56 protein-coding genes (2 of these 56 only partly in view) are annotated in these 57671 nt (G+C 35.9%); 32 read left to right on the forward strand and 24 right to left on the reverse strand.

Annotated elements, in window-relative coordinates; translation table 11 throughout:
* On the forward strand, positions 1-1537 hold the 3' portion of the coding sequence (locus tag AR685_RS07910; RefSeq protein ID WP_047443153.1) for an ABC transporter ATP-binding protein. The gene continues 302 nt to the left of window position 1, outside the view; 1537 of the gene's 1839 nt are visible here — the last part of the coding sequence; the start codon falls outside the window, past its left edge; the stop codon is at positions 1535-1537.
* Positions 1538-1559: 22 nt separating this feature from the next.
* The gene (locus AR685_RS07915; RefSeq protein ID WP_047443154.1) at positions 1560-1907 is read left to right on the forward strand and encodes a DUF1801 domain-containing protein; all 348 of its coding nucleotides are present in this window, start codon (positions 1560-1562) and stop codon (positions 1905-1907) included.
* 5 nt (positions 1908-1912) lie between these two features.
* Here the strand turns inward: AR685_RS07915 and AR685_RS07920 are convergent, their stop codons facing one another.
* The 6 genes from AR685_RS07920 to rsfS all read right to left on the reverse strand — a co-directional run bounded on the left by AR685_RS07920 (position 1913) and on the right by rsfS (position 7141).
* Positions 1913-2326: a hypothetical protein gene (locus AR685_RS07920; protein ID WP_047443155.1), complete on the reverse strand. Its 414-nt coding sequence runs from the start codon at positions 2324-2326 to the stop codon at positions 1913-1915.
* Positions 2327-2414: 88 nt separating this feature from the next.
* On the reverse strand, positions 2415-3068 hold the full coding sequence (locus tag AR685_RS07925) for a phosphatidylserine decarboxylase family protein (RefSeq protein WP_047443156.1): 654 nt from the start codon (positions 3066-3068) through the stop codon (positions 2415-2417).
* 91 nt (positions 3069-3159) lie between these two features.
* Complete coding sequence (locus AR685_RS07930) at positions 3160-4032, reverse strand: phosphatidate cytidylyltransferase (protein WP_047443157.1); 873 nt, start codon at positions 4030-4032, stop codon at positions 3160-3162.
* Between the two features lie 23 nt (positions 4033-4055).
* The gene (locus AR685_RS07935) at positions 4056-4637 is read right to left on the reverse strand and encodes an LUD domain-containing protein (RefSeq protein ID WP_047443158.1); all 582 of its coding nucleotides are present in this window, start codon (positions 4635-4637) and stop codon (positions 4056-4058) included.
* Between the two features lie 133 nt (positions 4638-4770).
* Positions 4771-6756: an ATP-dependent zinc metalloprotease FtsH gene (gene ftsH / locus AR685_RS07940; RefSeq protein WP_047443159.1), complete on the reverse strand. Its 1986-nt coding sequence runs from the start codon at positions 6754-6756 to the stop codon at positions 4771-4773.
* A 16-nt stretch (positions 6757-6772) separates the two neighbouring features.
* Positions 6773-7141: a ribosome silencing factor gene (gene rsfS / locus AR685_RS07945; protein ID WP_047443160.1), complete on the reverse strand. Its 369-nt coding sequence runs from the start codon at positions 7139-7141 to the stop codon at positions 6773-6775.
* 86 nt (positions 7142-7227) lie between these two features.
* Between rsfS and AR685_RS07950 the strand changes: the two genes are divergently transcribed.
* The gene (locus tag AR685_RS07950; RefSeq protein WP_047443161.1) at positions 7228-7941 is read left to right on the forward strand and encodes a biotin--[acetyl-CoA-carboxylase] ligase; all 714 of its coding nucleotides are present in this window, start codon (positions 7228-7230) and stop codon (positions 7939-7941) included.
* Here the strand turns inward: AR685_RS07950 and AR685_RS07955 are convergent.
* The 4 genes from AR685_RS07955 to AR685_RS07970 are packed head-to-tail and all read right to left on the reverse strand — an operon-like array spanning position 7935 to position 11274.
* The gene (locus AR685_RS07955; RefSeq protein ID WP_047443162.1) at positions 7935-9047 is read right to left on the reverse strand and encodes an LptF/LptG family permease; all 1113 of its coding nucleotides are present in this window, start codon (positions 9045-9047) and stop codon (positions 7935-7937) included. The genes AR685_RS07950 and AR685_RS07955 overlap by 7 nt on opposite strands.
* A gap of 9 nt (positions 9048-9056) precedes the next feature.
* Entirely contained in the window at positions 9057-10190 is a 1134-nt protein-coding gene (tgt, locus tag AR685_RS07960) for a tRNA guanosine(34) transglycosylase Tgt (RefSeq protein ID WP_047443163.1), read from the reverse strand.
* A 2-nt stretch (positions 10191-10192) separates the two neighbouring features.
* Positions 10193-10561, reverse strand: a complete 369-nt coding sequence (locus tag AR685_RS07965; protein ID WP_082002099.1) for a DUF4296 domain-containing protein — start codon at positions 10559-10561, stop codon at positions 10193-10195.
* Positions 10558-11274 (reverse strand): polyprenol monophosphomannose synthase, encoded by a 717-nt coding sequence (locus AR685_RS07970; RefSeq protein WP_059124240.1) that lies wholly within the window; start codon positions 11272-11274, stop codon positions 10558-10560. The genes AR685_RS07965 and AR685_RS07970 overlap by 4 nt, the downstream gene beginning before the upstream one ends.
* A 76-nt stretch (positions 11275-11350) precedes the next feature.
* Here AR685_RS07970 and AR685_RS07975 point away from each other — a divergent pair, with 76 nt between their 5' ends.
* From AR685_RS07975 to AR685_RS07990, 4 genes are all read left to right on the forward strand, one after another.
* The gene (locus AR685_RS07975; RefSeq protein WP_082671920.1) at positions 11351-12019 is read left to right on the forward strand and encodes a DUF4271 domain-containing protein; all 669 of its coding nucleotides are present in this window, start codon (positions 11351-11353) and stop codon (positions 12017-12019) included.
* 12 nt (positions 12020-12031) lie between these two features.
* Complete coding sequence (locus tag AR685_RS07980; protein WP_047443166.1) at positions 12032-12772, forward strand: uroporphyrinogen-III synthase; 741 nt, start codon at positions 12032-12034, stop codon at positions 12770-12772.
* Positions 12773-12925: 153 nt separating this feature from the next.
* Positions 12926-14971, forward strand: coding sequence for a S9 family peptidase (locus tag AR685_RS07985; RefSeq protein WP_047443167.1), 2046 nt, complete (start codon positions 12926-12928; stop codon positions 14969-14971).
* A gap of 54 nt (positions 14972-15025) precedes the next feature.
* Positions 15026-15367 carry a hypothetical protein gene (locus tag AR685_RS07990; RefSeq protein WP_047443168.1) on the forward strand — a complete coding sequence of 114 codons (342 nt, stop codon included), beginning with the start codon at positions 15026-15028 and terminating at the stop codon, positions 15365-15367.
* 125 nt (positions 15368-15492) lie between these two features.
* On the opposite strand, the gene AR685_RS07995 is transcribed toward AR685_RS07990, so the two are convergent.
* Complete coding sequence (locus tag AR685_RS07995; RefSeq protein ID WP_059124241.1) at positions 15493-15981, reverse strand: SRPBCC domain-containing protein; 489 nt, start codon at positions 15979-15981, stop codon at positions 15493-15495.
* Between the two features lie 202 nt (positions 15982-16183).
* Here AR685_RS07995 and AR685_RS08000 point away from each other — a divergent pair, with 202 nt between their 5' ends.
* From AR685_RS08000 to fabF, 10 genes are all read left to right on the forward strand, one after another.
* A complete protein-coding gene (locus AR685_RS08000) occupies positions 16184-17725 on the forward strand; it encodes a sensor histidine kinase (RefSeq protein ID WP_047443170.1) in 1542 nt (513 codons plus the stop codon).
* Positions 17726-17760: 35 nt separating this feature from the next.
* Complete coding sequence (locus AR685_RS08005; protein ID WP_047443171.1) at positions 17761-18447, forward strand: response regulator transcription factor; 687 nt, start codon at positions 17761-17763, stop codon at positions 18445-18447.
* An 86-nt stretch (positions 18448-18533) separates the two neighbouring features.
* Entirely contained in the window at positions 18534-19187 is a 654-nt protein-coding gene (locus AR685_RS08010; RefSeq protein WP_059124242.1) for a hypothetical protein, read from the forward strand.
* A 22-nt stretch (positions 19188-19209) separates the two neighbouring features.
* Positions 19210-19566 (forward strand): hypothetical protein, encoded by a 357-nt coding sequence (locus AR685_RS08015; RefSeq protein WP_059124243.1) that lies wholly within the window; start codon positions 19210-19212, stop codon positions 19564-19566.
* 102 nt (positions 19567-19668) lie between these two features.
* Positions 19669-22359 carry a TonB-dependent receptor domain-containing protein gene (locus AR685_RS08020; RefSeq protein WP_059124244.1) on the forward strand — a complete coding sequence of 897 codons (2691 nt, stop codon included), beginning with the start codon at positions 19669-19671 and terminating at the stop codon, positions 22357-22359.
* 100 nt (positions 22360-22459) lie between these two features.
* Complete coding sequence (locus AR685_RS08025; RefSeq protein WP_059124245.1) at positions 22460-23332, forward strand: helix-turn-helix domain-containing protein; 873 nt, start codon at positions 22460-22462, stop codon at positions 23330-23332.
* Between the two features lie 92 nt (positions 23333-23424).
* On the forward strand, positions 23425-23841 hold the full coding sequence (locus AR685_RS08030; RefSeq protein WP_059124246.1) for an OsmC family protein: 417 nt from the start codon (positions 23425-23427) through the stop codon (positions 23839-23841).
* 127 nt (positions 23842-23968) lie between these two features.
* Positions 23969-24574 (forward strand): TetR/AcrR family transcriptional regulator, encoded by a 606-nt coding sequence (locus tag AR685_RS08035; protein ID WP_047443177.1) that lies wholly within the window; start codon positions 23969-23971, stop codon positions 24572-24574.
* An 11-nt stretch (positions 24575-24585) separates the two neighbouring features.
* Complete coding sequence (locus AR685_RS08040; protein WP_059124247.1) at positions 24586-25011, forward strand: PaaI family thioesterase; 426 nt, start codon at positions 24586-24588, stop codon at positions 25009-25011.
* 223 nt (positions 25012-25234) lie between these two features.
* The gene (fabF, locus tag AR685_RS08045) at positions 25235-26476 is read left to right on the forward strand and encodes a beta-ketoacyl-ACP synthase II (RefSeq protein ID WP_059124248.1); all 1242 of its coding nucleotides are present in this window, start codon (positions 25235-25237) and stop codon (positions 26474-26476) included.
* A 63-nt stretch (positions 26477-26539) separates the two neighbouring features.
* On the opposite strand, the gene AR685_RS08050 is transcribed toward fabF, so the two are convergent.
* Both AR685_RS08050 and msrB read right to left on the reverse strand, forming a co-directional pair.
* The gene (locus AR685_RS08050; RefSeq protein WP_059124249.1) at positions 26540-27298 is read right to left on the reverse strand and encodes a murein L,D-transpeptidase catalytic domain family protein; all 759 of its coding nucleotides are present in this window, start codon (positions 27296-27298) and stop codon (positions 26540-26542) included.
* 127 nt (positions 27299-27425) lie between these two features.
* Positions 27426-27911 carry a peptide-methionine (R)-S-oxide reductase MsrB gene (gene msrB, locus AR685_RS08055; RefSeq protein WP_228376428.1) on the reverse strand — a complete coding sequence of 162 codons (486 nt, stop codon included), beginning with the start codon at positions 27909-27911 and terminating at the stop codon, positions 27426-27428.
* Between the two features lie 145 nt (positions 27912-28056).
* On the opposite strand from msrB, the gene AR685_RS08060 reads away from it, so the two are divergent.
* Positions 28057-29301 (forward strand): DUF445 domain-containing protein, encoded by a 1245-nt coding sequence (locus AR685_RS08060; protein WP_059124250.1) that lies wholly within the window; start codon positions 28057-28059, stop codon positions 29299-29301.
* Between the two features lies 1 nt (position 29302).
* Here the strand turns inward: AR685_RS08060 and AR685_RS08065 are convergent, their stop codons facing one another.
* From AR685_RS08065 to AR685_RS08075, 3 genes are all read right to left on the reverse strand, one after another.
* Positions 29303-29950 carry a DUF4253 domain-containing protein gene (locus tag AR685_RS08065; RefSeq protein WP_059124251.1) on the reverse strand — a complete coding sequence of 216 codons (648 nt, stop codon included), beginning with the start codon at positions 29948-29950 and terminating at the stop codon, positions 29303-29305.
* Between the two features lie 31 nt (positions 29951-29981).
* Complete coding sequence (locus tag AR685_RS08070) at positions 29982-31019, reverse strand: quinone-dependent dihydroorotate dehydrogenase (RefSeq protein ID WP_047443183.1); 1038 nt, start codon at positions 31017-31019, stop codon at positions 29982-29984.
* A 328-nt stretch (positions 31020-31347) separates the two neighbouring features.
* Positions 31348-32043, reverse strand: coding sequence for a pseudouridine synthase (locus AR685_RS08075; RefSeq protein WP_047443184.1), 696 nt, complete (start codon positions 32041-32043; stop codon positions 31348-31350).
* Positions 32044-32314: 271 nt separating this feature from the next.
* On the opposite strand from AR685_RS08075, the gene AR685_RS08080 reads away from it, so the two are divergent.
* On the forward strand, positions 32315-33856 hold the full coding sequence (locus AR685_RS08080) for a glycine--tRNA ligase (protein ID WP_059124252.1): 1542 nt from the start codon (positions 32315-32317) through the stop codon (positions 33854-33856).
* A 242-nt stretch (positions 33857-34098) separates the two neighbouring features.
* On the forward strand, positions 34099-35628 hold the full coding sequence (locus AR685_RS08085) for a hypothetical protein (protein WP_059124253.1): 1530 nt from the start codon (positions 34099-34101) through the stop codon (positions 35626-35628).
* 25 nt (positions 35629-35653) lie between these two features.
* Here the strand turns inward: AR685_RS08085 and AR685_RS08090 are convergent, their stop codons facing one another.
* Complete coding sequence (locus AR685_RS08090) at positions 35654-36952, reverse strand: M48 family metalloprotease (RefSeq protein ID WP_117584631.1); 1299 nt, start codon at positions 36950-36952, stop codon at positions 35654-35656.
* A 94-nt stretch (positions 36953-37046) separates the two neighbouring features.
* Here AR685_RS08090 and AR685_RS08095 point away from each other — a divergent pair, with 94 nt between their 5' ends.
* A complete protein-coding gene (locus tag AR685_RS08095; protein ID WP_059124254.1) occupies positions 37047-38180 on the forward strand; it encodes a serine hydrolase domain-containing protein in 1134 nt (377 codons plus the stop codon).
* A 166-nt stretch (positions 38181-38346) separates the two neighbouring features.
* The gene (locus AR685_RS08100; protein WP_228376411.1) at positions 38347-38964 is read left to right on the forward strand and encodes a YdeI/OmpD-associated family protein; all 618 of its coding nucleotides are present in this window, start codon (positions 38347-38349) and stop codon (positions 38962-38964) included.
* An 84-nt stretch (positions 38965-39048) separates the two neighbouring features.
* Here the strand turns inward: AR685_RS08100 and AR685_RS08105 are convergent, their stop codons facing one another.
* Both AR685_RS08105 and dinB read right to left on the reverse strand, forming a co-directional pair.
* Positions 39049-42120: a DNA polymerase III subunit alpha gene (locus AR685_RS08105; RefSeq protein WP_059124255.1), complete on the reverse strand. Its 3072-nt coding sequence runs from the start codon at positions 42118-42120 to the stop codon at positions 39049-39051.
* Positions 42121-42138: 18 nt separating this feature from the next.
* Positions 42139-43287 (reverse strand): DNA polymerase IV, encoded by a 1149-nt coding sequence (gene dinB / locus AR685_RS08110; protein WP_059124256.1) that lies wholly within the window; start codon positions 43285-43287, stop codon positions 42139-42141.
* Between the two features lie 61 nt (positions 43288-43348).
* Between dinB and AR685_RS08115 the strand changes: the two genes are divergently transcribed.
* From AR685_RS08115 to AR685_RS08140, 6 genes are all read left to right on the forward strand, one after another.
* Positions 43349-44119, forward strand: coding sequence for an XRE family transcriptional regulator (locus AR685_RS08115; RefSeq protein ID WP_059124257.1), 771 nt, complete (start codon positions 43349-43351; stop codon positions 44117-44119).
* Between the two features lie 222 nt (positions 44120-44341).
* Entirely contained in the window at positions 44342-45379 is a 1038-nt protein-coding gene (locus AR685_RS08120; protein WP_047443698.1) for a patatin-like phospholipase family protein, read from the forward strand.
* Between the two features lie 208 nt (positions 45380-45587).
* Complete coding sequence (locus AR685_RS08125) at positions 45588-46511, forward strand: helix-turn-helix transcriptional regulator (RefSeq protein ID WP_059124258.1); 924 nt, start codon at positions 45588-45590, stop codon at positions 46509-46511.
* Between the two features lie 45 nt (positions 46512-46556).
* Positions 46557-47186: an energy transducer TonB gene (locus tag AR685_RS08130; protein ID WP_228376412.1), complete on the forward strand. Its 630-nt coding sequence runs from the start codon at positions 46557-46559 to the stop codon at positions 47184-47186.
* A 54-nt stretch (positions 47187-47240) separates the two neighbouring features.
* Positions 47241-47807: a DUF3575 domain-containing protein gene (locus tag AR685_RS08135; protein ID WP_047443193.1), complete on the forward strand. Its 567-nt coding sequence runs from the start codon at positions 47241-47243 to the stop codon at positions 47805-47807.
* Between the two features lie 53 nt (positions 47808-47860).
* Positions 47861-48292 carry a nucleoside deaminase gene (locus AR685_RS08140; protein ID WP_059124259.1) on the forward strand — a complete coding sequence of 144 codons (432 nt, stop codon included), beginning with the start codon at positions 47861-47863 and terminating at the stop codon, positions 48290-48292.
* Between the two features lie 49 nt (positions 48293-48341).
* Here AR685_RS08140 and AR685_RS08145 read toward each other — a convergent pair whose 3' ends face one another.
* Positions 48342-49100: a type III pantothenate kinase gene (locus AR685_RS08145; RefSeq protein ID WP_047443195.1), complete on the reverse strand. Its 759-nt coding sequence runs from the start codon at positions 49098-49100 to the stop codon at positions 48342-48344.
* 108 nt (positions 49101-49208) lie between these two features.
* Between AR685_RS08145 and AR685_RS08150 the strand changes: the two genes are divergently transcribed.
* Positions 49209-50042, forward strand: a complete 834-nt coding sequence (locus AR685_RS08150; RefSeq protein WP_059124260.1) for a M23 family metallopeptidase — start codon at positions 49209-49211, stop codon at positions 50040-50042.
* On the opposite strand, the gene AR685_RS08155 is transcribed toward AR685_RS08150, so the two are convergent.
* Positions 50039-50551: an STM3941 family protein gene (locus AR685_RS08155; RefSeq protein WP_131777605.1), complete on the reverse strand. Its 513-nt coding sequence runs from the start codon at positions 50549-50551 to the stop codon at positions 50039-50041. The genes AR685_RS08150 and AR685_RS08155 overlap by 4 nt on opposite strands.
* A gap of 219 nt (positions 50552-50770) precedes the next feature.
* Between AR685_RS08155 and AR685_RS08160 the strand changes: the two genes are divergently transcribed.
* A complete protein-coding gene (locus AR685_RS08160; protein ID WP_059124261.1) occupies positions 50771-51379 on the forward strand; it encodes a hypothetical protein in 609 nt (202 codons plus the stop codon).
* Positions 51380-51459: 80 nt separating this feature from the next.
* Positions 51460-51600: a hypothetical protein gene (locus AR685_RS18255; RefSeq protein WP_156122485.1), complete on the forward strand. Its 141-nt coding sequence runs from the start codon at positions 51460-51462 to the stop codon at positions 51598-51600.
* A 6-nt stretch (positions 51601-51606) separates the two neighbouring features.
* Here AR685_RS18255 and AR685_RS08165 read toward each other — a convergent pair whose 3' ends face one another.
* From AR685_RS08165 to AR685_RS08175, 3 genes are all read right to left on the reverse strand, one after another.
* On the reverse strand, positions 51607-53448 hold the full coding sequence (locus tag AR685_RS08165; RefSeq protein ID WP_059124262.1) for a M1 family metallopeptidase: 1842 nt from the start codon (positions 53446-53448) through the stop codon (positions 51607-51609).
* Positions 53449-53857: 409 nt separating this feature from the next.
* Positions 53858-54352, reverse strand: a complete 495-nt coding sequence (locus AR685_RS08170; RefSeq protein WP_059124263.1) for a DUF1572 family protein — start codon at positions 54350-54352, stop codon at positions 53858-53860.
* 218 nt (positions 54353-54570) lie between these two features.
* Positions 54571-56262: a DUF6909 family protein gene (locus AR685_RS08175; protein WP_059124264.1), complete on the reverse strand. Its 1692-nt coding sequence runs from the start codon at positions 56260-56262 to the stop codon at positions 54571-54573.
* A gap of 444 nt (positions 56263-56706) precedes the next feature.
* Here AR685_RS08175 and AR685_RS08180 point away from each other — a divergent pair, with 444 nt between their 5' ends.
* On the forward strand, positions 56707-57671 hold the 5' end (the start) of the coding sequence (locus tag AR685_RS08180; RefSeq protein WP_059124265.1) for a glutamine synthetase III. The gene runs 1231 nt beyond the window's last position; 965 of the gene's 2196 nt are visible here — the first part of the coding sequence; it begins with the start codon at positions 56707-56709; the stop codon falls past the right edge of the window.

The raw sequence follows: 57671 nt of genomic DNA on the forward strand, positions 1-57671 counted from the left end.
ATTTATGTTTTTACTGAGAAATCTCTTTAGATATCTTGGATCTTATTTATTGATTAATTATCGTGTAGGAGTTACCAAAGATCTTCGTGGAGCGATGTACCGCAAGATTCTTTCTTTACCGGTATCATTCTTTACCGAAAGCAGAAAAGGCGATATGATGTCGCGTATGTCAAATGATGTGGGTGAAGTGGAAGGTAATATTTTGGGAAGTTTGGTAGAGTTGATCAATGCTCCGTTTATGTTAATCAGCACCTTGATTACTTTATTCTTTTTAAGTGCTGAAATGACTCTGTTCTCCCTCTTGGTCTTACCGGTAATGGGAACAATGATTGCTCTGATTGGAAAAAGTTTGAAGAAAGATTCCCATGAAGCCCAAAACGAAATGGGAAATATTTTTTCTATCGTAGATGAAACCCTGAAATCTTCAAAAGTAATCAAGATTTTCAGTGCCGAAAAAATAATGGATAACCGTTTCATGCAGTCTATGCAGAGATGGATTAACAGCTCAATCAGACTGGGCAGAAAGAAAGAATTAGCATCGCCAATGAGCGAATTTTTGGGCTCAGTAACTTTCTTAATTATCGCTTGGTATGGCGGAAAACAGATTATTGTAGAGCAAAGTATCTCACCCGCTGACTTTCTTGTTTTCTTGGGTATTTTCTTCCAAATTTTGCCTCCGGTAAAGAGTTTATCAACTTCTATTTCTAATGTTCAGAAAGGTGAAGCCTCATTAAAAAGAGTTTTGGAGATCTTGGATGCCGATGTGAAAATTGAAGAAATCGCAGAACCAGTTTCAATTTCTAATTTAGATGCTCACATTCAGTTTAAAGACATTGGTTTCTATTATGATAAATCTAATTTGATTCTCAAAAACTTTAACCTTACCATTCCGAAAGGTAAAACGGTAGCTCTTGTAGGGCAAAGTGGTAGTGGAAAAACGACGATTGCCAACCTTTTAGCAAGATTCTACGATGTCTCTGAAGGGGAAATTTTGATTGATGAAACCAACATCAAACATTTAAAAATTGAAGAGTATAGAAAATTACTCGGGATGGTAACACAGGAATCCGTTCTTTTTAACGATACCGTTTACAATAATATTCTGATGGGGAAACCCGAAGCATCTCGAGAAGAAGTCATCGCTGCCGCTAAAATAGCCAATGCAGACTTGTTTATCACCCAACTCCCGAATGGCTATGACACCAACATCGGAGATGATGGAGGAAAGCTTTCTGGCGGACAAAAACAAAGAGTTTCTATCGCAAGAGCCGTTCTGAAAAACCCACCGATTATGATACTGGATGAAGCAACTTCTGCTTTGGATACAGAATCAGAAAAATTTGTTCAGGATGCCCTTGAGAAAATGATGGAAAACAGAACTTCATTAGTGATTGCCCACCGACTATCAACCATTCAAAAAGCCGACTGGATTGTCGTTATGGAAAAAGGTGATATCGTAGAACAGGGAACTCACCACGATCTTATCCTCCAACGTGGAACTTATCACAAACTCGTGGAACTTCAAAATTTTGATTAAATCTTTTTAAATTCAGTTTAAAATGAATCCTATACAAGAGTACTTCTTCAGAATCGACGAACCTGAACGAAGTACTCTTTTGTTTTTAAGAAAGAAAATATTAGAATCGGATCCTGAAAACATTACGGAAACTTTAAGCTTCGGACTACCCTTTTTTAAATTTAAAAAGAAAATGCTGTGCTATCTGTACTACAGCAAAAAATATCAGAAACATTACATCAGCTTTTATCATGGCGACCGATTAGACTATCCGGAACTCATCAGCGAAGGCAGAAAGAAGTTTAAAATCCTTTTAATGGATATGGAAGAGGATTTACCCGTAGAATTGATTTTGGGGCTAATTAAAGAAGTAAAAAAGCATATTAAATAATTAACTTATCTCTTATCAGAAATATTTAATGTAAAAGTATTCTTATCAGCTTCTGTCAGTGAGACCTCTGTATTAAATTTTCTTTTTGTTATTTTAATTATGGAATCCTGTAATATGTCTGATTGCTCCACCCCGTAATAATCAAAGATGACATAACCTTTTTTATGCGCTAAACTATCATAATTCTTATCTAAATAGGATATATATTCTCTAACATATGCTTCTGCAGTCAATTCTTTACAGCTACCCGCTAATGAATATTTCAATAAATATTTACCCTCTTTAAATCGCATCTGAAAAATATTACAATCCTCCGAAATATTTTTCTCCGTTAAAACATAATTTTCCGGCAATCTGACACCATCCTGTTTTTTACACGATAAAAAAAGAATTACAAATAAAATTACATAGTACTTCATCAATGATAAAACTTCCTAATATTAAATTAGATATAATATAAAAGACCGCCTCTCTCGAAACAGTCTTTGATAATTTAAAATGTAAAACTTAATCTTTCATTCTAGCGATTACATCAATCCCTCCCTTCGTTTTATCACCTATTTTGCAGATGATTTCGGTGTCTAACGGAAGGAAAATATCCATTCTTGATCCGAATTTAATGAAACCAAATTCATGTCCGGCTTTGGCTGCATCACCTTCATTACAATAGAAAACAATTCTTCTTGCAACGTACCCAGCAATCTGTCTGAAAACCACTTTATGATTGGTTAAACTTTCCACAGCGACAGTTGTTCTTTCATTTTCAGTAGATGATTTTTCGTGCCAAGCTACTAAATATTTTCCGGGGTGGTATTTTTTGTAAATCACATTTCCGGAAACCGGAAATCTGCAGATGTGTACATTCAGTGGAGACATAAAGATAGAAACCTGAATTGCTTTTTCCTTTAAAAACTCTGTTTCCTCAACTTCCTTTATCATGACTACTTTACCATCTACAGGTGCAATTACATTCTCTGTATGATCTAAAATATCACGATTCGGAACCCTGAAAAACCAAAATACCAAACAGTAGATTATCAGTAATGGGATTATGATTAGAAGCGACCACATTTCAAGAAAATAAATAGCTACAACAGCGATTATCGCAAAAAGTAAGGTAGCTACAACGATGGTTCCTTTCGATTCTTTATGTAATTTCATTTTGGGGATATGTATAGTTTTAAATTCGTCAAAATAAGAACACCTTTTGAACTGATCTTTTCGCTGCTCGGATGATGACGTTATATGAAGTTTAAATAAGTTTTTCTAAAATAAAGTACAAATATACGACAGGAACGCAAATTAAAAAACTATCTAGCCTATCTAATACTCCGCCATGCCCAGGAATAATATTTCCGCTGTCTTTTACACCAAAGGTTCTTTTCAGTTGACTTTCTACCAAATCTCCCAACGGCGCAAATGCAGCAATCAGAAAACCAACAACCATCCAGTTTCCGCGAAGCTGTGGCTGATACATTTCAACAAAATAAGAGAGTACTAAAGTAAGTACTACTCCACCTGCGTAACCTTCCCAGGTTTTTTTTGGTGAAATTTTGGGAGCCATTTTATGTTTTCCGAAAAACTTCCCAACCAAATAAGCAAAAGTATCACTGCTCCAAATCAGAATAAAAAGGAAAATAACTTCAAGTGAAAAATGGCTGTCGTATGATGAAAATTTTGGCAATCCTAACGCAAAAGAGAATGGCAAGGCAACATATATTACCGTAAAAATAAGTTTTCCGCTGTCAAAGTAAAGTTCACTTGTAAACTTAAATAAAGTCACAACGGCTATAACAATCAGCGCCAGTGCAAGGATTTCTGAAAGCCTAAAATTAAAGTAAAAATCGTGATGGAAGAACCTTTTTGAAAACATATAAAATATCAGCAGTACAATCGGCAAAACAATCCATTTTTCATAGCCGTCACCAAATTTCATGATTTTAATACATTCCCAGGTTCCCACCAATAAAAGGAATGTGATTAATCCATAATACAAATATTGTTGCTTCACAAGACCTGGCGAAACTTGATCAATAAGCTGGGTTCCTAAAGGAGTTGTACAGAGAATAATGACTGCAATATAAACAATCCCCGAAATGGTTCTCTGAATAAGATTTTTGTCCAAAATTTAAGATTTAGAATGTGATGCTAGTCTTCTAACAACAATAGAAACAATTTGGTGTTATTGTTAGCTGCAGTATCCAGTTTAGAATGATTTCCGCTTATTGAGGTAAGATTTTTTATGTTTCCGGTGCGCTTTATTTTCCCCATTGCATCATTAAGGTTATTCACGATTTGGGAAACATTCGCCATAATAACGATTTTTGAAGGCAGCCTTGAAGAATGATAATGTAGAATATTGTTGTGTGAAAGCATGATCCTTCCGTCATAGGCAATCAAATATTCACACGTGATAAACGCCGCATCATTAGCGAGCTCAAGCTGTGGGGTATGCGAAATCTTCAGAACGTTTAAAAAATTCTGTAAATCTTTATCACAACAAAACACAGAATTTACACCTTCAATTTTAAGGATCTGGTTCAACGTCTGTAAAGCTTCAGCTTCATCTGCGCAATAATTAAAAAACCCTCCTGAGTGTGTAAACAATTGGGCAAACTTATAATCAAGATCAGCGTTTTTCAGCGAATCTCCTAGCTTCTCCAGACTTTGTTTGTCTTCTTCCTCAGGCTGATTGGTTAGTTTGCTTACAATTCTCTTAAATAAACTCAACTTAATGTATTTTTAGTCAACTTAATACAAAAATAGAAAATTAATTAGAATTGTTTCTAATAATATCGCTTTAAAATGAAAAAACCCGGCAATTAAAAAATTGCCGGGCTGTATTCAATTGAATATAAATCTTTTAAAGCTGAGCAGGGCTTTCAGGTGCCTGAATTTCGCTTTCTTCTACTTTTTCATGTAAAGGAATGGTATTCGTCACCGGTCTCTCTGTCAATTCAGGATCCCAAGCTCTTTTACCGAATATATCTTCCAGATCTTCACGGAATATCACTTCTTTTTCCAGAAGCTTGTTCGCTAAAGCATTCAGCTTATCTTTGTTTTCACTCAGAATTCTAACTGCTCTTTCGTACTGATGTTCAATAATCGTCTTGATCTCTGTATCAATCTTAGAAGCGGTTGCTTCAGAATAAGGTTTTCCAAAATTGTATTCTGACTGGCCTGAACTGTCGTAATAAGAAATATTACCAATATTTGGACTCAATCCATAAATCGTAACCATTGCCTGAGCTCTTTTAGTTACCGTTTCCAAGTCAGAAAGTGCTCCAGTTGAAATATTATTAAATATTACCTGCTCTGCAGCTCTACCTCCTAATGTAGCACACATTTCGTCTAACATTTGTTCTGTAGTGGTCAGCTGCCTTTCTTCCGGAAGATACCAAGCTGCACCCAATGAACGTCCTCTAGGAACAATTGTAACTTTCAATAATGGTGAAGCGTGTTCTACCAACCATGAGATCGTTGCGTGACCAGCTTCGTGGAATGCTACTCTCTTTTTCTCAGAAGGCTTGATCGCCATATTTTTCTTCTCAAGACCGCCGATGATTCTGTCAACAGCATCTAAGAAATCTTGTTTGTTTACTGATTCATGACTGTTTCTTGCCGCAATTAATGCTGCTTCGTTACATACATTGGCGATATCTGCTCCACTGAAACCTGGAGTTTGTTTTGCCAAGAAATCTCTATCTACCGTATCGTCTAATTTGATTTTCTTTAAATGAACATCAAAAATCTCTCTTCTTTCGTGCAATTCCGGAAGATCAACATATACTGAACGGTCAAAACGGCCAGCTCTCATTAATGCTTTATCCAAAATATCTGCTCTATTGGTCGCAGCCATTACGATTACATTCACGTCAGTTCCGAAACCGTCCATCTCTGTAAGCAATTGGTTCAAGGTATTTTCTCTCTCGTCGTTTCCACCAGAGAAATTATTTTTTCCTCTTGCACGTCCGATTGCATCAATCTCATCAATGAAGATGATCGCAGGAGATTTCGCTTTTGCCTGAGCAAACAAATCTCTTACTCTTGACGCTCCTACACCCACAAACATTTCTACAAAATCTGAACCTGACAGTGAAAAGAATGGAACTTTCGCTTCACCTGCCACAGCTTTCGCCAATAAGGTTTTACCCGTTCCAGGAGGGCCAACTAATAATACTCCTTTAGGAATTTTACCTCCCAGTTTTGTGTATTTTTCAGAGTTTTTCAAGAAATCTACCACTTCCTGTACTTCCTCTTTAGCACCTTCTAGTCCTGCAACATCTTTAAATGTTGTCTGAATCTTTTCTTTTTCGTCAAATAATTTGGCTTTAGATTTACCTATAGAGAATATTTGTCCTCCAGGTCCGCCACCGCCTCCCATCTTTCTGAACAGGATGAAATAGAACAATCCTAATATTGCAATCCAGATTAAAGCTGAGAACAGAATTTCAGTGAATGGACTTTTCCCGTCTGCATAATCTTTGGACGTTTTAATTGCCGGATTATCTTTTTTAATGGTTTCAAATTTTTCTAAAAAAAGCTGTAAGTCTCCATACTTCAGGCTGTAATCGGCCTTTGGTGAAGACATTCCTAAATTTGAAAAAGGATTTGCTTTATCTTCTTTTTTTACGGTCGCTGTTTTGGCAGCTTGTGTTAAAAATACTTCCGCTTTCTGCGCCTGCTTATCAATCAACACATTCTGAACTTTTCCCGTCTGCATTTCTCTAAAGAAAGCATCCTCGTCAATAGTCTTTGCATTGTTGTCACCCAAAAAATTTGAGCCAAAAAATAACAAAAGGGCTATTATTGCGATTGGAAAAAACCAGTTAAATCCTTTATTATTCATTTAATACTTTTAAAATTTATACTTCACTTTCTATTTTGGTGATTACTGCATCACCCCAAAGTTCTTCAATATCGTAATACTGACGAGTTTCTTTCTGGAAGATATGTACGACAACAGTTACATAATCTACCAATACCCACATTGAGTTTTCTGTACCCTCAACGTGCCAAGGTCTGTCCTGAAGATCGTTTCTTACTTTTTTTTCTACACTTCCAGCTAATGCTGAGACTTGTGTGTTTGAGTTACCACTACAAATTATAAATGTTTCTGCTACTGAATTTTCAATTTTTGAAAGGTCGAAAATCATAATGTCTTCACCCTTTACATCTTGGATAGCTTCTACAATTTTATCTATTAGCGCTTGCTTTTCTACTGTTTTATTCATTAAAATATACTATAATCTGCAAATTTATTGTTTTTCTTTTACTTTAACCTTACTTTTAGGGTCTTAATGTCTTAAAGTTTTCTTAAATGAGTCAACTGTTTTATCAAAAAGAGTCTTCTTCTACTAATGACGAAATATCTCAGGTTTTACTTTACCCACATTCAAATTTTGTCGGTCTCTATACTTTTAATCAGACAAAAGGAAGAGGACAGTACGGAAACACCTGGGCTTCACAACCTGAGCAGAATCTTGCCTATACGATTGCTATAAAAACTGATGACATAAAGCTCGATAATTTTCTGTTCAATTATTATACCGCAACTACAATACGTGAATTTATTGCCAAACTGACTGAGAAAACCGTAAAAATCAAATGGCCGAATGACATTATTTTGAACAACAAAAAAGTTGTTGGCATTTTAATCGAGAAGAAAAAATTCAATGGTGAGAGGTATTACATTGTTGGAGTGGGCATTAATATATTACAGGAAAAATTTGATGAAATTTCTAACGCTGGCTCTATCTATACACAAACAGGTGATAAATTTGATTTAAAAATAGTCACCGACAATCTGCATGGATTTCTAACTGAAAAATTTAAAAATACAGCTTCTGAAGATGATGTGCTAGAAAGTTTTAATTTAAACCTGTTCAGAAAAGATCAAATTTCAGTATTCGAAATTGACGGAAAGCGACAAAATGGCATTATCCGAAAAGCTGACAAAAAAGGTGAAATCTGGATCGAATTTGAAGACGGTTTACATTCTTTTTACCATAAAGAAATAAAGCTGCTCTACTGATTGGCTCTTCTGACATACAAAAATAATGTCAGCGGAAAAAAGATAATATTCGGAAACCACATTGCCAGCGCCGGAGACATACTTTTGTTCTCTGAAACCACTTTTAAAGCCTCAAATGAGAATACAAACACAAATGCAAGCGAAATTCCTATCGCAAGGTTGATACCCAAACCTCCTCTTTTCTTTTGGGAAGAAAGAGACAGTGCTAAAAACGTCAATAAGATAATAGAAACAGGCATTGAAGTTCTCTGATGAAACTCATTTAAGTGCGCATTCAGGTTACTGTTTCCTTTTTCTCGTTCTCTATCAATAAACTTGATAAGCTCAGGAGTTGTTTTATTCTGTCCTAAAAGTTCGTTTGGAAATAATTCTTCGGGTGCCTGCCCATAGCTTTTTCTTAACTCAAAACCTTGACCCAATTTTTCTGAATCATCTTTATTAATGGTTTTTTCGAGATAAGTATTGAGTACAAACTGTTTCTTTGCAGGATCCCAAAATGCATCATTAGCCTTAAGCTCATAGATCATTCTTCTGTCTTTGTTAAATTTCTGATAAACAAATCCGTAACCTCTTTTCTCGCGTTTATTCCATGAATTCACGAAGATGTATTCGGTTTTACTTAACTGAGCAGAAACGGGTGCTGTGCCTAATATCTTTTCTTTATTGGCCGCATTATAGGTGTACGCTTCGAGTTCATTTTTTTTAATATTTGCCCACGGAAGCACAAAGTGATTCACCGTAAGGGATATTAAAGCAATAAATAATGACGTAAACAAATAGGGCTTTGCAAATCTGTGAAAACTGGCACCGCTACTGATAATGGCCACGATCTCGGTATTGTTTGCCATTCTTGATGTGAAATAGATCACCGAAATAAATACAAGAATAGCCAAGAATGTGACAACGAGATTAATAATCCAGAACGGATAAAAATGGATTAAAAAATAGGTTAAATTTAATTTCGGATCAATTGCTGTTGCATTTTCAATTCTCGGAATTTTCTGCTGAACATCAATCACCAAAACTACTGTAGACAGCAAAATAAGCATGAAACCGAAGGTTCCAAGGTATTTTTTTATAATATATCCGTCTACAATTTTAAACATTGAATAATTTTAAAGTCTTTGTCTTAAAACAGGTACTACAGAGTTTTTCCACTCGTAGAAATCTCCTGCTAAAATATGTTCTCTCGCCACTTTTACCAAATCTAAGTAAAATGCAAGATTATGAATTGACGCAATCTGCTTCGCCAGATATTCTTTAGAAACGAATAGGTGACGCACATACGCTTTAGAATACTCTCTATCAACAAAACTTGTCCCAAACTCATCCAATGGCGAAAAATCTTTCTTCCATTTTTCATTTTTAAGATTCATCACACCCTGCCAGGTGAAAAGCATTGCGTTTCTGGCATTTCTGGTAGGCATTACACAATCCATCATATCAATTCCCAAACCGATTGATTCCAGAATATTCCATGGAGTTCCTACTCCCATAAGATATCTTGGTTTGTCTTTAGGCAAAATATCGGTCACCTCGTCGGTGATTCTGTATAATTCATCTTCAGGCTCTCCCACAGAAAGTCCGCCAATGGCATTTCCTTCTGCACCAGCTTCTGCAATAACTTCCGCTGAAATTTTTCTTAAATCTGAATAAGTGGAACCCTGAACGATTGGGAAAAATCTTTGTTTATATCCGTACAATTCCGGATTTTGCTCATTCCAATCCATGCATCTTTTTAACCAGCGATGCGTCATTTCCATCGACTTTTTCACCTGATTATAATGTGCGGGATAAGCAACACATTCATCAAAGGCCATAAAAATATCTGCACCAATCTGTCTTTGGATTTCCATCGACTTTTCAGGAGTGAACAAATGAACGCTTCCATCGATATGAGATTTGAACTTCACTCCCTCTTCAGACATCTTTCTTGTCCCTGAAAGTGAAAAAACCTGAAAACCACCCGAATCAGTAAGAATCGGAAGATCCCAATTCATAAATTTATGCAGACCGCCAGCTTCCTGCATCACTTCCATACCGGGACGTAGATAAAGGTGATAGGTATTTCCCAAAATAATCTGAGCTTTAATATCATCTCTTAGTTCTCTCTGATGTACAGTCTTTACACTTGCAACAGTACCAACCGGCATAAAAATAGGAGTCTGTACCACACCATGATCCGTCATCAATTCTCCTGCTCTCGCTTTTCCCTGCGAAGTTTTTTCTATTTTAAAAAATTGCTGCATGCTTATCTTTCTAATTTTGGAAATTTTGTATTGGGTTTAGATTTACTTTCCACAAAACTTTTTGCTTTAGGATCTTTTTCTAAAAGAATTTCCATTGCATTATCCACTATTTTACCCATTTTTCCTTTTGCTACATAATATTTATAGCTTTCAACGAAATCGTCTGCCTTTACATTATGTGTTTCAAGAATATATCTCGTTCCGCTTTCTAAATTTTTGTTTTGAAATGTAGTAGTCACCTGATCATTGATTGCTAAATCTGCCATGATCTCAGACATTGTGTTTTTATCCAGAAGATTTTTTGGTTTATCAACATATTCGCTGCAGGAAACCAAAAACAAAAATATAAAAAGCGCAATTACTTTTCTCATAATCTGTTGATTAAAGATTTCCATTTTAAATTTAAAACACCAAAAACAGCTTCATGAATGATACCACCATTCATTTTACTCTCGCCCAACTCTCTGTTGGTAAAAATAATTGGGACTTCAACAATTTTAAAACCTTTCTTAAAAGTTCTGAATTTCATTTCAATTTGAAAACCATAGCCTTTCAGTTTCACATTATCTAAACCTATTTCTTCTAAAACTTTTCTCGAAAAGCAGACAAAACCTGCCGTGGTATCGTGAATGGAAAGTCCCAAAATAAACCGTACATATTTTGAGGCAAAATAAGACAGCAAGACTCTTCCCATAGGCCAGTTGACAACATTCACACCTTTCGAATAACGTGAACCAACAGCCATATCAGCGTGTAAGCAAGCTTCAAAAAGCTTAGGTAAATCACATGGGTTATGAGAAAAATCGGCATCCATCTCAAAAATGTAGTCGTAATTATTTTGAAGTGCCCATTTAAAACCATGGATATAGGCCTTACCTAAACCATCTTTAATGTGTCTAATCGATAAATGGAGCGTATGAGGATATTTTCTCTGAAGTTCTTTAACGATATCTGCCGTTTTGTCGGGCGAAGAATCGTCGACAACCAAAATATGAAACTCTTGGTCCAATGCAAAAACTGCAGAAATTATCTTTTCGATATTCTCCTTTTCGTTGTATGTTGGAATGATGACGAGTTTTTTCATTTCAATTTGCAAAGATATGTTATTTAAGCTTTTTATTTTATACAAAATAATCTATAATTTTGCAAAAAATTATCCGTTGCCACAATCTCAAGATTTTACCAACCAAATAAGAATACCCGAAAACAATGATTGGGTAGTTTTTATACTATTAGGCTGCCTTTTTCTCTATATCTTTATGATGAACGTTATAGAAAGAGAAGCCAACCTTAAAGATTTCCTCCTTCAAAAATACTTTGACTCAAGCAACAACTTACCCAGTTGGATTATCACTTCGTGTGTTATTACATTAAGTTTGGCAGTTTTAATCTCCCAATATGTTCCTGTGGTACCAGAATATGCCGCAAAACTACAGATATTTGGCTATCAGATGAATAAATTTGGATTTTGTTTAGCCGCAGTTTCATTATTTTATTTCCTTAGAACGGCATTGGGGTTTCTATTTTACCAAAGCATAGGAGACGGAAAAAAATGGAGTATTTTTTATTTTACCTCTACAAAATTCAACTTTATACTCTCGATTTTAGTCATTATTCTCTGCGTAACCCATTATTATTTCCCCATCGACAGAAATAATGCGTTTTTATACTATTTTTACTTTTTTGTTTTTGTTTTTATTTTCAAGATTTTTTTCTACTTATTTCACAGAAACAACATCTTACCCCAAAAATGGTATTATAAATTTTTGTATATTTGCACGCTTCAAATAGCACCTCTATTGTTGCTATGGAAGTTATTATTTATTTAATAAAAGTACATGATGAGAATAAAGTCTATATTGGTTTCTCAACCATCACCTAGTGAATCTTCTCCATATTTGGAAATTGCAAAGAAGGAAAAAATAAAGATTGATTTCCGTCCTTTTATCCACGTTGCAGGAGTTGACAACAAAGAACTCAGAACTCAGAAAATAGATTTGACGCAGTATACGGGTATTATTTTTACCAGTAAAAATGCCGTGGACCATTATTTCAGATTGGCAGAAGAGCTTAGATTTTCTGTTCCTGATACAATGAGATACATCTGTCAGTCTGAGGCAATCGCAAATTATCTTCAAAAGCACATCGTCTATAGAAAGAGAAAGATTAGTTTTGGAGAGAAGAACTTCGCAGATCTTCTGCCCTTGTTTAAGAAATTTCCTTCAGAAAAATACTTACTCCCTTCATCTGATGTTTTGAGCCCTGATATCCCCAAAACTTTAGATTCAGCAAATATTCAGTGGACGAGAGCGATTATGTATAGAACAGTCTGCAGTGATTTGACAGACATCAACATCAAAGATTATGACATGTTGATTTTCTTCAGCCCGCAAGGAATTAAGTCTCTACAGCAGAATTTCCCTGACTTCAAACAAGAAGACACGAAGATTGGAGTTTTCGGTTCTACGACATCAGCGGCGGCCGAAGAAGCTGGGTTAAACGTAGATTTAATGGCTCCTACAAAGGAAACCCCATCAATGACAATGGCCCTTGAAAAATACATCAAAAGCTTACACAAATAGTTTTTTAAACTTCACACCATAAAGCCGTCTTTTCGCTCAAAGGAAAGATGGCTTTTTTTTAATTAAATTTGAACAAAAATTAATATTGAATAAAATAGCTTTTTAATACTTATTTCTACACCAAATTTATTCAGTTAAAATAAAACCATTCGGATGACAGCTCCCCAAGCAAAAAAAATAGAAAACATACTCGAAATTCACGGAGATAAAAGAATTGACAATTATTTCTGGATGAATGATCGCGAAAACCCTGAAGTCATCAAGTATCTCGAAGAAGAAAATGCGTACGAAGAAACGATGATGAAAGAAACGCAAGCTTTTCAGGAAGAACTCTATCAGGAAATGAAAGCCCGTTACAAAAAAGATGATGAATCTTTACCTTACTTTTTTAATGAATACTGGTATATCGTACGTTATGAAGAAGGAAAAGAATACCCTATTTTCTGCAGAAGATTCCACACAATGGAAAATCCTGAAGAAATCATTCTGGATGTTAACATTCTTGCCGAAGGTCAGGAGTTTTTTGAGGTTGCGAATGTTGCAGTAAGCCCAAATAACGAATTGGTATCATTCTCAGAAGATAATGTCGGGAGAAGAATCTACAGCTTGAATTTCAAAAATTTACTGACCGGTGAAATTCTTTCAGATAAAATAGAAAACACAACAGGAAAAGCAGTCTGGGCAAATGATAACAAGCACATTTTTTACATCAGAAAAGATGAAAGTCTTCGTGCATACAAAGTTTATCGTCATGAATTAGGAACAGACCCTTCAGAAGATGTTTTGATTTTCCATGAAGAAGATGAAACTTTTGACGTGAATGTTTTTAAAACCAAATCTTTAGAATACATCTTCCTTGCAAGTTCAAGCACGATTTCTGATGAGCACCATTTCATTCCTTCAGACAATGTTTTCGCAGAATGGAAAGTGATCCAGCCAAGAATCGATGATCTGGAATATTCTGTGGAACATTACGAAGATGAGTTTTACATTATCACCAATGCAGACGACGCAACGAATTTCAAAATTGTCAAGACCAAAATCGACAATTGCGGAATGGAAAACTGGGTGGATGTCATCCCTCACCGTGCCGAAGTTTTACTGGAAGGCTTTGAAATTTTCAAAGATTATCTTGTTTTGGAAGAAAGAGAGGAAGGACTTTTACAGATAAAAATCATCAACGAGAAAGACGGAGAATCGCATGATTTACCTTTCTCAGATCCCACATATACCGCTTACATTGGTTTAAATTTAGAATTTAATACAGAAATTTTGCGTTACGGCTATACTTCGCTTACAGTTCCTAGTTCTACTTTTGAATATAATATGAAAGACAAAACCACTAAGCTTCTGAAACAACAGGAAGTTTTGGGCGGAAAATTTGTGGCTGAAAATTATATTTCTGAAAGAATTTGGGCAGATTCGAGAGATGGCGAAACTAAAATTCCGATTTCTTTGGTTTATCATAAAGACACTCAAAAAACAGCAGAAACCCCTGTTCTTTTATATGGTTACGGAAGCTACGGACATACGGTCGACGCAAGTTTTTCTAATGTAAGACTTTCAATTCTGGACCGAGGTTTCATCTATGCCATCGCACACATTCGTGGCGGAGAATACCTAGGAAGAGAATGGTACGAGGAAGGAAAAATGCTGTTTAAAAAGAACACCTTTTTCGACTTCATCGATGCCGGAAAATATTTAATAAAAGAAAATTACACGTCATCAAGACACATGTACGCAATGGGTGGCAGCGCCGGAGGCTTGTTGGTAGGAGCTGTCGTTAATTACGAACCAAAGTTATTTAACGGGATTGTTGCACAGGTGCCTTTCGTAGACGTTGTAACCACGATGTTGGATGAAACTATTCCTCTAACGACCGGAGAATATGACGAATGGGGAAATCCGAATGATGAAGAGTATTATCATTACATGAAAGACTATTCGCCATACGACAATGTGGAAGCCAAAGATTACCCGAATATGTTGATCACAACAGGTTTTCATGATTCTCAGGTACAGTATTGGGAACCTGCAAAATGGGTAGCCAAATTACGCGAGCTGAAAACCGACGACAATCTTTTATTATTTAAAACTGATATGAGTTCTGGTCACGGCGGCGCAAGCGGAAGATTTGAATCTTTAAAAGAAGATGCACTGGAATATGCATTTTTGCTGAAGCTTGAACATAAAATTTAATTTTAATCAAACGTAAGACCTTTGATTAATGACAATAAAATAAATTCTTAAAAGATGACAGAAGCAGAATTATGGGCTAAGGTTGAAGAATTTTTTGTAATCAATTTCGACACAGAAAAACATCCGCAGATCGACACCATTTTATTTTTAATTGGCGTTCAGGAATTAGGAAGCGGCCAACAAAAATATACAAAAGACGACAAACTCAACATCCTTCACATCGCAGTATGCAGGTTGCTAGAACCTTTTGGTTACTTCAAATTTTCTCACTACGACAAAGACGGATATCCACACTTTGAGGAGGTAGAAAAACTTCCCGAACTGAAGCCTAATGAACAACAACTTCTGATGAAGAAGGCAATTATCCATTATTTTCAGGAGGAGGAATTGATATAAATACGAGATACTAATAAATTCTTGGATGCTTAAACCCACAAAAAAGGGAACGTAAATTTACGTTCCCTTTTTTTATGACCATTTTCAGATTTTTAAAATTTTAAAATTAAAACTTCTTAGATTTTTCATTTGCTAAGAATCTCTTCAAGCTGATTCAGTCCCATTTTAAAACCTTCTTCAAAGCCCATTTCAAGCTGTTTTTTCATGTCGTGCTCAGACTGAAAATGCATATTTACAGATAGTTTTGCTCCTTCCTCCACTCCTGTAAAACCTAAAAGCCATTTGGTCTGAGGGAAACTCTCGTCAATTTTCCCGTTTTCGTCACAGAAAGCATCAATTCCATCAAAACTTCTCCCATCATTTATTTCACCATACCTCACCATTGAGAAAATTTTCTCCCCTTCCGGACCGTTCATTGAATAGAGCCAAATTCCTCCTTCTTCAAAGTTGAGATTATCCGTTTCACACTTCCAAGGTTTCGGAGCCCACCACTGGTCAAGCAATTCAGCCTTGGTAAAATAATCCCAAACTGTTGAAACTTCTGCCGCATAAACCTTCATTACATAGATGCTTTTCGCATCAAAATCTTTATTAAAAACAATTTCAGTCTTCATCTTATATATTTTTATTTAAAATTATAAAAATTTTTAACCTAAAGAACAATTAAATATTTCCCAATAAAAAACCACTGATTCGTAAAAAAATGTTAAAAAACACGATTTTAAGAAATAGAATATAATTTTTTGGCGCATTTTTTGTTTATATGGTCATAAAATATTTAATTTTAACATTTGTAATCGCAAATTATTATATTCAATGAATAACAAGTTCATCCCAATAATCTCAGTTTTTATGACAATTTCTTTAATTGTCTTTGTAACACTGCAGTTTTATTGGCTTAAAGGGTATTATGGAGCTTTGGAACAAGAGTTTTCGAATAAAGTCTATACCGCTCTCGAAAATACTTCAAAAACAGTTTCTGAACTCGAAGTAGATAAATACCTTAACCAAGACAATTTTCGAGACAACATCATTGCAAACAGCAAACAACCATCTTTGACGACCATTCAGCAGACATCAGATTCAGGAACTCAAAGATCAATTATTTATTCTAAAAATCTCATTGAGCAGAAACAATTGCCATTATCAAAAAAGGGTGATTCTTTGAGTTTAACTACACTATATACGGATGAAGCCGCCTATAAAATTAAAAAAGACACTACCCGAAGAGAACAATTGACCTCAGAAATCAATCAGGATATACAAACCGGAGATTGGGGCATGAAGGAATTCGTAAAGGTAACAGGAAATAATCTACCCATATCCAAACGTGTAGATTCAAAAATCTTAGACTCCATTCTCACAAAAGAATTGAGCATGAAAGGAATATCTGCCAATTTCGGTTATGGAGTTACAGACAAAAACAATAAGCTCACCAATGTTGTAAACAAGGTTTTTAAAGAGAAGAAAGAAGCTAACACCTACTCTTACCCTTTGTTTACAGACACGAAAGACAGAACGTTGTATACTTTGGCTTTAGTTTTTCCTAAAAAGGAATATTCTTTGGCGATGAACAACTGGCCCATGCTTTTGGGAACTTTCCTTTCCTTACTGACCATTTTGGGGATTTATATTATTTCCATTAATTATATGATGAAGCAGAAGAAAATTGCTGAAATCAAAACCGACTTTATCAACAATATGTCTCATGAGTTTAAAACTCCGCTGGCAACAATTTCGGTTGCGACAGATTCTTTGGCGAATGACAAAATTGCCACGAACCCTGAAAAAGTGAGATACTACTCAAGTCTGATCAAGCAGGAAAATCTACGGATGAAAAAACAGGTGGAAAATGTTCTTAACATGTCTAAGCTGGAAAGGAATGAAGTGAAATTATTTCTGAAAGAAACCAACGTAAGAGAGCTCATTAAGAAAACAACAGAATCATTTGGACTTATTGTATCGCAGAGAAATGGTACGCTGAAACAAGAATTCAATGCGAGTAAATACACTTTTAAGATTGATGAATTTCACATTTCGAATATGCTGGTCAACCTTTTGGACAATGCGAATAAATATTCACCGGAAACTCCTGAAATTGATGTAAAAACAAGAAACGAAGGTAACTGGTATGTCATTGAAATTTCAGACAAAGGGATGGGAATGGAAACAGAAAACAAAACCAAGATTTTTGAAAAATTCTTTAGAGAGGAAACCGGAAACATTCACAATGTAAAAGGTCAGGGGCTTGGGCTTTCTTATGTAAAAAAAATCATAGAACTTCATAAAGGTCAAGTTATTGTAAATTCAGAAAAAGACAGAGGAAGCACATTTATCATCAAACTTCCGATGGTTTAAATAATAAATGATTAACAAATAATAAAATAAAAGATATGAGTAACAGAATATTATTAGTAGAAGATGATCAGAGTTTTGGAGCAGTTTTGAAAGACTACCTTTCTATCAACAATTTTGAAGTGACTTTGGCAGTTGACGGCGAACAAGGCTTGAAAGAGTTTACAGAAAACGAATTTGACATCTGTATTTTCGACGTAATGATGCCTAAAAAAGACGGATTTTCTTTAGCTGAAGACGTAAAAAAAATCGACAAAAATACACCAATCATATTTCTTACGGCAAGAAATATGAGAGAAGACATATTGAAAGGATATCAGTTGGGAGCTGATGATTACATCACCAAACCATTTGATACTGAATTACTTTTATACAAAATCAAAGCAATTCTACAAAGAAGTTCTACTTTGGAAAATGAAGAGCAGGAGCAGTTTAAAATCAGCAATATTTTCTTTGATTCTATGTTGAGACAGCTAAGAGTGGGTGATAATGAATACAAGCTTTCACCAAAAGAAAATGAACTCCTAAAATTACTTTGTCTCCATAGAAACGACTTTATGCCTAGAGATCTTGCATTAAGAAAAATCTGGAAAAAAGAAAATTATTTTACAGCAAGAAGTATGGACGTTTATATTGCCAAACTGAGAAAATTATTGAAAGATGACGATGGATTAGAGATTATCAACGTTCACGGAGAAGGTTTCAGACTTTTGGTTAAGAACTAACCGAACGTTAAAATAGCAAGATATAACATAAATTAGCAAAGCATTTGGAAATGTTTTGCTAATTTTGTTTTTTACGCTTATTTATTATGAAAAATATATTTTTAGGAATTTTAGCGGCAGGAATTTTAGTTGTTTCTTGCAAGAAAGATGAAAAACCTACTTACATAAAAGACGAAACAGGAGTACAGCAACCAGCTGCCTTAGCTAACAACACTCCACAACCATCATTATTAAATCAAGCCGGAATTCCTACTGTTGCACCAAGCTCACAGGCAGCTGCAACGGCACCGGGAATGAACCCTCCCCACGGCCAGCCGGGACACAGATGTGACATTCCTGTCGGACAACCACTGAACGCTGGCGGCACACCAGCACAGTCAACTAATCCATCATCTCAAAATATTACTGTAAACGGAAACAATTCTCTTCAGATAGATCCCAACGCTGTAAGTCCGGGAAAAATAATGATTGATCAGAATGGCAAGCAGGTAAAAACAGCACCCGGAATGAATCCTCCACATGGTGAAGCAGGCCACAGATGCGACATTCCTGTAGGTCAGCCTTTAAACAGCAAACCGGCTCCCCAGCCATCCGCTCAAAATGTACAGCCTCAAGCAGCTCCTCAACCAATGCCTGCTCCTCAAGCTGTTGCAAACAATACTGGGCCTAAACCAAAACTAAACCCTGCACATGGTGAGCCATGGCATGACTGCGCTAAAAAAGTAGGTGAGGCTCTATAAAAATTTTTCGTAAGTTTGCATCGTGAATCGTTTGCATATTATATTAATTATCTTTTGTTTAGGAGTTTTCTTAATTCCTAAAGATGATTTTTATGCTCAGGCCGCACAGGAAAACTGTTGCAAAACAGATTCAAAAGCAAACAGCTGTTGCGACAAGGATCATGACAATCATAAAACAAAAGACGGAAAATCATCATGCAATGATGATTGCTGTTCGTTCTGTATGACCTGTCATACTTTTGTAGAGAATCTTTCTGCAAAGACCTTATTTTTTAATCACATTCCGTTTAAAACAGATAGAAGTCTAGAATTTCAATATTCTGACCCGCATATTTCAGATAGTTTAAAAGATATTTGGCAACCGCCTAAATTAGGTTAATTTAAAACGTATCATGTATCATAGTACCACTCTACTGATGTTTTCTACACAGTACCGTGTAAAACTGTTACATTATTTCAATTAATCTAAATTTTAAACAGAATGAAATTATATACTACCAGGGTAATCCTTGGCCTATTCTTAATATTTACACAATTAGTATTTGCTCAAAACCTTCATAAAAGCCAGTTTCAGGTAAAAGGAAACTGCGAGATGTGTAAAGAAAGAATAGAATCTACTGCACTGAAATCAGGTGCTTCCGCTGCCAGATATTCAGTTGACAAACAAATACTTACATTAGAAACATCAGACAACATCTCCTCTGACGATATCCTTAAAAAAGTAGCAGAAGCTGGGCATGATAATGAGAAATTTAAAGCTTCCGACGCCAGCTATGATACACTTCCTAGCTGCTGCCATTACGACAGAGAGACTCAGACTGAAAAAAAGTCAACAGCAGAAAACCACGATCACTCCGAAAGTGAGAACGAATTTTTTGTAAAAGGAAACTGCGAATCATGTAAAGCGAGAATAGAAAAAGCAGCAAGATCTGCTGGCGCAAAATCTGCAGTATGGAATGCAGAAAAACAGACCGTTATTTTAAATTTTGATTCTTCAACAACTTCAGCAGATAAAATTCTGAAAAAAATTGCTGATGTGGGTCACGACAACGAAAAATACAAAACTTCGGATGATATTTATAAAAAGCTCCCAGGATGTTGTCTGTATGACAGAGATATCCCGATGGGTGCTGTCAATCCGAAAGTACATGCAGATGAAAATCCTAATCATAAAGTTGAAGACACGAAAAATCATTCAGAAGACAGACAGGAAGGTCATAACGAAAAAAACATTGAAGAAGTAAAAGTATCCGCTTCAAAAGCTGCAACATCTATCAATAAAAAAGAGGCTGGACTAGTCTTTAACATTGATTCTAAAGAATTATTAAAAGCAGCATGCTGTAATCTATCTGAAAGTTTTGAAACCAACGCCACGGTAGACGTTTCTTTTAGCAACGCAGTGACGGGAACAAAACAGCTTAAAATGTTGGGCTTAGATCAGAAATATACTAGCCTGACAAAAGAACTTTTGCCTGAAATCAGAGGTTTGGCATCTGCTTACGGTTTAAATTTTATTCCTGGACGATGGATTGAAAGTATCCAGTTGACTAAAGGTGGAAGTACCGTAACAAGCGGCTACGAAAGCATTACAGGACAAATCAACACCGAACTCATCAAGCATTCTGAAAAATCTGAGACGTCTTTAAATTTGTTTTCGGATTTTAACGGAAGAGCCGAAGCCAATATTACTCATGTAGAACCCATTAATGATCACTGGACGCAGACTTTCTTACTTCACGGAAACAGAACTTTCGGAGATACCGACATGAATGATGACAGCTTCCTTGACAGACCAAAAGGAACTCAGTTGAACGCAGCTTACTTATTGAATTATAACGATTTAGAACACTCAGGTTTTGGTTCACACTTTGGAATTAATTTCGTAAAAGACGAACGAACTGCAGGGCAGGTAGGTTTTGATAAAAAACTTCCGCAAGACAAACAAACTGCATACGGAGTGGGGATTGACATTTCACGGTTTCAGGTTTGGAACAAAACCGGTTATGTTTTTAAAGGAAAGCCCTACCAAAGCTTAGGCTGGATGAATCAGTATGTTTATCATCAGCAGGACAGCTTTTTTGGACTGAGAAATTATTCCGGGCAGCAGCATACGTATTATTCAAATTTAATTTTCGAAAACATTATCGGAAATACCAACCACAAGTACAAAACCGGAGCAAGCTTCATGTATGATGCGTACAACGAAGATTATTTGACAGACAATTTCAAAAGAAACGAAGTCGTACCGGGAATTTTTGCAGAATATACTTTAACAGGGCTGAAATATACGTTAGTGGCAGGTGCGAGAGCCGACTTTCATAATCTGGCAGGAACTCAGTTTACACCGAGATTAAATTTTAAATATGATTTTACTCCACAAACTATTGTAAGGCTCTCAGCTGGAAGAGGATTCAGAACGGCTTCAGTTTTTGCGGAAAACCAACAATATTTTGCATCCAACAGAAATATCCAGATTCTACAGAATGGTGGAAATATTTATGGTTTGAAACCTGAAATTGCCTGGAATTTTGGCGCAAGTTTACAGCAGGAATTCAAATTGTTCGGAAAAAAATCTACTTTGATGGTTGATTTTTTCAGAACCGATTTTCAGGACCAGGTATTGGTAGATCTTGACCGTTCACCTCAACAATTAACTTTCTATAATTTAGAAGGAAAATCTATCGCAAACTCATTTCAAACACAATGGGACTTCACTCCTTTCAAAAATTTCGACGTACGATTGGCTTACAAATATTATGATGTGCAGGCAGATTACTTGGATGGAAGAAGAGAAATTCCTTTTATGGCGAAGCACAGAGGATTTGTCAATCTAGCCTATGCAACCAATAAGAATACAAAAGGAGGATTCTGGAGTTTTGACACCACCTTGAACGTGGTCGGAAAACAAAGACTTCCTAATACAGCAGGAAATCCGACAGAATTTCAAATTCCTGCCTATTCGGAATCTTATGCGGTTATGAATGCACAGATTTCCAGAAATTTCAACCAGAAAATCAGGGCTTATGTAGGAGGCGAAAACCTGACTTCTTACAGTCAGAAAAATGCAATTGTAGATTTCAGAAACCCTTTCGGAAATTATTTTGATGGAGGAATGGTCTATGCTCCTATTATGAAAGCCAATTTTTATGTTGGATTGGACGTAAGTTTCTAATTTGATTTAATTTATTTTAAAATAAAATTTAAGGCATGATGTTGATAATTTAATCTTACTGCATCATGCTTTTTTTGTACCTTTCAGTGAAAGAAATTCTATGGGTTCGGATAACTTATTTTTTGAGGACGATTATAAAAAATTTGGTTTTGAAAATTTCTCACAAAATAATTTTGAACGTGTTGAACGGATCAAATCACTGCCCTACATCAAAGTTCTTTATCTGCCAGCTGGATACGAACTGACCGTAGACTTTACGCATTACAAAACAGAATCACCCAGTCTTTTTTTCATCACATATCAGCTTCTTGACATCAAGAAAGGAAGTGCAGATGAAGCATCACTTATCTTTTATAACAGAGATTTTTATTGCATTCAGATTCATGATAAAGAAGTAGCCTGTGACGGTTTGCTTTTTCATAATGTATTTGAAAATCCAAAAGTAGAGTTAAATGATTCTGAGAACATTATCATTAAAAATTTGTTTGAGAGTATAAAAGATGAGCTTCAAGCTAAAGATTCTTCTTCCGAAGAAATGATAAGAACATACCTGAAACAAGTTATCATCCGTGCCACCAGAAAATGGAAAGTTCAAAATATAGAAACCGAAACTTTAAAAACAAATCCTCAGGAACTTGATATTTTCAGGGACTTCAGCCGTTATCTGGAAATTCATTACAGAGAAAAGCATAACGTGTCAGATTATGCAGAAATGCTTCACGTTGCCCCCAAAACACTGAGTCATAAATTTAAAATTCTAAATCTGGAGTCGCCCAATCAATACATCATCAACAGAATTCTGCTGGAAGCAAAAAGGCTTCTTTTCTATACAGACAAAACTGTAAAAGAGATTGGTTATGATTTAGGTTACGAAGATCCAGCCTATTTCAACCGACTTTTTACTCAAAAAGTAGGAAGCACACCAATCAATTTCAAAAAAAACTATTCAGCGGGAAAAAAGTACAACATTTAATGCTTTAAATCTATTTATTAAAATACTTACACTATATATCTTTGTATCATCAAAAAGCAATTATTATTTAACACTAAAAAATTCAAAACATTATGAAACGTAACGCAACAGCCGTTTGGAACGGTACCGTAAAAGAAGGGAAAGGTCATTTAACGACTCAAAGCACAACGCTTAATCAAACTCAATATTCTTTCAGCAGCCGTTTTGAAGATGGTATAGGAACAAACCCTGAAGAATTGTTAGCAGCAGCACACGCAGGATGTTTCACAATGAAATTGAGCGCAGAACTTTCTCAGGCTGGTTTTACCCCTGAAGAACTGACTACAAAATCAGTGATCACTTTAGACCCAAGTATCGGAAAAATAACGAAGTCTGAATTGACTTTAACAGCAAAAGTTCCCGGAATTTCTGAAGAAGATTTTCAAAAATATGCGAAAATAGCTGAAGAAGGATGCCCGGTAAGTGCAGCGTTCAACTTTGAAATTACCCTGAATGCTACTTTAGCTTAATTTTTTAATAAAATTAACTCATAAATTGATAAAGTCTGAGATTATAATGATTCTCGGACTTTATTTTGAAATAAAATATACCAATCGGTATATTTTTATTATATTTGCATACCGTTTTAAGGTAAAAATGTCTAAAGCAGATAAAACCAAACAGTTCATTATCGAAAAAACCGCGGCTTTGTTCAACAGCAAAGGCTATACAAGGACATCGTTATCAGACATCTCTGAGGCTACCGGTTTGACGAAGGGAAGCATTTATGGTAATTTCGAAAATAGAGATGAACTGGCAATTGCGGTTTATAAATTCAATTCCGGGCTTCTTGGAAAAAATTTATTGAGATCTTTTGGTGATGAATTCCCTACTCTACTCGACAAGCTTTATGCTTTTGTAGCCTTTTATCGTAAAAACTGGCATTTCGTTTTTGCCAATGGAGGCTGCCCAATCATGAATGCAGCTACTGAATCTGACGACACATTTCCGGATTTAAAAAAACAGGTTTCTATTTCTTTCGAAAACTGGAAGAAAACAGTATCCAAAATTATTTCAAAAGGTCAGGAAAGTGGTGAATTTAATTCAAAAATAAATGCAGAAGAATATGCAGCATTATTCATCATGCTGATTGAAGGCGGCATTCTGCTTTCTAAAACGACAGATGACGAAAAATATCTTAATCTTGCTTTGGATAGAGTTTTGTCAATCATCGATCGTGAAGTAAAACAAATTCCATTTTAAAATCAAAGGTTATGGATAAATTAGCTCAGTTACAGGCATTTATTGGTAAAGAATTTACCGAATCTCCTTCTCCTTTTATGAGGTGGCTTAATCCGGTTGTCATATCGGCTGAAACCGGTCATATCGAATTTCAGTATACCGTAAGACAAGAATGGCTGAACCCCATGGGAAATCTTCACGGTGGCGTAACAGCTGCGATTATGGATGACATTATCGGTGCAACCATGTTCTCTCTGAACGAAAAAAGCTTTATTGTAACGGTAAATAACACCATCGATTATTTCTCGACAGCACGAGAGAATGACCGCGTTGTAGCAGAAACTAAAATTATTAAAAGAGGGAAACAGTTTGTCAATACACAGTGTGAAATCTGGAACGAAGACAAAACCCGTTTAATTGCAAGAGGAACGTCTAATTTATTTAAAATCAACAATTAAACTTAAAAGTTCAAATATTTAGGCACAGTTTTAATACTATTATTAGACCGTAAAAAGTAATATTTTATTTATGGAGTCTGTACGAATATTAAGACGAAAAGCCATCCACACATATTAAAAAATAACATCATCAATTTATAAAATCGCTATTACTGCTTGGAAGCAGCAGTGACACTGAATTAAAGCGATTCTATAAAATCTTTAAAAAAAGTAAAATCTACATATGAAAAGAGTAGTCATAACAGGATTGGGTGCAGTAACACCTTTGGGAAATAATGTCGAAGATTTTTGGCAAAGCAGCATCAACGGAAAAAGTGGCGCAGATGTAATCAAACATTTCGATACAGAAAAATTCAAAGTGCATTTTGCTTGTGAAGTGAAAAATTTTGATCCCAAAATACATCTTACCCACAACGAAATAAAAAGAAGCGACCTTTTTACCCAATATGCTTTGTACTCTTCTACAGAAGCAATTCAGGATTCAGGTTTGGATTTTGAAAAAATGGATCCCTTCGACACCGGCGTTATCTGGGGAACCGGACAAGGCGGAATGTGGACCTTCGAGCACGAGGTCATGGAATTTGCAAAAGGAGAAGGAAACCCACGTTTTAATCCTTTTTTCGTTCCTAAGTTTATTGCCAACATGGCATCTGGGATGATTTCTATGAAGTTTGGCCTTCAGGGAATCAACTACACTACAGTTTCTGCTTGCGCTACTGGAAACACAGCCATTATGGACGCTTTTAATTACATCCGCTTGGGAAAAGCGAAAGTGATTATCAGCGGTGGTTCTGAGGCAGCTATTACTCCAGCATCAGTTGGCGGATTTTCTGTTATGAAAGCAATGTCCACAAGAAATGATGACTACGCAACAGCTAGCCGTCCGTACGACTCAGACCGGGATGGTTTTGTCATGGGTGAAGGCGCAGGTTCTTTGGTTCTTGAAGAATATGAGCACGCTAAAGCTCGTGGCGCAAAAATATATGCTGAATTAGTAGGTGCCGCAATGACTGCCGATGCCTATCACATGACCGCACCTCACCCTGAAGGAGCTGGAGCCATAAAAGCGATGCAACTTGCTTTGGAAGAAGCAGGAGTGAATGCTGAAGACATTAATTACATCAACCCGCACGCAACCTCTACCCCACTTGGAGATTTGATTGAGCTTAATGCGATTACTAAAATTTTTAAAGGGAATACAAATTTAGATATTAGTGCAACCAAATCAATGACCGGTCATTTATTGGGAGCTGCAGGAGCTGCTGAAGCAATTCTTTCTATTAAGGCGATTCAGAACGGGATCATTCCACCAACGATCAATATGCACAATATTGATGAGAAAATTCCGAGGGATATCAATATTGTATTTAACGAAGCTAAAGAAAAAGAAATCAACTATGCCCTTAGTAATGCCTTTGGTTTTGGCGGACATAATGCGACTTTGATTTTCAAGAAATTTAAATAAGTTTAATAAAATCAACTCAACATAAAAAAGGCTGTTCTCGATAAAGAAACAGCCTTTTTTATGTTATGCTTTTAACCACTCCGAAGAGGAAAGATAATTTTCATCAGGATAATAAATGAAGAGACAATTTTTTCCTTTTATCGTATTGATGATGGGTTCTGTCAAACTTCTTGGAATTGCAGGGCAGCCCCAGCTTCTTCCGATTCTTTTGTGAGCAGCGGCGAATTCTTCACTCACATAATCAGCTCCGTGCATTACTACAGCTCTTTTATATGCTGCGTCGTTGAAACCTCTGTCCATTCCTAAAAGTTTTAGAGAATATCCGTTATCGCCATTATACGTAGATTCTGTTATATAAAATCCCATGCTGCTTTGTAATGAACTTTCTGTATTTGAAAAATTAGTAGCAAATTCTTCGCCCGTATTCTTTCCGTGAGCAACCAATGAATTGAAAAGAACTTTTCTCTGTTCTGTATCGATTACCCAAAGTCGCTTTACGTTTGAAGATAATGAGAAATCACATACCGTTAATAAATGAGCTTCCTGACTCAATTTTCCGGCTTTTTTAAGATTTTCAAAACCCAGAAGTGCTTTTGCAAAAACATCAAACTGTAGTTTATTGGTGTTTTCGAATGAGATTGACTGATAAAGTTCTTCAGAAGAACTCACTTTGCTTGTATTGTTTAGAGATTTTGACTCGATTATAGTTTCTATTTTGTTTGTGTTTTTAGTATTTCTTTCGTTATCTGCATTTTTTGGAGCTAGATAAAACGAGGTAGAAATCAAGTACACAATTCCTAATACGCTATAAAATCCTTTCATTAAATAGTATGTTAAATTAAATTTGCGGTTACAAACTTATAAAAACATAATAAACAATCCGTGAAATCCCGGAAAGTTTAACTTAATTTAAGAAAGTTTAACTTAATGATTCTCTGAGACTAAGCTCTTATTTTTGCGAATCAGGAACAAACTCTAAGCTCACAGAATTCATGCAGTAGCGCGTTCCAGTAGGAGCCGGACCGTCATTGAAAACATGTCCCAAATGAGAGTCACAACGCTTACAAACCACCTCAATTCTTTCCATTCCGTGAGAAGAATCTCTATGATAAGCTGTACCTTCTTTATCAGCTTCAAAGAAACTTGGCCAGCCACAGGTTGAAGAAAATTTAGAATCAGAACGAAACAAATGGTTTCCACAAACTGCACAATAATATTCTCCTAACTCATCAAATTCATTGTATTTTCCGGTAAAAGGTCTTTCTGTGGCAGCTTCTCTTGCGATGGCATACAAGTCAGGTGAAAGAATTTTCTTCCATTCATCGTTTGACACATGCAGTTTTGTACGGTCAGTTCGTGAATAATATGGATTGTTTTTTGCTTCAGTATTTTCCATAGGAGTGATTTTAACGGGTTTTTGAGTCTGCGAGCACATCTGCAGAAAGGTTAATAACAATATGGGAATCAAAAATTTCATGATTGATTTTATAACTTGTAAGATGAATGCAAATTTTAATCCGCAATGATCTTCAATCTGATTTATTCTGTTTTCCAATTCCAAATTTACTAAATTTGAGACTATGAATGACGAACTGAAACGAAAACAACTCAATAAATACAAGGCTTTTGCTACCGGACTTTTTGTTCTGATGGCCATTCTCTTTGTGGTGACGACTATTCTTCAGAAAACTTACGAGTCTCACTGGATTGGCTATGTTCGTGCTTTTTCTGAAGCAGCAATGGTTGGGGCTTTGGCAGATTGGTTTGCCGTAACCGCATTGTTCCGTCATCCGCTCGGGCTTCCTATCCCACATACCAATTTAATTGAAAACAGTAAGGAAAAACTAGGAGACAACCTCGGAAGTTTTGTGGTCTCGAATTTCCTGTCTCCTCAAACTATACGTCCTTACATTCAGAAAATTAAAATATCCAATTTTGTTGGCGAATGGCTGACAAAAGAAAGAAATCAGGACGCTTTGATTAAAAATCTTTCAGACATTATTTTAGATATCCTGAATAAACTGGATGATTCTGAAGTCAGCCATTTTATCAGCAAAAAGGTGAGTGAGATGACGGATGATATTCAGCTGAATAAAATTCTCGGTAACGGAATCATCTATCTTTTAGATAAAAATGACCATCAGAAAATCGTCACTAATCTTTCAAAACAAATCAAAGAATATCTGATAGAAAATGACGGAATGATTCAGGACAGGGTAAAAAAAGGCAGTTATTCGTTTATTCCATCGTTTGTCGACAACAAAATTGCAGAGAAAATAGCAAGCGGGCTTTCAGATTTCTTTCGTGAAATCGAGGAAGATACCCATCACGAAATCAGAGATTTAATTACAAAAAAGATTTACGATTTTTCGATCGATTTAAAAGAAGACCCTAAATGGAATGACGAATTTAAAACCATTAAAAATGACTTTCTGAAAAATGATAAGCTAGATGAATATTCCAATGACATCTGGCTTTCGATTAAAAAAACGTTGAGTACAGAACTGCAGGAAGAGGAATCTTCATTAAAAAAATACATCACGAAAAACCTCAACGAGTTTTCTGAAAACTTAAAAACCGACGAGAAACTTCAGAATAAAATTGATCATTGGGTAAGAGTAACCGCTTACAAATACATTCTTAAAAATACGCATCAGGCCGGAAACCTCATCAGCTCAACTGTCGGAAACTGGCAAGGGAAAGAATTGAGTGAAAAGCTTGAATTAGAGGTGGGTAAAGACTTGCAGTTCATCCGTGTGAACGGAACATTGGTGGGAGGATTAGTAGGATTGATTATTTATACGATATCGCATTTTTTTATCTAATTTAATCAAACCACAAATACAATCTTTTGTTTTCTCTTAAATAATTCTCAAAATCATTCACAGAATAGTTATATTTATCTGCAATATCGGGACATAATTCAAAGAATTGTTTGATTACACTGCTCATGTTCTCAGGTTCCTGGGTAATTTCAAATTCGCACCAATCATTTCCGGCACCTAAAATCTTAAGTCCTAAATATTGATCTAATATTCTTAATTCATTGATAAGTTTTTGATTTGTAACTCCATAATTTATTCCATTTGTCTGCATATAAATTAGTGGTTCAAACTCATTGCTACACGACAAAACTGACAAATCAATAATCTCGTTAATATCATCACTCCAATAAATGTCAAGAAATATTCTGTAATTCTTGCTATCCAATTCATTCCTTAGCTTAGAAATAATTGCATATCCTTTTTCCTTTGAAGTGAGCTTAAAACTTATTCCGGGAAGTTCTACAATTTTCCCATGCGGAATCATATCAAAATCAAAACTTTCATGGCTTAAAACAGTAGGAATGAATTCTCGTTTTAGTCTTTTAGGATCAGAATGCGTTTCAGATTGAAGTTTTTTAATAATTTCAATCTCGATTCCTGTTTTTAAGGAAATTGAATGAATATGATTGTATTGGTCAGAATTTTCCATTTAGAAAAGAGTAAAAATGAATCAATAAAATTTATCTCGAAATTCTACCTGCTCTCGTCAAAATTTCCTGATTAATATCGTTGATTAGTTGCGGTCCTTCGTAGATAAATCCAGTATACAGCTGAACCAAACTTGCACCTGCATCCAATTTTTCAATAGCATCTTTTGCAGAATGAATTCCACCCACTCCGATGATTGGGAAAGCTCTGTTGCTTTTATCAGAAAGATATTTGATCATTTTGGTACTTCTTTCACGAATTGGTTTTCCGCTTAAACCTCCGTTCCCGATTTCTTCTAAAACTTCAGGTGAAGTTTTCAAACCTTCTCTGTTGACTGAGGTATTTGAAACGACAATTCCATCAATTTTCGTATCTGCAATCAGTTCGATAATCTCATCAAGCTGTTGATTGTTTAAATCCGGAGCAATTTTTAGTAAAATTGGTTTTTGAGTCGGCTTGGTCTGATTAATTTTCTTAACTTCTGTAATTAGTTCTCTCAGATATTCAACATCTTCAAGTTTGGCGTGGCTTCCAACGTTGGGACAGCTCACATTCAGCACGAAATAATCTACGTAAGGATGCAGACCTTCGAAACAGTCGAGATAATCCTGAGTATAATTTTCAGGCGTTGTATTGGTATTTTTTCCGATGTTACCGCCGATGATGATTTTTCCTTTGTTGCCTTTCAGTTTTTCAATGGCTGCTTCAAGACCGTCATTGTTGAATCCCATCCTGTTGATGATTCCGCCGTCTTCGATCAAACGGAACAATCTTTTCTTAGGATTTCCGGCCTGTGCTTTAGGCGTTACCGTTCCGATTTCTACAAATCCGAATCCTAAATCACCTAATTCATTGAATAAAACCGCATTTTTATCGAAACCTGCTGCCAATCCAACCGGATTTTTAAATTTCAGTCCGAAAACTTCTCTCTCAAGACGTTTGTCTACGATGGGTTTTGGAAGGAATAATTTGGTCAGAAATCCGAAATTTTTGAGCATTGAAAAAGTAAAGTGGTGAACTTCTTCGGGATCAAATTTGAAGAATATGGGGCGAATGAGCGATTTGTACATTGAAAAAAAGTTTTACAAAAATAATCATTTTCAAATTAATGAATTCTTGATATGTGATAATTTATTTAAATGAAGATTATTTGTATTTTAAAAATACCAATTCCACAATTTTCTTTTTAATGAACACATAGAATAGAATTAAAATCTGCTTAACTCATAAAATCTGTGAGAGGTTTTTTAATGCGGAGATTTCATTTAATTTTTTAAAATTTTAAGAAGCAAATATGAATCAAAGCGGAGTGTATGGAGAATTTTGCACCAACTACTCGATACATTTTCCTCCATTTCACCACGAAAAACACTCGAACTGACAAAATTCTTGTTACAATTACAAATATGCACTTAAATCAAGTTTCAAAACATCCCCTACTCTTTTGAACTCATCATCTATAGTCGCATTGACCGTAATTCTTTCGTTGGAAAGAGGATGATTAAAAGCCAATTGATGCGCATGAAGTGTCATTTTGGTAATACCAAATGTTTGAAGCCACAATTTGTTTTGTTTATTGCAGCCATGTTTTCGACAGCCTAAAATCGGATGCAGAATATGTTTAAAATGTTTTCTCAACTGATGGAATCTTCCCGTTTCTGGAATGGCTTCTACCAGACAATATCTCGAAGTCTGATGCTTCAAAAAAGGCAGATCTATTTCCGAAGTCTGCAGGCGGCGATAATAGGTGACTGCATTTTGCTTTACTTCATTTTCGTTCACTAAGTCATAATCAATGGTTTCTTCTTCTTTCGCCCAGCCGCGGAGAATGGCGATGTATTTCTTTTCGACTTCCCGGGATGCAAACTGATTGCTCATGGTTGTCAATGTAACTTTATCTAAAGTAAACAGCAGAACACCGGAAGTTTTTCTGTCTAAACGGTGTACCGGATAGACTTTTTGCCCAATCTGTTTTCTCAGCTCCTGAATAGCATACGTATCTGCTTCTCCGGAATAGAAAGATTTGTGAACCAGTAATCCGCTGGGTTTATTGATGGCAATAAGATGTTCGTCTTGATAAAGAATTTCTAACATGAGGCAAAAGTAGAGAATTTCTTATTGATTTTAATTTACCGTGATGATGTGAGAATATAAGTCAAATTGGCTTTGATACTTATGGCATTTGTTTGTATTATAAACTTAATTTTGTGGATAGCCCTGATGGAAACGGCATCCTTTTGCAAAGCAAAAGATACAGTGGACATCAGGTTCCCGGCTCCTGAAAATTCTGAATTTTAAAAACTTCCGACTTCCATCTTCTAACTTCCCGCTTTTTCACTATTTTTGCAGGTAAGACGAAAAATTTATGGCAAAGCAAGAAGATGTTTTCAAGAAAGTGATTTCTCACGCTAAAGAATATGGGTTTATTTTCCCTTCTAGTGAGATCTATGACGGTTTATCAGCTGTTTATGACTATGGACAAAATGGTGCAGAACTGAAAAATAATATCAAACAATATTGGTGGAAAGCGATGGTACAGCTGAACGAAAATATTGTAGGTATTGATTCGGCGATTCTGATGCACCCGACTACTTGGAAAGCTTCTGGCCACGTTGATGCTTTTAATGATCCTTTGATCGACAATAAAGATTCTAAAAAACGTTTCAGAGCAGATGTTTTGGTGGAAGATTATTGTGCAAAAATTGAGGATAAAGAAAATAAAGAAATTGAAAAAGCTGCCAAAAGATTTGGTGAGTCTTTCGATAAAGCTCAGTTTGAAGCAACGAATCCTAAAATTTTAGAATACAGAGCGAAAAGAACTGAAATTCTTTCAAGACTAGCAAAGTCTTTAGAAAATGAAGATTTGGCTGATGTAAAAGCATTAATCGAAGAATTGGAAATTGCTGATCCTGATACCGGCTCTAGAAACTGGACGGAAGTAAGACAATTCAACCTGATGTTCGGAACTAAATTAGGGGCCTCTGCAGATTCTGCGATGGATCTTTATTTAAGACCTGAAACTGCTCAGGGTATTTTCGTAAATTTCTTAAATGTACAGAAAACTTCGCGTCACAGACTTCCGTTTGGTATCGCTCAGATTGGTAAAGCATTTAGAAACGAGATTGTTGCGAGACAGTTTATTTTCAGAATGCGTGAATTTGAACAAATGGAAATGCAATTCTTTGTTGCTCCGGGAACTGAACTTGCATTCTACGAACAATGGAAACAAAAACGTCTGAATTGGCACTTAGCACTTGGTTTAGGAAATGACAATTACAGATTCCACGACCATGAGAAACTGGCGCATTATGCGAATGCTGCGGCGGATATTGAATTTAATTTCCCGTTTGGATTTAAAGAACTGGAAGGTATTCACTCAAGAACAGATTTCGACTTAAAAGCGCATGAAAAACATTCTGGCAGAAAATTACAGTTTTTCGACCCTGAGAGAAATGAAAATTACGTTCCTTACGTGGTGGAAACTTCGGTTGGTTTAGACCGATTATTCCTTTCTATTTTCTCTCACTGTCTGAAAGACGAAGTGTTGGAAGACGGTTCGGAAAGAACAGTTTTATCTTTACCACCAGCATTGGCTCCGGTAAAAGCAGCGATTCTTCCGTTGATGAAGAAAGACGGTTTGGCTGAATATGCAGAAAACATCTTCAATGATCTGAAATATGATTTCAACTTATTCTACGAAGAAAAAGATGCGATCGGAAAACGTTACAGAAGACAGGATGCGATTGGAACACCTTACTGTATTACGATTGATCACGATTCCTTAACCGATCACACGGTGACGATCAGAGACAGAGACACGATGCAGCAGGAAAGAGTTCCGGTTTCTGAATTGAGACGAATTATTGATGAGAAAACGAATTTCAGAAATTTACTTTCTAAAATATAAATTGAAAGCCTTGAGAAATCAGGGCTTTTTTATTGTAATATTATATGTTCTTTTGTTTCAAGACAAAAGAACCAAAAGTTCAAGAATTTATAGCCAAACCTAATTGTAAGCAACTTATTATAAAACAGATTAAAATCCGCTCCTGTTAAAAATTATTTAATAATAATTAGCCTAAAAAATATTTTCATCAACCTATTTGAAATATCCTTGAATTCATTACTTTTGGATTTCAAATAATAAACATGAAAAAAATTTACTTACTGCTTTTTGGGTTGACCCAAACTTTCGCCTATTCACAAACCAGAGATTTGGCAACTTTAGCTTCAGGACAGAACATCGGGATGAACGCCCTTTTTGACACCAAAGATAATTTGTACGGCTATGTTTCGATGTATTCTTTAGGCAAAACAGATAAGAAAAGTCAGAAATTTGAATATGTCATTTTAGATAAAAACCTCAACCCGGTTGCGAATAAAGAATTTGAAGCGGGCCTTTTGGTTTCGAACTATTATGGATATGTAGATTTTAAAGGACAGATTATTCTACGTCCTTCAGATTTCAATTACCTTCAGGCATTTTCGAAAGAAGCAGCAATGCCCGTTTCGATGGTGATTAATCCGAAAACTAATTCTGTTGCCCCAAAAGTATATTATGATTACCTGGAAAACGGAACTTTTGTGGAGATCAACCAGCCTAAAAGCTTTAAAGAAGAAAGAAAAGAAAACCGTGCCGAGAAAAAAGACAAAGGCTACAATTATATTTCTTCAGTGGCAGAAATTAAAGAAGGAGGCTTCATTGCTGTAGAATATAATGACTATGGAAGATACGTCAACAAAAACAGCCTGATAAAATTTGACGACAATAAAAAGGAAATCTGGAGATACAGCTACAATACCAACGGCGACAAGAAGGTGTTTTCTGAACTTACGATTTTAGATAAAGATCAAAACAGTCTCTATGGAATTTTAAAGAAAGTAGATGACGACAATAAGACATTCAATCTTTTGGTCATCGATATGAAAACCGGAAAAGAAATATCTAACAAACCAATCAGCGGACTTTCTCCTGAAACCATCGACTACATTGATGATTTATATTCGAGTGGCAGAAAAATGGCTAATGACAAAGTTTTTGACGACAGAGTGGTACTTCTGGGACGAAATTATATTTCTAAAAAAGATAAAGGTTTTGCAAGATTAATGTTTGATAAAAAGAACTACAATGTTGATCTGAAGGAAATAAATTATAAACCGGATCTTTCCAACCATATTCCAAAACTGAGTGCAGACGGAGGTGTAGAAAACGGCTATTTTCTGCAAACCAAGGATGTCTTTTTTCTAAGTGACGGAAGTGTCGGAATTTTGTCTGAAAAATTTAAACCAGAAGGGAATTACAGTGCTCCGAAAACCACTGATTTGGTGTACATCAACACCGATAAAGATTTTAAAGTAAAAGACGTACAGGTTTTTGAGAAGGAAAAAACAAGATGGGCAAATAATGACTATCTGTTTTCGCAGTACCTGAACGACAGCAGAGATGTTGTTTTCTTCTATCGCGATTACCAAAAAGACCAAGTCACCAAAGACAAAAAATGGAATCTCTTCATCAACACCGTGATCAACGGAAAATTCAAGCAGGAAGTTATTCCTATTTCTGAAAAAGACAATTATATCGTGACGCCGTACGTTGCAAAAGAAGGATATATTTTGCTTCGAGAGCTTAATGAGAAAGAAAAATTTAATCAGGTTCGTTTGGAACGGTTGAATTATTGATATTAAAAAGAATCCTGACCAATGGTCAGGATTCTTTCGTTTGATAGTAATCGGCAATATTTTTTATTTCATCTAAACTTAAATTCCACATAAAATTCAGGAACTGCTGGTAACTTTCGCTTTGATTTTTTGGATCTACACGATCTAAATACCTATTGAGTTTGTAGTTTTTTCGGGCTTCATATATTTTCTCGAAACATCTTCCCAGCCAACCTTTGTAATAATTTTCCTCTTCCCCATCCTGCAAAAACTGGAGGCTTGCGTAAATTCCTACACCGTAACTTTCCGAATGATAAAAATTGGGCAGCGTTTCCATTCTGGCTATTTTTCCCAGAACGGCATAAGATTCTGATGCCTTTTCATCTGCGACTTCAGTTTTCAATTCAGGAAATATTTTCTTGAGATTATTGATTCGCAGCGTGACTTCAGGATGAGATTTCAGGGAATCTTTGCTCAGTTTCTGATCAAAATGATCATAGTTGTATAGAGAAAAATCTTCCTTCTTCAGCCATTTATCCTGAAACTCCTGTTTCGGTAGGTTAAAAAATTTCCTATAGGTTTCTACTTTAAGTTGTTTTGGTGAAATGGTATCAAAATCTTCCAGCCTTTTCAACGCATTGATGAATTCTGTTTTTTTGAAGTCACTGTTTTTAAAAACTACATATCCCAAAGAATCTGCCTGCATTTCCTGCTTTCGGTTTTCCGCACCTTTTTGATAAATTCGGTTTTTCAATACCTCAAAAGCTCTTTGGCTGCGGTTGGTTTTGTCTGACTTGATATTCTGAACCACCGTTTTATCCATTTGATCCTCATTAATCATATTCAGAATTGCTTTTAAGGTGTGCCCTGTGATTTTGTGTCCCAATTCGTGTGAAATTACTGAGGCTAATTGATCATCATTATTCAGCCAATTGAAAAGTCCCATATTGATCACAAACGTTCCGTCTGCAAAACAGTATGCATTGGGAGTATTATTTTTTGCGATAAGAATTTTTAAATTTTGTGGAATCTGAGCATTGTTTTTCCTCAAACGCTCGATCAGGTTTTTCACTTTCGTATCAAATACAGAATTGAAAACAAAATCTTTATTCTTCACCTTTGTTTCAAAATCCGCTCCCAGTTCTTTATAGATTTTAGATACCTCGCTTCCTGCTTTTCCGGAATATCTTGTTTTTAAATCTTTAATCAAAATCTCATTGTTCGCAGTATAATTTTTAGCAAACTCTTTTCTTTGGATATAATCTGCTGTGTCAAGCGTTTTATACATCTGTCCAAAACAAATTGCCGAAAAAGAAAACAATAAAAAGAGTAGATATTTTTTCATTATAATCATCAATAATTACAAAAATAATTCATTTACCCATACATTTATTACTTTCTTTTCAAAATTATTTTAAATTTGTTACAGATCGTTTATTATGACAATTGTATTTTATTTTATTGCTTTTATCGTTGCTGTGGCAGCTTTGATTTACCTTTCCGGATACGGTTATCTGTTCAGTGGAATTTCCAAAACTTATCTTCGTGGGAAATCAAGTGCAAACATTGATGATGGGAAATTTTTCACCAAAAATATCATTCACAGCACAACACCTGTCAAGTGGAACAAACATTCTGAGTACAACAAAAAAGATTTACCGAAAAACATAGTTGATGATTTGATTCATTCAAATACAGCATCTTTTCTCGTCATAAAAGATGGAAAATTGCTACACGAGCAGTACTGGAAAGGCTACCATAAAATTTCACTCACCAATTCTTTTTCTATGGCGAAAGCGGTAACGGTTATGCTTTTGGGAAAAGCTCTGGAAGAAGGCAAAATAAAAAAAATAGATGATAAATTTTCTGATTATTTTGATGAATTTAAAACAAAACCTTCTGCCGAGAATCTGACTTTAAGAAATTTAGCTCAGATGGAATCCGGGATGGATTGGAGTGAAGATTATAAAAATCCTTTTCTTCCCAATGCGAGAGCTTATTATGGTAATAGTCTCATTAATGCTACTTTCACAAGAAGGTTTAAAGAAAAATCCGGTGAGAGGTTTGAGTACCAGAGCGGCTCGACACAACTTTTAGGATTTGCAGTAAAAAAGGCAGTAAATAAGACTCTATCGAGCTATCTCTCTGAAAAATTCTGGACCCCTCTCGGCATGGAACAGAATGCTATCTGGAGCACCGATCAAAGCGGAATGGAGAAGACTTACTGCTGCATTCATGCCACTTCAAGAGATTTTGCCAAGCTGGGACAGTTATTTATAGATGATGGAAAAGTAGATGATAAGCAGATTTTAGATTTAGATTTTATTAAACAAATGAGAACTCCTACTGAAAAGTCTGATGAAATTTACGGAATGGGTTTTTGGATCAACCACGATAACCCTATAAAACATTATTATTTTCTCGGACTTCAGGGACAATACATCATTATGATTCCTGAACATAAAATGGTGATTGTGAGAACAGGAAGTTATAATAATTTACCTAAAACCGACCGTGGAAGACCGGATCAGGTGAAATTTTTGGTGAATGAAACAGTGAAGCATTTTGCTTAGGGCTGAGACTAAGCTTCGTTTGAAAATATTTTTACGCAATAAGATTTATAAATTTTAAGAAAAAACAGAGAATATCTAAAAACATCTAATGAAGCAAATTGCTACATTCAGATTACCTGAAGCTTAAAAACCAAAAATCTTACGGCTTCAATTTTTAAAAATTAAAATGATGGAAAAACACAATCCTTTAGTAGATGAATATATTGAAAAAGCACCCGAGTTTGCAAAACCTATTTTAAACCTCATCAGAGAAGTAGTGCACGAGTGTTCTCCCGAAATAGAGGAAGCCATCAAATGGAAGTTCCCCACATTTATGTACAAAGGAAAAATTCTCTGCTCGATGGTTTCTTTTAAACAATATTGCAGCATGGGATTTTGGCTGCATGGTGAAATGCAGACGATAAAACACCTGGAGACCGACGCCGAAAAAACAAATATGTTCAGCTTAGGGAAAATTACCAAAATAGAAGAACTTCCTAAAAGACCCCAGCTGAAGAAAATTACCCTCGAAGCCATAGAACTGACGGATATGGGTGTTAAATTGAAAAAAGCCACTCCTTCAAAAACTGAAATTGAAGTTCCTGAATATTTTCAAAATGCTTTAACCCAAAACAAAAAAGCTCTTGAAGTTTTTGAAAAAGCATCACCTTCATTCAGAAAAGAATACATCAACTGGATCATCGACGCTAAAACCGAAACTACCAGAAATAAAAGGATTGACCAGGCCTTGGAATGGATTTCTGAAAGAAAAGGCAGGAACTGGAAGTATGAAAAAAAGAAATGATGGAGCGTAAGGTTGGGTGATAGAAGTTGGATCTTTACAGATTTTAAAATGTTTCTTTACTTTATACTAAATTTTTAAGTATCATCAATTGAATTTCTGTCTCGGCAAGTTAATTTCATGCGCCTGCGGGTAGGGTTTTCTCGAAGTCATACTTACATCTTCACGAACCAATCGGTGTGCATCATATTTTTTCTGCTCGTCATAAGCATATCGCGGATCGGGGATCATCGGCATTTTTGCCATTTTATGAATGGTGATAGTCGGAAAATGATAATCAACTTCCACCGTTCCGAGTAAAAGATAACATCCGCCGCCCTGAAAATCATATTGTTTCAGGCTATCCGGAAAATGCGCGGTATCAAAATAGTCTCCATTCACATCGATCCATGTTCCAAAAAACATGGTTCCTTTTTTGGTCGGGACGTGTTTTCTCGAAATAAGATAAGCCAGCATTTTCACCTGTCTTTTGTGAAATTTCAACAGATCCTTGACGAAAACAGAACCGCGGTATTTGGTTTCCAACAAATCAAACGGACTGCAGGAAACGGGAAATCCTATGATCTCCAGCTCATCAAAAGCATCTTCGAAGCGTTCTCTTTTGAGTTCCGGAAGTCTGTAATCCTGCACAGGTTCTTCGATGAGCATTAAATTCCGGTTTTCGGGTTTAAAATTAATCAATAGCAATCTCGCTTCTATCAGCAGTTCATTTTTCTGTTTTCCGGTAAATCTGAAAGCGCCAATAAAAATAAGGATCTGAATGGTTTCAATGCCAATCGGAATGCGTCTGATAAAGTCTTCCAAAGATTTGTAATAGCCGTTGTTCTCACGCTCTTCAGAAATCATTTGAGCAACTTTAGTTTCGAGCGACTGCAAAACCATAAATCCCAGATAAATTTCTTTTCCTTTTAAAACCGTCTGAAATTCGCTAGTATTCACACAGGGATTTTGTACGATCGCTCCCGACATTTTCGCTTCATGAATATAAACTTCGGTACGGTAAAATCCTCCCTGATTATTGATTACAGAGACCATAAATTCCAAAGGATAATAAACTTTTAAATATAAACTCTGATAACTTTCCACAGCATATGATGCCGAGTGTGCTTTACAGAATGAATATCCTGCGAAAGACTGAATCTGTCGGAAAGCTTCCGCAGTCATTTGCTCTGAATGTCCTTGGTCTTCAATACAAGACTTAAAAAAATTAGCTTTCACTTCATTCAATTTTTGAATAGATCTTTCCTTTCCGCTCATAGCACGTCTCAGAATATCACCATCGGCATGACTTAACCCTCCAAAATATTGGGCAATTTTGATCACATCTTCCTGATAGACCATGATTCCGTAGGTTTCTTTCAAATTTTCCTCAAATACCGGATGAAAGTATTCGAACTGACCGGGATGATTATGACGGAAAATATATTCCCGCATCATTCCACTTTGGGCAACACCAGGCCGAATGATGGATGAAGCAGCGACTAAAGTTCTATAATCTTCACATTTTAAACGTCTTAAAAGCCCACGCATAGCCGGAGATTCAATATAAAAGCAACCAATTGTTTTTCCAATGGCCAAATATTGATTACAGACTGCTTCGTCTTTAGAAATAGAAGTATCTCTGATGTCGACATCAATTCCCTTGCTTTTTTTAATGAGCTCTACGGTATCATTGATGGTTCCTAAGCCTCGTTGAGAAAGAATATCAAACTTTTCCAATCCGATGTCTTCCGCTATATTCATATCAAATTGGGCAATAGGAAAACCTTTCGGAGGCATTTCCAACGCAGTGTATGTAGTGATCGGTTCTTCAGAAATCAAAATTCCGCAGGCGTGCATGCTTCGCTGATTGGGATATTTTTCCAATAACTTTCCGTATTCATACACCAGTTTTACAATTTTATCCGAGTGATGCTCGTTCACTGATTTTGTGGCGAGAATATCCAGTTCTTCTTTCGGCAGGCCAAATGCTTTTCCCACCTCACGGAAGATCGATCGGTATTTGAATTCTACGTTGGTTCCGCAAAAAGCTACGTGTTCTTTTCCATATTTATCAAAAATATATTTGAGGATGGTATCTCTGTTTTGCCAGCTCCAGTCGATGTCAAAATCGGGTGGTGAAGTTCGGTTCAGGTTCAAAAACCGCTCAAAATAAAGATCGAGTTCTATCGGACAAATATCTGTAATTCCAAGACAGTAACTTACGATCGAGTTGGCTCCACTTCCTCGTCCCACGTGCATAAATCCCATATGATTACTGTATTGAATAATATCCCAAGTGATCAGAAAGTAAGCGCAAAATTTAAGTTCACCAATCACTTTAAGCTCTTTTTCAACTCTTTTTCGGGCCACCTCATCGTTTGAACCATATCGTTTTTTTAATCCTTCATAGGCAAGCTTAGTCAACAGCTCTATATCTTTTTCCTGCGTCTTTAGATAGTTTTTCCTGTTTTTATTTTCTGTGCTCCGAGGTTCTTTGTAGGTGAATTCAAAGCTGCATTCAGCGAGAATTTTTTTGGTATTTTTAATAATTTCAGGATAAAGCTCGAATGATTTCATCAAACTCATTTCAGACCTGAAATATTCTGATTTGCTGCAGGTATCTTCTTCAGAAAGCTTAGACAATAAGGTATTTTGCTCAATAGCTCTCAGAATTCTATGAAGATTATATTCTTTTTTTGTACTGAAAGTGATGGGTTGCAATACGACCATTTTATGAATTTTATCTTTAAATTCAGAACGAATCAATAAATTCAATTCCTCTTCACGGATTCCTATAAATTCATTTTCTTTTAAATTTTCCGGGATATTAGTTAATGGATAAATAACGAAAACCTGCTTGAATTCCGGTGCTGCCTCAGAAAGTTCAACGCCATCACAGTTATGAGCGGTAAGTATTTTATTCACCTCTCCTATTCCGCTGAATTCTTTAGCAATAGCGATGTATAGTAATTTATTTCCTTTTCTTACCTCAATTCCGGCAATGGGTTTAATTCCATGATTATCACAGGCTTTTTTGAAATCATAAATGGCCGTAACTGTATTGATATCCGTCAAAACCAATTCTTTAATCCCCAATTCCTCAGCTTGTCTCACCAGTTCTGTAACCGATAAAGTTCCGTAACGGAGGCTGTGAAAAGAATGGCAGTTGAGAAACATTGTATGAAGTTTTTAAAATTATTTTCCGAAATCAAATCCTGAAGCTCTGCCAACGGCATCTGCTCCGAAACGGTTTTTAAGATAATCCATGGTCTGATAAAGATTCATCTGCTCCTCGGTATCTTCAAACAGATTCATCTGATGATTTCCGTGTACCAAGTCTGTGAAGCGCAAACCTACGAGTCTGAGGCGCATTCTTCTTGTATATACTTTATTAAAAAGTTCCAGCGCAATTCTCGATAAGGTGTGATCGGCGGAAGTGTAGGCTACTTTATGCTGTTTGGTTTCGGTATCAAAATTGGCATAGCGGATCTTAATAACAATGGTGGAAGTCAGCCATTTTTCCTGTCTTAATTGATAGGCTAACTTTTCTGCCATGCCTGAAATTAGTCTTTTCAGTTCCAAAAGATCCATTGTATCGGTGCTGAACGTTCTCTCTGTGGAAATAGATTTTCTTTCGGAATAAGGAACAACCGGGTTTTCGTCGATCCCATTGGCTTTTTTCCACAATTCTTTTCCGTTGACACCGATCATCTGCTGTAAAACCAAGACAGGAACTTCCGATAAAGTCTGTATGGTTCTGATGCCGATTCTCGATAAAAGCTGAAACGTTTTGTCACCCACCATTGGAATTTTCTTTACCGACAGCGGATTTAAAAATGGTTGAATTTCTGATTCTATGATTTGCTTTTTTCCCTCAGGTTTTGATTCTCCGGTTCCGATTTTTGAAACGGTTTTGTTGGTTGACAGCGCAAAACTTATCGGCAAACCTGTTTCTTTGGTCACGGCGGCAGAAATTTCTTTTGTCCATTGATAACATCCAAAAAACTTGTCCATTCCGGAGAGATCCAGATAGAATTCATCGATACTCGCCTTTTCCACTATAGGAACTCTTTCCTGAATGACTTCCGTTACCAGATGAGATAACTTGGAATACAATTCATAATCACCTTTAACCACTTTTGCTTCTGGGCAAAGTTTTAAAGCCATTCTGATAGGCATCGCGGAACGAACTCCAAATTTTCGTGCTTCGTAGGAACATGACGCCACAACCCCACGGTCTCCCCCACCGATAATGAGAGGAATTCCTTTGAGTTCTCTATTTTGTAACCTTTCACAAGACACAAAAAAAGTATCCATATCCATATGAACAATTGCACGTTTCATTTTACAAAATTAGATACTATTTGTCCCAAAATTATTATATTTGCTGATACAATTTGTCCCAATGTCAATTTTTTCAGATAATATCAGGTTTTTAAGGGTTAAGAAAGATTTATCCCAACAAGGTTTTGCCGATAAGCTTAATCTCAGTCGGGATCGGTATTCAAAATATGAAAATGGTCGCTCTGAGCCCTCATATGATGTATTGATTAATATATCCAAACACTTTCATATCAGTATTGATCTTCTTCTTACTGTTGACATTAAAAAATATCCCTTAGACGAAATTCTGCAACTTCCGGACAACAGAATTGTGCTGCCCATCATCGTCGATCAGTCGGGAAACAACAGCATTGAAATTATTCCACAGAAAGCATCGATGGGTTATCTGTCCGGCTACAGCGATCCTGAATATATCGAAAATTTACAGCGGATCTCATTACCATTTCTTACCAACGGAAAATACCGGGCGTTTCCGGCGCAGGGAGATTCTATGCCTCCGTTCAAAGATGGTTCTTACATTATTGGAAAGTATGTTGAGAATATTGAGGATTTAAAACCAAACAAAAGCTACATTTTTATCACGCTGGATGATGGAATTACCTATAAAAGATTTAAAGCTAAAAAAGAAAATTTAATCACCGTAAGTGCCGACAATGAATTTTATGATCCATATGATATTGATCTGAAAAACATTGTTGAAATCTGGCAGTATGCATCAGGCATTTTCCCTGAAGAATTTGAAGCAGATTATCCTCAGAATTATCATGTGAAAGATTTGTTTTTGGAATTGAGGAAGGATATTAAAAACCTGGAAAATAAGATGTTTAAATAATTTTGATAAAGACTAATAATTAAACAGATTTGATTTTTAACAGTAAGAAATCTGACAAGTATTTACCCAATCAACCAATGAAAATAACGATATTGAAACCTGGAAAAAATAGTGCATCAAGCATTTAAAATAAAAAAATATATTTAAATCTGAATTATAATACGACAACTTCTGTCGCTTCCCAAGCCTACATTTGCTTTAATGAAAATCACCAAAAAAGCAATGAAAAAAGTAACCTTACTTTCTTTAGACGGTGGCGGAATAAGAGGAATTATTACCTGTATTATTTTACGTTACATAGAGGAGCAACTACAGCATCATGACCATCCCAACGCAAAACTGGGAGACTATTTTGATCTGGTTGCAGGCAGCAGCACAGGCGCTTTGATCGCATCGATCATTTTGTGTCCTGACGAAAACAGAAAAGCAAAACACTCAATACAGAAAGGTTTAGAACTCTACGCAGAAAAAGGAGAAAGCATCTTTCAGGTATCATTTTGGGAAAGACTGATCAATCCATATGGTTTGTTTAACGAAAAAATATCTCAGAGTGTTTTAGAGAAAAACCTTATCGACTTTTTCGGAAATCTAGAATTAAAAGAATTTATAAAACCTTGTTTAATTACCAGCTATGACATAGAGAACCGCAGAGCAAAATTGTTCAACTCTTGGAATGCAGTTTTGAGTACTGATAATTTTTATGTAAGAGATATTTGTCGGGCTACTTCTGCTGCGCCCACATATTTCAGTCCGGTACAGATTAAATCGATGTACGGACAGGTTTTCAGTCTTATTGACGGCGGAATGTACGCCAATAATCCTGCATTGTGTGCATATGCGGAAGCTAGAAAAATCCCTTTTGCGGAAGTGCTGAAAAACCATCAGAAAGCCAATCATCCGACGGTAAATGATATGATCATCGTTTCTATAGGAACCGGAATTGAATCTAAAAGTTATTCGTTCAAAAAACTTCAGAAAGCAGGAAAACTGGGTTGGGTGTCTCCGATTATTGATATTCTGATGTCTGCAAATGCTGAAACCGTAGATTATCAGCTATGTCAGATGTTTCAGACTTTGGGGCAGAGAAATCAGAAGAATTATTACAGAATTAATCCCTCTCTGAAAAACGCTTCCCCAGCAATGGATAATGTAAGAAGATCAAATATTGAAAACCTGATACAGGCCGGATTGAGTTATATTGATGATAACAGGGAAGTTTTAAATCAGATTGTCCATAAATTAATCAGAAATAAAATATAAGGTTTTTTGCTTATAATAAATCAATATAAGCTTAATTGATTATAATTAACCGCTCATCATAAGAGCGGTTTTTTAATGATAAATTTAAAACACGACATTGTTTGTCGTATTAAGCTCATATATTTGTTTAACAAAATTACGCAATGAAACGCTTGCGCTCCATTCGACTAAAATATAATGCAGCAAGGCTGCAACATAAAAATGCCCGATGAAAAAAGATTTTTACCTTACAAGATATGCCCTGATCATCAAGAAATTAGAGACTGCTCCTGCTACCTATTCACAGTTGGAAGACTATCTTCTCAACTCTTTTGAATTTCAGGATGCAGATATAAAAAGCTACTCGATCCGTACTTTGCAAAGGGATATCCGTGAGATTTCAAATCTTTTTAATCTTTCAATTCACAATAAAAAGAAAGGTGACAACCGTTATTATATCGAAAGTCGACCGATGATGGAAGTCGATGAATACAACCAAAAATTATTAGAATCTTTTCAGGTAAGCAATGCATTAAATGTACATCCCGACTTTGCAGATTTTATTTTTTTTGAAAGCAGAAAACCCACTGGTGTAGAGCATTTTTATGACCTCTTCTTTGCCATCCGCAATAAAAGAGTCGTGACTTTTGAGCATTACAATTACAAAAACAAACTGATGACCTCACGTAAAGTACATCCTCTGGCGCTGAAAGAATCTAAAGACCGCTGGTATTTGATTGCCATTGACACCAAAGACAAAACCTTAAAATCATTCGGTTTAGACAGGATCAATTATCTGGATGTGACCAAAAATAAATTCAGAGAGAAATACAAATTCAGTTTCCGGGAACATTTTAAAAATGCTTTCGGGGTAATGAATTTAACCGAACAGAAACCACAGAAAATCGTCCTGAAATGCAGCCGGCATCAAGGCGAATATATTAGAAGTTTTGCGCTGCATCAGTCTCAGAAAGAAACCAGAGAAACTCAGGAAGAGATTTATTTTGAGTTCTTCCTCCACCCTACTTATGACTTTATGCAGGAGATTCTCTCATATGGAAAAGAAGTTACCCTTTTAGAACCTAAAACCTTAGTTGATGAGATCAGAGCTCATTTGCAAGCTTCGTTGAGCAATTATTCGAAAGAATTGTAAGTCTGTATATTCATTTTTTGATTACATTTACATAAATATCTACGATTGAAATCACAGTTTCTCTTTCTTTTCTTTTTCATTTCTACCTTTTGTTTTTCGCAGCAGACGGAAGAATTTAAACAGGTGAAAAATTATTACAACCAGCACAGAAGTATGCTGAATAATGAGTTTAAGAAGAAATTTGATGCAGAAACCAATAACGTCATTAAAACTTCCATCAAGCAGGATTTCTTATTCTTCATGAAAAAGATGGACAGCATCGAGAATACGGCATTGGTGGGTGCCTTGCTTAAAGTGAGAAATACCGAAGATCTGGATAATTTGAATTTAGAAAAAAAAATAAATCCTACTGCTGATCACAGCGAAATTTTTCCTTTTACAGACAAAACTGCAGACTACCCCGGTGGCATTAATGCGTTGAGAAAGGAAGTTGCCAATCTTTTTTACAGTGAAGCCGTATTTTCAGAGATTAATCCTGTAAAAACCAATGTAGCTTTTGTAGTAGAAAAAAACGGTAAAATCACCAACGTACGAGCAGAAGGTGATAACTTCACTTTTAACCGCCAGGCAGAAATCGCTTTATATTCTCTTTCGGGAAAATTTTCTCCCGCAGTGATCAATGGCGATCCGGTGAGATACCGCTTCAGACTTCCTCTAACTTTAAATCTTGAATGATTGATTTTTTCTTGGTCGTCTCATTATTAATATTACTTTTGAGAAAAAAATTCAATGAAAAAACTCTTTACCATCTTAACGGTTTGCATCACCGTTTTTTCTTTACACGCACAAGAACTTAGTTCTAATCATGAAAGCGACTCCGAACGAAAAAATGATATCCTTCTTGATCCTATTTTATTAATTGCTGTTCCTATGGTCAATGTTAGCTACGAAAGATTAATCAATAAAGATATGGGGATCGGGGTTAATGCAATGATCACTTTAAGCGATGAAGTGGATGACTTCAAGCAGTTCTCTCCTTATTTCAGATATTATATGGGAAAAAAATATGCTTCAGGATTTTTCTTCGAAGGTTTTGTTCCGGTAACATTACAGAATGATGCATACTACAGTTATCAGTATGACGATTTCACCAACAGTTACTATTACATCAACAGTGCTAAGAAAAATTCAACAACTGTAGGAATTGGTTTTGGAGTCGGAGGAAAATGGGTAATTAAAGACCGTTTGGTAATAGAAGCCAGCGGAGGTATTGCCAGGAGATTCGGTGATTTCGACAAATATGATATTGGGCCTGTCACCGGAAAAATTATGGGCGGTATAGGATATCGATTCTAAATTTTAAAAAATACATACTTAAAAGCTTAGTTTTGCACTAAGCTTTTATTTTTATGTTTACCGACGAATATTTTATGAAAATGGCTTTTCAGGAAGCCGAGATTGCCTTCGAAAAAGATGAGGTTCCGATAGGATGCGTGGTGGTTTCTAACAATCGAGTGATTGCAAGAGCTCATAATCTTACCGAAACTTTAAACGACGTTACCGCTCACGCCGAAATGCAGGCCATCACTTCTGCTGCCAATTTTTTAGGCGGAAAATATCTGATTAACTGCACTTTGTACGTGACCTTAGAACCTTGCGTGATGTGTTCGGGAGCCCTTGCGTGGTCACAGATTTCAAAAGTGGTGATTGGTGCAAGAGACGAACAGCGCGGTTTTATCAATAAAAATTTAACACTTCATCCAAAAACAGAAATCGTCACCGGAATTATGGAGAATGAATGCTCTTCTATTGTAAAAGAGTTTTTCAAATCGAAAAGATAGATTCAGGTAAGGCTGTTGACATCTATATTAGCCTTATCCTGAGCCTCAATTACAAATTTTTACCCAAAAAGTAAAGCCCTTTTAGCGTGTGCAGTCGGTCTGCAATATGTATTTTGTCTGTGAGTGGCTTGTACACGTGAGAAACCCCGCCCGTTGCGATAACAAAACAGTCGTCATTTACCTCATCATTGATACGGTCGATAAAGCCTTCCACCATGCCGAGGAAACCATAGACCATACCGCTTTGCATACAGCTGATAGTGTCTAAACCTAAAACAGATTTTGGTTTCACAAGTTCAATTTCGGGGAGCTGAGCGGTTTGGCTAATTAAAGAATTTAATGAAGTTACGATTCCCGGAGCGATAATAACGCCCAATGTTTCACCATTTTCTGCAACACAACTTGCCGTAAGCGCGGTTCCGAAATCAAGTACAATCTTCTTTCTGTCGGGATACATATTATGCGCAGCAACTAGGTTGGCGTAAATATCCGTTCCCATTTGCTTCGACTTGGCAATAACTCCTGAAGGTGTAGTGCGGTCTACCATAATCGGAACAATTCCGTGAATTTTTCTTATCGCAGAGGTAATTTCCCTGGTCAGTTGCGGAACTACAGAACCAATAATGATTTTTTCTATTTTTTTAGGATCAACTTTATAGGTTTGATATAAAATCAGCATCTGACCGTGCAGTTCATCTGCTGTACGGTACGGCTTGGTATTGATCACCCATGAGATATCACAGTTGTCATCGTCAAAAAGACCAAATCTGATATTGCTGTTTCCAACATTGATTACGATAGAATTCATTAAATAGCTTTTCGGTGGTAAATGTAACAATTTTCATAAAAAGAGCCTTTTAATATTTGACAAAATGGTTTATCATTGTAAAAACAATTTATTAGATTTAAAACACCAATGAAAAAATTTATTATTCTCATATTTATCAGCCACTTCACAATCCTCTTCGCTCAGAAAAACGTCAAAATGTACAACGAGCGAAAAGGCGACACGATCACATTTTATGTCGACAACCAGGAGATTTATCCCGTTTCATTAGTTTTTAACGGCCAGCCGGAGATTAATAATTTAAAAAAGCCTGAACTGTTCAAAACCACTCAGGTTATTCCTGCTAAAACGGTAAAGCAGAAAGTAACTTACTTTGTGGTAAATGATAAAAAGAAAGGCTGGGGAATCAAAAAGATGCCAGGCTACCAATCCTACATAGGTGATATCACCCTCAAAAATTATGACACTCAGTATGTCTACGACTTACCTTTTGGAAAGGGAAAAGCATTCTGGATCCATCAGGGCTATAATGGAACATTCTCTCATCAAAATGAAAATTCTTTAGATTTCATCATGCCAGAGGGCACAGAAGTTTTAGCAGCAAGAGAAGGCATGGTGATTGACATCGTTCAGAACAACGACAAAAGCTGCCCCACCCGAAGCTGCGCCCCTTTCGGAAATTATGTTTCTATATTGCATCATGATGGAACGATTGCACAATACTATCATTTAGAGCAAAATGGTGTTCAGGTAAAACTCGGAGACAGCATAAAAAAAGGTCAATTTATCGCATACAGCGGAAATACCGGCTGGAGCAGCGGGCCACACCTCCACTTTAATGTATATATCTCGAGTGCGACGGCAGATAAGAACAGAATTACGGTGAAGACGCTTTTTAAAACCGGACATGGGGATAAGGTGCAGTATCTGGAGGAAGGCAAATCTTATGCGAGGGGGTATTAATTATTCTTAAATTGCTTCGCATTGTCAACCAACAATTTATAAAGATCATCAAAATTTATCTGTAATGAATTTGCTGAAATACAGATTGGCGTTTCATAATATCTGAAATTTAACTTAAGTCCTCTAAGTTTCAACCACTGAGTTGTTTTATTAAGATAATCTATTGGATTCTGTACTATGACAAGAATAAATTTGTTCTGATTAACATTCACCATTTTAACTTCTTTAATGTCTTTCCAAGGTATAAAACCTAATGCAAGAGCACTGGAATTATCATTAATTCCTTTTTCGTTAATAATTAGTCCCGGTTTTTTATTAGACAACCTAAATAACATTGTTATCGCTGCAAAACCAAAAAAAACAACACAAACAAAACCTGCCAGAAAACGGGGAAAAGGCTTCACTATCCAGGCATATCTGTTTGAATGATTGGTAGGTTCCGGTTCATATATTATTAAAATTAACCCAAGAACAACAAATAAAACTGCGCCCAAAAACAGGAGTGTCATTTTGATTCTACTTAGGGGGATTACTACTGTATCAATCCTTCCATTTATCATTATTAATTCGTCTTTAGATTGCCAAAAGTAAATCAAACAATTGAAATAAAAACTAATTTTTACTTATTTTAATCTATAAGAATAGATTAAAATTGCACATATAATTATTAAGGTTTTTTTTAAATCTTGAAATATATCTCTGAAGGTCTACTAATTCTTTAATAAACTATGAAATATTCTTTCACCATACTTCTCCTTCCTCTCATCAATCTCAGCTGCAACCATACAAAAATGGCAACAACTTCAAGCTGCGCCGATTATTCAATTTATTATAATTATACAAGTGACCGCAACACATTAAAGCAGCTAAAAGACATCCCAAATCTTAAGGAAATCGATGAGCAATCGTTCAATTTTTATCTTGATAGCGGTGATAATTTTGAAAAAATTAAAAAGGATCAAATAGTATTTGTCCCGGAAAGTGAGTTTTTTCAAATTCCTGACCGTAAAGGAGAGATTCCACTCTACGTTCTAGGATTTGTTCAGAATAACAATATTAAACAGTACCTGGTATTTGGTCTTCATATTGGACAGAACTCATCTTTATATATCATCAATCAGGTAGACAATAAAATAACCTCAATGTTTTCAGCTCATTCTAATTACAACTCCGGTTATGGTGGTGAGAATGTAGAAACAAAAAAAGTATCTGATTCTATTTTCAATGTTAAAGTGTTTCATTCTTATGATACAATTGACCGCAATGGCAACTCTTCCGAAACTTGTCACTATCAGCTTATACTATCTGATGAAGGATATTTAAGCGTGGTTCCGTAATCCTCCAATTTTACTAAAGTAGTGGTTTTTAAAATTTAGTTAAAAATCAAATCCATCCGTTTTAAACCAAATCCATCCGCATGAAGTCTCCCACAACTTGTGGGAAACAAAATGCATCCGCAGGAAGTCTTCCGCAAACCTGTTTTAAACCAAATGCAGTTTGCATTGATACAAAACAAAATCCCCAAAGAAAACTCTTCGGGGGTTATTTATTGATTTAAACCAAACTATTTCACTTCAACAAAATTGTTTTCAGGATTTACATCTGCCATTCTCTGGCTGAAATCTATGCCTAGCAATGACAGTTGAGATTTGGTATACGGAATCGTCAGCGAATATTCTTTCTGCGTCCATGGCCAGTATTTTTCTGTCTTAAAATCACCGTAGCCATCTTTCTCCTTCCAGGTATGGGTCATATTCATTGGGATGTAATAGGTGATAATCTTTTTATCTGTAGTCATCACGCTAAAGTCGATAGGCATAGGAACCTGACTGTTGTTCAGCAGAGTGATCGTTGTAGATTTTGCATCGTACTTCACATCTTTAATTCCGTAGTCGATGGTTTTTGTCGTGTTGATCCAGTAATGATGAAACCACTTCAGATCCATACCCGAAACTTTCTGTGCAATGTGAAGGAAATCTCTGTCGGTAGGATGTTTCATCGCCCACTGATCAAAATATTCTTTCATTATTTTTTCTAAATTCTGTTCACCAACAATGTAGCCTAGCTGCACCAGATACAATTCTCCTTTCACATAACTTGCAAAACTGTACGCTGTACCGTTGTCATGATGATCGCCCAACCACACTGCAGGCTCTTCGATTCCTCTCTGTACAATACTTCTGTATGCATTGATTTTATCTACAAAAGGATTTGGTCGCTCATCTTTTGGCGGAAACAACTGATGCATCACGATGCTTTCGGCATAACTTGTAAAACCTTCGTCCATCCACGGTCTTAAAGGTTCGTTGGTTGCCAGCATCTGCTGATACCATGAGTGAGAACCTTCATGAACCATTAACCCCATTAAATCTTCAATATTTTTTGCTTCACCTAAAATCATCGTACACATCCCATATTCCATCCCACCGTCACCACCTTGGATGAAAGCGTAAGAAGGATAGGCATATTTTCCGAATCTGGAATTCATAATCTGGAAATATTTGGTCACGTAAGACTGTGCTTCACCCCAAACCTTGGTTTTATCATTTTTCTGATAGACAAAAAATACCTTCGGCCCTTGCGGAACATCAAAACTTTCAACGGAATAATCTTTATCTGCAGCCCAAGCAAAGTCTAGCATATTTTTGGCAGTCCACTTCCAGGTAGCCTTATTTTTATCAGCTTTAATATTTGCGGATGCATCATACCCTTTCACTTCTGTAGGATTCAAAAGTGTTCCGCCCGCTCCTACTACATAATCTTTATTGATTTTAATCGTCACATCAAAATCTGCAAAAGGTGCATGAAATTCTCTTCCCACATAATCAAAAGTTGCCCAGCCATCATAATCGTACTCAGCAATTTTCGGGTACCATTGTGTCATTGTCATATCAACGCCTTCACGATTATTTCTTCCGCTGCGTCTGATCTGCTGAGGAATTACAGCATCCCACTCCATGGTGAAAGTGGTTTTGGAATTGGGTTTTAAAGATTCATTTAAATAAACCTTCATCACCGTTTCCTGAATTTCAAACTTCAGATTCTTTCCGTTTTGTTTAATCCAGTGGATATTTTGTGCACCTTCCTGATCCTTAGGAATCGATGCTAGTCTTGAAACTCCGTCTTTCTGCAATCTCGAATCCCCGTTTTTTCCCTGTCCGCCCACTCGCTGATCCATCATTGAATTGGGTTTAAAAGCATTCCAGTACAAATGGAAATACACAACATTGAGTTCGTCTGGCGAATTATTGGAATAGTTTAAAGTTTGATTTCCTTCGTAGGTAAATTTTTCTGCATTGACATCAATATCCATTTTGTATTGGGCAGCCTGCTGATAATAAGCGTTCTGCTGCGCCTGCAACTGCGAAATGATCAAAGCAAAGAGTATTGCAAACGATTTTTTCATTGAAAATTTATTTTTTTTAAAGGTAAGTAAATTTTGAAAGAGGCTCAAATGTGATATTCAGGCTCGATTGTATGTTTTGATTGTTTAATAATGATGAGGTTAAATTTTGTGTTGTAGAATTGGGGATTTTTATTTCCCGCAAATTAAACAGATTCTCACAGATGATTACGTATAAGAATCTTTGTTAATCTGTGTGAACCCATTAATCTTTCTAGAATTTTTTTCCCAATAACCCTAAGAGGGAAAATTTCTCAAAACTCATCAAAATTACACCCTTTATGGATGGGGAAATTAATTATGATAATTTTTTTTGACTGAACTTTCAAATACAAATCATTAGTATTATTGGTGAAAAAAAATTATGTCATTTGTGTTTAAAAAAATAAAACCTCAAAGGCAGACGTATCGATCAGTGAAAAGCATCAGTATTGTTTGTATTGAAATGAATCATTTTCTTAATCAAAGTAATCTGTCCCAAATGATAATAAGCATGTTCAATCATTCCGTCAATATTTCTTAAATACGTTCCGTATTTTTCATCGACAAAGACTTCATTTAATTTAGAATCTGGCATCTGTTCCAATAATGTTGCGAACTTTTCAGAATCATTCCACAGTTTATTTAAAAGAGATTCCCATTGCTGCTGAGATTCAATCGGAGGAAGATCAAAGCTGAACTGATCTCTGATTTCCAGATTGCCACCTTCGAAAACATTGAGAATTCCAGCAATATAATAATCGATGTGAAATGTGAGCATGGCAATGGTGTTCAAATCAGCAATTTTCGTGTTTGCGTGATGCCAGGTTACATCTGAAAGCTGATCTTTAAAATTGGTATTGGCAATCCATTTTCCATCCAATACAACTTCACGGAATCTTTTGGCTAACTGTGAGGGTGTGCTCATTGTTTTGTTTTTTTAAAGATAAATATTTTTTAGTTCCCCACGGATTGCACAGATTTTCACAGATTCTTTTTTTAAATAACCAAGACGCAATGCCACGAATTCACAAATGAAACTAGATCATTTATTCATCAACCTTGCCAAGGTTCGTAACGATTAAAACCAAAAAAATCCTTCAAGGTTTCTAAAACCTTGAAGGATTGTATTCCGAGTAACCAGACTTATTTTTTTGAAGAAATTTCTTTCTTTCCGCTTTGTAAAATCTTTTCCAGGATTCTTAAAGTAATCAGATACGTCGGTTTTACACCGGTCAGTCCTAATCCACCTGAAGACAATGTAGCTCCAGTTTCCAAAGGATTATCTGAAGCATAGTAAGCATAACTTACAAACAGATCCGGCGCAATATGATGTCTGATTTTCGATGCCACCTGAATCGCCTTCTGGTAATGTGCACCTTCCATTTCAAGCCCGATGGCCTTCCATGAAGTATTCATAAAATACTGAAGAATATCTCTGTTTTGAAGCGAAGTTCCTAAAACGGTAATCATCGGACCTTCGAAAGCTTTCAATTCATCATCCTGAAAATCATCCAATTTCAAAGCATTTTCAAAAGGATAATTATCGGCTGTTCCTTCAAAAATATGAGAGGTTGGAATCATAATATCGCCTTTTCCACCCGCGAGAATTCCCGCTTTCCCCATGATAGAAACAGATTTTACCTTCATCATATACACCTCTCCTTTTTGTTCGAAGGGTCTCAGCAATTCATCCATTACTTCAAAGGCCTGTTCGCCAAAAGCATAATCGAAAACCATGATCACATCGTCACCATCATATTTCAAGTGACCGAATGGGGTATTTTTAAGATTGGTTTTGCTTAAATCAATAATCTGAACATCGATATTACTTCCGCTCTTGTCGTTGATGTAAACTAAACCTTCTTCCAACGCATATTTTGAAACTTTGTCGCGAAGATCTTTTTTATCTGAAATTTCTCCGTAAAGTTTGTAATCAACATCTTTCGGATCTTTTTTCTTTAAAGCATCATTACTGTACAGCATATTTTTCACCGAATGCATATTCGCAGAAATAATGTGCAACGGACGCATGTGAAGATTGTTTTCAAATAAAACTTCTTTCACTTTGTGAGCCCATTTTTCACCGAAATAATGATGCCCAACTCTTTCTTTTAAAATAGCACTGAAATAAATCTCGCGCTCACGGCTTTGTTTGGCATCTTCCAGACTCACCTTTCCTAAATGGTAAATGATTTTGAATAATCTGTCCGGATTTTCGTCATCGCCGAAAGTATTGTAAGCATTTAAGGTTTCATCGAAAGTTCTTCCTATTAAAGAAGAAAGATGAATCAGTGCGACTTCTTTTTCTCTTCTGCTGAATTTTTTCTCGCCTTTTACCACTTCTTCAATGATTTTGAAAGCACGTGTCGGCTTCCAGTTTTCATCCTGGATAAATGCGAGATTACGGATTTTATCGGCTTCTATAAATAAGAACGTTAAGTGGGTAAGGATATCATAGATTTCTGAACGTCCCAAAAGAACCTCAATGTTCATCTGATGTTCGTCGATACGGTAACAGTTTCTTCTTCTCTTTTTAGGAACGATCGGCTCGAAGCTCCCTTTATCAAAACCTTCGTCTGATGTAAGATGAATGAAAGCGCATTCTTCAATTCCTTCCGGAAGTCTGTCTAAAACATACATCAAACCATCAAGTTCCAATTTGCTTGGAACGCTCATGGTACCGTAAATTTCGGGATTGATCGTTTTCAACAAACTTCTAATGCTTTCTCCGGAAACTCCGCTTGGCTTGAAAAAACCTCTATAAAACAGGTGTCTCATAGAAATGTATAATCTTTCAATTGCCTCAGTGGTTTCTCTTGCTCTAGAATTTGTCATATATTAAAATTTTTATAAAAAGTCTGACAAGTTACGAAATTTAAATTTAGCACATCTAATAAATTAATAATCAACAGATTAAAATTCAAAGTTATTTTTAACCCGTTTTCAATAATTATTTCTTAAAAATAACGTTTCCTTTTAAACCGCAGAAAAATTTCAGAATAAGTTTTCTTCATATTACAAAATTTCCATCCTTATATATAAGTCTGATTACTGATTATTAAATATTTCTTTGTAATTTTAATATTGTGGCACCCAAATCAGAACTTAAGCTTCTTGTTTATCCACATCAAATCATTAAAATTCCCAAAAACCCTTAACACACACAGGGGTTGATATAAATTTAATTAAATTTTAAATTTATTAACACTAAAAACAATAGGGGTACTTCTATTTTAATTCATTTTTTTTGTAAATTTGCAACATAAAATTCAACACTATATGTCAACTTTAAGATTTAAAGCTTTAGAAACTTTACCATTCAAGGACTTTAGAAAAGATAATTCAGTAGAAATTCCTGCTAAATTATCAGAATTGTTTTGTGAAAATGTATTCTCTGAGAACACAATGAGAGAATACCTTACAAAAGAAGCATTCCAATCTATTATGGATGCTATTAAAAAGGGAAGTAAGATCCAGAGACTAATTGCGGATCAGGTAGCAGTAGCTATGAAAGACTGGGCAATGAGCAAAGGTGTTACTCACTACACGCACTGGTTTCAGCCATTAACTGGAAGCACTGCAGAAAAGCACGATTCATTCTTCACACCTATCGAGGGTGGCAGAGCGATCGAAAGATTCAGCGGAAACTTATTAATTCAGCAAGAGCCTGATGCATCTTCTTTCCCGAACGGAGGCATCAGAAACACTTTTGAAGCAAGAGGTTACACTGCTTGGGATCCTACATCTCCAGCTTTCATTATGGGAACTACTTTATGTATCCCTTCAATCTTTATCTCTTACACAGGAGAAACTTTAGATTACAAAGCGCCTTTATTGAGAGCTTTGCACGCTGTAGACGAAGCTGCAACGAATGTTATGCAGTATTTCGACAAAAATGTAACGAAAGTAACTCCTACTTTAGGTTGGGAGCAAGAATATTTCCTGGTTGATTCAGCATTATATCAATCTCGTCCAGATTTGGTTTTAACGGGTAAAACTTTGTTAGGACACTCTCCTGCAAAAGGACAACAATTGGATGACCACTATTTCGGTTCAATTCCTACAAGAGTAATGAACTTCATGAAAGAGTTGGAAGTTGAATGTATGAAACTGGGGATTCCTGTAACAACAAGACACAACGAGGTAGCTCCAAACCAGTTTGAGCTAGCCCCAATGTTTGAAGAAGTAAACGTGGCAGTTGACCACAACTCTTTGTTGATGGACGTAATGGCAAGAATTGCTCA

The organism is Chryseobacterium sp. JAH (assembly GCF_001507335.1).
Classification (GTDB): Bacteria; Bacteroidota; Bacteroidia; order Flavobacteriales; family Weeksellaceae; genus Chryseobacterium.

Excerpts from the sequence above, each read along its gene's own strand:
- AR685_RS07915 (WP_047443154.1), top strand. The coding sequence starts at position 1,560 with ATGAATCCTATACAAGAGTACTTCTTCAGAATCGACGAACCTGAACGA.
- AR685_RS07920 (WP_047443155.1), bottom strand. The coding sequence starts at position 2,326 with ATGAAGTACTATGTAATTTTATTTGTAATTCTTTTTTTATCGTGTAAA.
- AR685_RS07925 (WP_047443156.1), bottom strand. The coding sequence starts at position 3,068 with ATGAAATTACATAAAGAATCGAAAGGAACCATCGTTGTAGCTACCTTA.
- ftsH (WP_047443159.1), bottom strand. The coding sequence starts at position 6,756 with ATGAATAATAAAGGATTTAACTGGTTTTTTCCAATCGCAATAATAGCC.
- rsfS (WP_047443160.1), bottom strand. The coding sequence starts at position 7,141 with ATGAATAAAACAGTAGAAAAGCAAGCGCTAATAGATAAAATTGTAGAA.
- AR685_RS07950 (WP_047443161.1), top strand. The coding sequence starts at position 7,228 with ATGAGTCAACTGTTTTATCAAAAAGAGTCTTCTTCTACTAATGACGAA.
- AR685_RS07955 (WP_047443162.1), bottom strand. The coding sequence starts at position 9,047 with ATGTTTAAAATTGTAGACGGATATATTATAAAAAAATACCTTGGAACC.
- tgt (WP_047443163.1), bottom strand. The coding sequence starts at position 10,190 with ATGCAGCAATTTTTTAAAATAGAAAAAACTTCGCAGGGAAAAGCGAGA.
- AR685_RS07965 (WP_082002099.1), bottom strand. The coding sequence starts at position 10,561 with ATGAGAAAAGTAATTGCGCTTTTTATATTTTTGTTTTTGGTTTCCTGC.
- AR685_RS07970 (WP_059124240.1), bottom strand. The coding sequence starts at position 11,274 with ATGAAAAAACTCGTCATCATTCCAACATACAACGAAAAGGAGAATATC.
- AR685_RS07980 (WP_047443166.1), top strand. The coding sequence starts at position 12,032 with ATGAGAATAAAGTCTATATTGGTTTCTCAACCATCACCTAGTGAATCT.
- AR685_RS07985 (WP_047443167.1), top strand. The coding sequence starts at position 12,926 with ATGACAGCTCCCCAAGCAAAAAAAATAGAAAACATACTCGAAATTCAC.
- AR685_RS07990 (WP_047443168.1), top strand. The coding sequence starts at position 15,026 with ATGACAGAAGCAGAATTATGGGCTAAGGTTGAAGAATTTTTTGTAATC.
- AR685_RS07995 (WP_059124241.1), bottom strand. The coding sequence starts at position 15,981 with ATGAAGACTGAAATTGTTTTTAATAAAGATTTTGATGCGAAAAGCATC.
- AR685_RS08000 (WP_047443170.1), top strand. The coding sequence starts at position 16,184 with ATGAATAACAAGTTCATCCCAATAATCTCAGTTTTTATGACAATTTCT.
- AR685_RS08005 (WP_047443171.1), top strand. The coding sequence starts at position 17,761 with ATGAGTAACAGAATATTATTAGTAGAAGATGATCAGAGTTTTGGAGCA.
- AR685_RS08010 (WP_059124242.1), top strand. The coding sequence starts at position 18,534 with ATGAAAAATATATTTTTAGGAATTTTAGCGGCAGGAATTTTAGTTGTT.
- AR685_RS08020 (WP_059124244.1), top strand. The coding sequence starts at position 19,669 with ATGAAATTATATACTACCAGGGTAATCCTTGGCCTATTCTTAATATTT.
- AR685_RS08025 (WP_059124245.1), top strand. The coding sequence starts at position 22,460 with ATGGGTTCGGATAACTTATTTTTTGAGGACGATTATAAAAAATTTGGT.
- AR685_RS08030 (WP_059124246.1), top strand. The coding sequence starts at position 23,425 with ATGAAACGTAACGCAACAGCCGTTTGGAACGGTACCGTAAAAGAAGGG.
- AR685_RS08035 (WP_047443177.1), top strand. The coding sequence starts at position 23,969 with ATGTCTAAAGCAGATAAAACCAAACAGTTCATTATCGAAAAAACCGCG.
- AR685_RS08040 (WP_059124247.1), top strand. The coding sequence starts at position 24,586 with ATGGATAAATTAGCTCAGTTACAGGCATTTATTGGTAAAGAATTTACC.
- fabF (WP_059124248.1), top strand. The coding sequence starts at position 25,235 with ATGAAAAGAGTAGTCATAACAGGATTGGGTGCAGTAACACCTTTGGGA.
- AR685_RS08050 (WP_059124249.1), bottom strand. The coding sequence starts at position 27,298 with ATGAAAGGATTTTATAGCGTATTAGGAATTGTGTACTTGATTTCTACC.
- msrB (WP_228376428.1), bottom strand. The coding sequence starts at position 27,911 with ATGTGCTCGCAGACTCAAAAACCCGTTAAAATCACTCCTATGGAAAAT.
- AR685_RS08060 (WP_059124250.1), top strand. The coding sequence starts at position 28,057 with ATGAATGACGAACTGAAACGAAAACAACTCAATAAATACAAGGCTTTT.
- AR685_RS08065 (WP_059124251.1), bottom strand. The coding sequence starts at position 29,950 with ATGGAAAATTCTGACCAATACAATCATATTCATTCAATTTCCTTAAAA.
- AR685_RS08070 (WP_047443183.1), bottom strand. The coding sequence starts at position 31,019 with ATGTACAAATCGCTCATTCGCCCCATATTCTTCAAATTTGATCCCGAA.
- AR685_RS08075 (WP_047443184.1), bottom strand. The coding sequence starts at position 32,043 with ATGTTAGAAATTCTTTATCAAGACGAACATCTTATTGCCATCAATAAA.
- AR685_RS08080 (WP_059124252.1), top strand. The coding sequence starts at position 32,315 with ATGGCAAAGCAAGAAGATGTTTTCAAGAAAGTGATTTCTCACGCTAAA.
- AR685_RS08085 (WP_059124253.1), top strand. The coding sequence starts at position 34,099 with ATGAAAAAAATTTACTTACTGCTTTTTGGGTTGACCCAAACTTTCGCC.
- AR685_RS08090 (WP_117584631.1), bottom strand. The coding sequence starts at position 36,952 with ATGAAAAAATATCTACTCTTTTTATTGTTTTCTTTTTCGGCAATTTGT.
- AR685_RS08095 (WP_059124254.1), top strand. The coding sequence starts at position 37,047 with ATGACAATTGTATTTTATTTTATTGCTTTTATCGTTGCTGTGGCAGCT.
- AR685_RS08100 (WP_228376411.1), top strand. The coding sequence starts at position 38,347 with ATGATGGAAAAACACAATCCTTTAGTAGATGAATATATTGAAAAAGCA.
- AR685_RS08105 (WP_059124255.1), bottom strand. The coding sequence starts at position 42,120 with ATGTTTCTCAACTGCCATTCTTTTCACAGCCTCCGTTACGGAACTTTA.
- dinB (WP_059124256.1), bottom strand. The coding sequence starts at position 43,287 with ATGAAACGTGCAATTGTTCATATGGATATGGATACTTTTTTTGTGTCT.
- AR685_RS08115 (WP_059124257.1), top strand. The coding sequence starts at position 43,349 with ATGTCAATTTTTTCAGATAATATCAGGTTTTTAAGGGTTAAGAAAGAT.
- AR685_RS08120 (WP_047443698.1), top strand. The coding sequence starts at position 44,342 with ATGAAAAAAGTAACCTTACTTTCTTTAGACGGTGGCGGAATAAGAGGA.
- AR685_RS08125 (WP_059124258.1), top strand. The coding sequence starts at position 45,588 with ATGAAAAAAGATTTTTACCTTACAAGATATGCCCTGATCATCAAGAAA.
- AR685_RS08135 (WP_047443193.1), top strand. The coding sequence starts at position 47,241 with ATGAAAAAACTCTTTACCATCTTAACGGTTTGCATCACCGTTTTTTCT.
- AR685_RS08140 (WP_059124259.1), top strand. The coding sequence starts at position 47,861 with ATGTTTACCGACGAATATTTTATGAAAATGGCTTTTCAGGAAGCCGAG.
- AR685_RS08145 (WP_047443195.1), bottom strand. The coding sequence starts at position 49,100 with ATGAATTCTATCGTAATCAATGTTGGAAACAGCAATATCAGATTTGGT.
- AR685_RS08150 (WP_059124260.1), top strand. The coding sequence starts at position 49,209 with ATGAAAAAATTTATTATTCTCATATTTATCAGCCACTTCACAATCCTC.
- AR685_RS08155 (WP_131777605.1), bottom strand. The coding sequence starts at position 50,551 with ATGACACTCCTGTTTTTGGGCGCAGTTTTATTTGTTGTTCTTGGGTTA.
- AR685_RS08160 (WP_059124261.1), top strand. The coding sequence starts at position 50,771 with ATGAAATATTCTTTCACCATACTTCTCCTTCCTCTCATCAATCTCAGC.
- AR685_RS18255 (WP_156122485.1), top strand. The coding sequence starts at position 51,460 with ATGAAGTCTCCCACAACTTGTGGGAAACAAAATGCATCCGCAGGAAGT.
- AR685_RS08165 (WP_059124262.1), bottom strand. The coding sequence starts at position 53,448 with ATGAAAAAATCGTTTGCAATACTCTTTGCTTTGATCATTTCGCAGTTG.
- AR685_RS08170 (WP_059124263.1), bottom strand. The coding sequence starts at position 54,352 with ATGAGCACACCCTCACAGTTAGCCAAAAGATTCCGTGAAGTTGTATTG.
- AR685_RS08175 (WP_059124264.1), bottom strand. The coding sequence starts at position 56,262 with ATGACAAATTCTAGAGCAAGAGAAACCACTGAGGCAATTGAAAGATTA.